Below are 53,022 nucleotides of genomic sequence, written 5' to 3'. Positions count from 1 at the left end.
AGACCTGCATGAGCAGGTTAATTTAACAGTAAAATAGTTAGATCAGGGGGGGGGGCTTTTTGTTCTCTGTGAAGCGTAGCGCTTTGTGGTGAACTGCTTTCTAGTCTTTCGGGAAGCCGCATCTTTAACCTCTATGTAACTCTGGGACAAGCTTTTGTCTTTTGCTTTTCTACCAACTATTTACTGCTCAAAAGAATGGGTTCCGGCTTAAAAGTACACCGAAATGACGAAATCTTAAGCTGTGCTTTTTCTATCCCTAGCTACTATTCACTGCTCCATTCTGATTTTATCTGCTCTTGCTGCATTTACTCATACCAATCGGATTTCTATCTTTTTACCTAAAGCAGACGCAAAGCGTTCAAGTGTGGAGAGCTTTACGTCATCAGAATGGTTTTCAATTCTGGATATCGCACTCTTTTGAGTGTGTAGCATTTCGGCCAATGCTTGTTGGGTTATGCCTGATTCTTTTCTAGCCGCCTTCAGCATGATGCCAAATTTTAAATTTTGGTAACCTTCATCATATCCTTCGGCAAAATCCTTATCATCGGCTTTGCGTTTGGCTACGTACTTTTTTAGATCGCTCATTGTTTTTTCCTCTGTAGATAATCTCTACGTCTTTGTTCTGCAAGTTTGATGTCTTTGGCTGGCGTTTTTTGAGTTTTCTTTTGAAAACAATGGTTAAGTACTACTAAGTTATCACCATCGAAAAAGCCTAATAATCTAAAAATATTATTGCCCACTTGCGCTCTTACTTCCCAAATGTCTTGGGTATTAACCAGCTTCTTTAAATAAGTAGTAGGAATAACATCTAGCTCTTCAACCAATTGTAAGACCCAAGTTATTTTTTGAGCTTGCTTTGCTGTTAATGAATCTAAGAACTCAACAACGGGTGTTTTACCTTCTTGTGTTGTATAAAAATTAATAGTTTTTATCTCAATGTTAACATCCATGTTAACATCCATGTGAACTTCTGCAAGTTTCTAATAAGGTATTTATAGATAAGTGATGATAGATACGTCCAGTATTAAACGCGTTGAAATGAATATACTGGGAGTGTCATCAATAAATGGTGTGCGGAGGGGGGAATTAAAACAATCCTGTATTTTTTCTTTTCTCTGTGTAGCGCTCTGTGGTGAATAGCTTTTTAGTCTTTCGACGAAGCTGCATCCTTAAACTCTGTCATGGTCCAGTACAGCTATTTACTACAGATTAAAGTTTAAGATTGAAGCGTTACACTCTTTTTTAAATAAGTGTATAACGCTTCAAATTTTTACTTAGGATGCGCGATATTACCGGTCTAATTATCGGCCGGTGTTGGCATCAGATAATGCCTTAAAGCGTACGACTTTAAATTCGCCCTGAGTACCGTCTTTGCCGTTATTTAATACCGGAGAGCGGTGCAGTTCATTCACAGTGCCATAGATGTAGTTATCTACGCCAACTGCAAGCCCATCAGGCCAAGACACGTCATCGCGCTGAATAAGGGGGTTATATTGACCATTTGCTTGAGTGTAACCGATTGCGTCACTTGTTATAGAAGTAACATACACATTGCCAGAGTTATCGATTGTTATGCCATCAGAAATGGGCTTGTCACCATAACGCTGCACTTTTTTGTCTAGCGCTTGGTCTGTTAGCGTTTTATCTAATAAGTCTTTGGTCGCAATTCGGTACAAGCTTGTGCCAGACATTGAGCCGTAGTAAAGGTAATCAAAGTTACTGTCTATGGTAATTGGGTTCACGCCCATGCGAACTGGTTGGCCGTTTAGGTACACAGTTTGCTCATCAATGACCATATCGATGTCTTCTGCTTTAGTTGACTTAGATTCTTTCAATACACGACGAGCTTTGCCGGTTTTCAAGTCAACCACAACGATTGAGGCCGTGCCCGTATCAGCGATGTAGATTGCGTTGTTTTTGCTATCAACCGCTAAGTCATTTAGAAAGCTGGAGTCTGTAATCACAGGCTTAGCCAAGTAAATGATTTTATGCAGTTGTTCTTTCTTGGTGTTCCATCCTACTAACCGGCCTGCGTGGTCAGGCCCAGATGTGTCTAACAACCACAAAATGCCATTGGTATCGATATTTATTCCAAGTACCCCGTAAAGACCACCAGACTCTCGGCTTTGAGCCGCATACGCCCAGTTTTCATTGGGGTAAGGTTTGGTTGTCCCATCTGGTAATAGCTCAACGACTCGTAGAGATTTGCCATAAAACTGGTGAATACTCAGAAATATTCGGCCATCAGAGCCCACCGCAATGTTGCCCGGGGGCGTTTCGGCACTGAGATTGGCAACTACTTCAAGTTGCCTTACTTTATCGGCTGCTGCAATGTTTAGGCTAAATGCACTGGTAGCAATCATAGCGGCCGACGCTAATAGTTTGAATGAACGAGTCATTTTAACGTTTCCTCTTAGTCAGTTATTGCCACGTTTTTAGATTTGCTGCAACGATTCAAGCACTTCGCTTGGCTCTGCGCGCTGTGTGTAATCAGCATTTACATCAGCAAATACTATTTTGCCAGATGGGGCGATGACATAAGTTGCTGCATAAGGTAGTTCGAAAGCGCCTTTACCGTTATGAGCTTCTACTTCAATGCCAAAACCACTGTAAATAGGCTTGATTGAGTCCGGAAGAGTAAACACTAGACCTAAGGTTTTAGAAAACTCAGAGTTAGGATCAGACAATACAGAGAAGGTTAGCGCATTTTTTTCTGCTGTTGAAAGTGATGCATCAGGTAGCTCAGGTGTAATAGCCAGTAAGCTAGCACCTTGTGATGTGATGCCGTCAAGCACGCTTTGGTACGCACGCAATTCTAGGTTGCAGTATGGGCACCAACCGCCACGGTAAAATGTTAGTACTACTGGGCCTTGAGATAGCTTTTCTGACAACGTAATTGAGTTGCCAACTTGGTCTGAAAGAGAGAACTCAGGAAATACGTCACCCACTTTTGGAGCAAGCTTCTCAAGCTCTTTTGCTTTTAGCACTTCGACTTCAGCCAGCATGACAGATAGCTTTTCAGCAGGGATGTTTTTAGCAGATGCTTCGCGCACTTCAGTTAACTGCTCTTTAAGACTCATATTATTTTCCTTGGGATTAAATTTATTTTTGAATGAACGTTCAAAATGTTATTTCCGTAAGCAATGTTTGTCAATATCAATTTGAATAACCATTCAAAATGTTATTAAATATCCCCGAACTCAATAAAGTAATGAGCGTTATGGCGATTAAAAAATTCGATGTGGATGTCGTACTTGAGCAGGCAATCAATACATTTTGGCAATATGGTTATCATGGAACGTCTATGCAGCAATTGTTACAAGCCACGGGGTTACGCCCTGGTAGCTTGTATCGAGAATTCGAAAGCAAAGAAGGCTTATACTTGCTTGCTCTGAGTCGCTATGCGGCGGCCACTATTACGACAGTAAACAAACGTATACAAGGCAGTTCAAGTGTTCTTGATGGCATAAAGTCGATACTGGTGGACTTGTTCGAAGAGGCCAAAGCCAAAGATTACTGCGGTTGCTTCTTAGTCAAAACGCAATTGGAATTGTCTGCACACAATGAGTCGATACTGACTAATGTTTCCGAAGAATTTGCAAAAATCGAAGCCAATTACTGCGCTAACTTAAAGACAATATTCTCGCCTGAAATCAGTGTGCACTATGCAAAACAGCTCATGCTCATCATTTTTGGTATTCGTGTTTATAGTTATCAAACTGAGCAACCTGAAGGTGTTGAGGAATTCATTTTATCCATATTGCCTTGGTTAAAAGAGGACCTTGCTTAACAGTATTATGTGAGGTTAGCTTGTATAACTTGGGCCGGTGCTGCTCAGCAAATTAAAGCCGCGAGCACAGGTACTTCAAGGTTTCCCCCGATAATGTACCTTGAATTGAGTAGGCTAAGGTTTTGAGGTTTTAGGTTCATAAAAATATAAAATTTATAGATGAGGGCAGGGTTTAAACTCGCCGGATATTAGACTTTTTTCCTTGCTCTCTCTTGAGCGAAGTAACTCTTTAGTGATTTAACCTTATATCTGATGTGTAAACTTATCCCCTTTAGCTAACCACTTTAAAAATCTATTTTGTAATTCTCTGTCGCTCATCTTAAGAGTCTTCATGGTCTGTTTAAATCATAAGGTATTACACAGGTCTAAACTCTTTGCGCGTTTTATCATTTAAAACTTTACCACCGGAAATGTGAAACCTTTGTGCAAGTGAAGGGCATTTGTGAGTTTATTGTTTTAAGTAGGTCATAGTGACTTAAATGTTCGTCAGCAATCTTGAAACTATTAGCTGCAACCCGCTGTCGCGAGCTTTCGAGTGAGTCACATTTTGACTTTTTTATATTAATTTAGTGAAGCGAGGTTATATGAAAACCTATAAATTATTGTTAGTGGTGTTGGTAATGATGTCATTGTTTAGCTGTAGTTCCGATACAGATAATTCAGCAGAGGTGGAAGATACAGAATCTGACGAAGTCGAAACCTATATTTTAGTAGAAGTGACCAATGGCGGCGGGGTTTATTTAATAAACCAAGATGGCGAAGAGGTTTACAATTTTGATCTGAATTATACCTTAGGCAACGACGCTAACCTTGAAGATGACGGTAGTTTAGTGGCGATTGTTAAAAGCAATAATACTGATATTACCTTTGGCGGTTATGGTGGCAAGTTTATAAAGCAAAATGCCGATAAATCCATAGAGTGGGAGGTAGAGTACGCATCTTCTGAATATAACGCTCATCACGATGTTGAGACCTTGCCCAATGGCAATATTTTGTTTCCAGTATGGGAAAAAGTCTCGGCGGATGACGCAACGGCAGCAGGCTTTAGTGGCGGTTTTGATATCTATCCGGAGTCTATTGTAGAAATGGATCCGCTAACCCAAGAGGTGGTATGGCAGTGGCGAATGATGGACCACGTTATTCAAGACCACGATAGTGCCCAAGCTAACTTTGGCGTAGTGGCGAATAACCCGCGAAAAATAGATTTAAATTACAACAGCAGTCAAACTGACGGCGACATTACCCACGCAAATGGTCTTACTTACGATGAAGAGAATGACCTGATTTACATGACGGTAAACTACTACAGTGAAGTATGGGTAATAGACCATAGTACCACCACTACCGAAGCTGCTGCAGAGCAAGGTGGTGATCAAGGTTTGGGTGGTGATTTAGTTTATCGTTTTGGTAACCCTGAAGTGTACGATAACGAAGTTGGGGAGGTAACGTTAAATCGCGTGCATTACCCAAACCTACTAGACAATGGCAATGTGCTGGTATTTGCCAATCAACTTAACGCAGGGCAATCTGAGGCAATTGAATTTGATTTGCCCGATGAGTTTTCGTTAGAAGTTGGAGTTGATAACGAGCCAACCATCGCTTGGAGTTTTACTGATGAAAATTTGTATTCGGGCTTTATTTCTAGTGCCGTGCGCATGGACAATGGTAACACGCTTATCGCAGAGGGAGTGGCAGGAACGCTATGGGAAGTAAGCGATAGTGGCGAAATCATTTGGCAGTATCAGATTGTAAGCGAAAATCTTTGGCGGGCCTATGTGTTTTCTTCCGAAAGTTCGGCTATTCAAGCGCTAGATATAGAGTAAAGCTGTTATCTTGAAGGTTATGCTAACTATAACGGCTAGCAATAAAGCAGCCTACAGAGCAAATTAAAATTTAATAAAGTGGAGCTACTGTAAGCTAGGGAATTGTCTATTGTAGCTTCCCCTAAAGTACTATGAAACCTGTGGCATCTTGTAACTATTCATGACCCTATATTTGATGAGTAGACTTATCTACCTTAGCTATCCACCTTGAAAATCTAATTTGTAAATCTCTGTCGCTTATCTTAAAAATCTTCATGGTCTGTTTAGATGCAGATTGGTTGCGACTCATTATCAATCCGTGACTTTAAATTTGGGATTAAATATAACCATAACTCAAGGTTGTGTAATTCAGGGGGGGATCTAAGAAGTTGTATCTGTTTTTGTCGTATTAATGTCGTTTATCTAGTGGGTCTCATCAATGTATTGCTCGGTAGTTTTAACATGGGAATATTTTCCGTTTAAATTAAAGGCAACTACTACATCGACATAAACTCCTGTGTCCCACTTTGGTCCATCCATAGCACGAAAATCAATTTCATATACTTCCTGTGTTGAATAAGGTTCTTCTGTAAGCTCAGAAAACCAGATTTCTTCATTATAAATTACATAAATATAACTAGTGGATAGAGTAGTTACTTCTCTGTAATTAACATCAGCCAAGGTGGCAATTGCTCTCAATGAGGTATTTTCCCCCTCATCTCCTGGTTGAAAATCTCTCCAAAGATAGGGATCTAAAATGATAGTGTTTTCGCCAACTTCTGTTTCTGTGGTGACAGAATTTAACTCAGAAATAGTAAGTTGGGAGTATTCTTTATCAGACTCACAGCTGAATAAAGCAAGTACTGAAAGCATTGAAGCTAGAGTTTTAAATGTCATTTTAATCTCCTGTTAAAGGATTAACTTACTAAAGCTAGCTGTTTGAAACTGTAAACATTTGTAATTCAGCTTTTATATTGAAATGCTATCTGCTAACAAAGATATTTGAGCAAGATGGATATCGGGGTCATACCTCCTAGCCGCTTTTTTGCTTAAAGAATGGATTCCGGCTTAAAAGCTTACAGTAATGACGGGATACTTCTCTACCTGTACCCTTTGATTTCAGTGATCGGTAACTCAAATAGTTAGCTAGGGATGAACACCCGTAGCCACAGCAACAGTAGACCAAGTAAGCGAATTAAACATATTGATTTGCAGTTTTAACCTTATCAATTTTCATTATGGTTTAACTCGCTTGTTCTTGTTATTCCTTAGGCAAAATCTCTACATCACGCAGGCTAGACAAGTTTTGAATTAATAAGGGAGCAACGCCGAGTACGGCGGCTAAGGTACTCAAGACCGAATCAAATGCTATATTGGCGCTGAAAATAACCAGAATAAACAAGATGGCTACCAACATAAATAAAGGGGCCCGTAAACTTTGCCACAAACTAGTTTGTGTTTTATCTATCCATTTTTCTACTTGGCTGCTGGGTTCAGCCGTTAAGATAAATTGCCTAAAACTTTCATTGACTAAGTGCCAGCCACTGTCTCTATATATCAATCCACGGCGTTGTAAATGACCAATGGCCTCAACATTGGCTGGGTTGAGTTTAGCGCCATGGGCTAATTGCAGTAGCGTAAGGCGCTCGTCGGTACAGCATTGCTCCCAGCGTAAACGATAAGCAGGGCGAGCATGATGCACAAAAAACTCCACGATTTGCTGGGGTGACCAATAGTCATTTAATTTCAAGTCTTGCTCGGTAATACTTTGTTTTAGTTGCTCTTCTTGCTGCTGTAATTTAATGGCTCTATGATAGGTAAGAAATACCTCTTTAATTTGTTTTAGCTCAGGCCAATGGGTTGATTCGTGTATTAACATCGATACGGCATCAGGAGACGTGGTTAAGGTACTTTTTTTGCTCGCTACCCAATAATAGTGCATGGCATAGTCGCGTAATAATTTACTCCATTGCCACAGCTCTCTTTTATCAGGCGCTTCTTTATCGTCATGAGCAGGAAAGTTATCGGCTTGACTAAGCAGTAACATCGGCGACACTTCTGACACAATAATCAAGTCAATTTTTTGTTGTTGTAAGTGTTTAAGTATTGTCAGTGCTTGGGTACGATTTTCTCGCTTAAATACGCTTTGTGCTAGCCCTTGAATGACAATGAGTGGGGTTTGAGCTTGGTTTTGAAGCCCAAGGATCTTAGTTTGATTTACCTGCCCTTCAGCATCTATCCAATCTTCTATATAGCTGATGTGTCCCTCGTATATGGGGATTTTCTTAGCGCTGAAAGCATTTTCTAAATCTAACTGACTTAACTGACTAATAAATTGTTGCCGCATTTGGCCACGCATTTTTAATTCTTTTAAACGCTGCCATATATATTCACTGTGCTGCGATTCTGAAGGAGGTCTAAGGCGATAACTATCAAAAATATGCTCACCTAATAATTTACGACTAACTAAAAACAAACCAGCAAAAAATATCCCCATAATGACTAGCGCTGTAATGAGGATTATGTGTGGTAAAAACTCCCAACTGGCGGCTCGCATAAAGCGATTCGGGTTGTATTGTAATGATTTTTCTTTTTTGTTTTGGAGGTTATTGGCTGCCTCAAATTGATATTCGGCGGCAACATGAGTTTTGAGGTTTAAATTTTTGATAATCGATTTTAGAAAAGGGTCATTATTGGCGTTGCTATAACCGGTTGGGCTATCGATTATAGTTATCCAGCTACCCGTCACTTTAGTATCAGCCGAGACCATTCCTGGAAATAAATCTTCATGCACAATTTGCGGCGAGGCAGGTGATAAACCTGGCATATCACTCGTAGATGGCTGCATTATTTCTCTATAATGCTTAGCTTGTTGTGCCATTTTTTGCTGTTGTACTTGTAAATATTGATTTTGAAAGGTGGCTTGTCCGGTAAGCATATAGCCGTTAACACTGTTAATTAGAATGACCGCTGGCACCATAGTGATGAGATAGATATTTGCTGCCAAATACCAAAGATAACCCAATGATACCCTGCGGTTTAATAATGCAAGACTGTTGTTTTTAGGGGAGCTTGAAGGATGTTTTAGTTGGCTTTCTTTGGTTTTTATCCACAATAACAATGAAGCCACTAAAAAGAATGCGACTCCAATCACTAAGCCAAGCGGTGTAGTGTCATTAGCTTGAGTTAAGGAGTGTATGCTGGGGGGAAGAAACAACAACACAAAACAAATAAGCAACCCAAAAATAAAGGGGATAAAAAAGGGAGTTCTAAAGACAATGCTTGGTTGCGGCAGAAAACGCTTAACTAGGGCTTTAAAAGCTAGTTTTTGGTTATGAAAAGCAACGGGTACAAGTCTATATTGCAGCACAATTAAGACCAGGCTCAAAGTCAAAAAGAAAAAGGCCAAGCGTGGTAGAACGTTGTTAATCACACCCATACTCAACAATTGCATGATACAAGCAGACCATATCCATAAGGCAAGCCATTTGTACCTGACACGAAAGGCCAAGGGGTGGTTGTCATCATGTTGATAATGAATAATGCGTGCCCACAAGCCTTGTAGGCTTAAATAGCGGCTAAGTAACACCAAAGGGATAAGTAAAAATAGGTATAAAATAACGGCAAGAAATACCAATAACATATTTACTTGAGAGGCTTCCTCTTGATTATAAAAGACCACCAAACCCCATTCGGGGATATCTTCATGTAACATACCAATAGTGACGTTATGTGGGGCATGACGATACTCTAGTTCCAATTTATTGGGGGGTTCTACGTCTAAATCTGTCAAGTGCGCCATAGTGGTAAGCAATTGTAAATTGTGGGCATTTTCTGCAAAAAAGTTTTCTACTAAACTACGTTCCTCGTCGCTGTGATATAACACCTCACCTTGTTGATCAATAACTGCAAATCCGAAGTTATTAGGTAAAATACGCTGATTTAAACTCGTTAATGTAGTACCAATTGAACTGAGGTACTGAGTGTCTTTTTTACTATCCGGGTCCTCAACTATGTGTTTAAACACTAATTGACTATTAAAACGGGCATCTCGAATATTGCGGATACGTTGAATGAAAAATGGTTGGCCCTCCTTGGATTTATCTGTGTCTTCTTTATGTTCTTTTCCTTTCCAGTTCCAAAGATCGCCGTGCCAGCCTCGCTGATAGTATTCACGTCCTTTTAAATCCGTTAGCTTTGTATTGTATAGGCCTTCATGGGGACGATATATAGTTGGGATTTGCTCATCATCAAAGCCCGAAAAGTAACCATCTTTGTTAAGTAAAAACCAATTCTCGATAAAATAGGGGGGGAACTTATTAGATTCTGTTGTGGTGGTTTCATCAGATTCTGTTAATAACAGGCAATTTCTTAGCTGTTGAGATTTATCTGCGTTATGGGCAAGTTCGGAGCCTGATGGGCCTTCACAATGGGTATTTCCCTGCTGTTGGATATTTTCAAAATAGGTATTATCGACTTCAATTAGTTTGTTCAATTCTTCGCTAAAATCTTCCCTGATCATTTTGTGCAAACTTTCGCTTTGAATTGCCTTTTGTTGTAACCAATAACGATAAAAAAGTTGATCAGAAATGGCGATGGCCAGTACACCGAATAAGATAAATAGGCCGAGAATGAATTGGCTTACATCAGAGCGTGAGTAGCTATAAGTTGGGGCGCAATATTGAATTTTTAATATAGGTAATATTGCGACTAGCAGAACTAGGCAAAGCACAGCCCATAAAGCAGTGGTATTACCGACTTTTAAGTTGTTTAATACGACGTCTTGTTTATCAACAAAGGCTAACAAGTAAATATCCTTTGTTGAGTGTGAGGGGCTTTTTTCATCGGCCAAATTCAGCTTGGTTAACTTTATTGGTTGTCGATAAATTCTCAGATGGAGGCCTGCTATCTCTCGGTCTATAGAATCACTTACACGTGTGTCTGTTCTCTCTAGATAAATTTTAACATTTGAAAATCTTAAGTCAGAAAGGTTTTTTGCGAGATCAGTATGGCGTTTTTCTGCCAAAATATTGCCTTTATCATCACTAATTATCAGTAAGGGAAAAGGACTTAAATGGCTTGGGATAAGATCAGAAATAGGTGTGGTTATTTTTAAATCATCAATTTCAATTCTAATAGCTTGTTCATTTGGGTCCAACTGTAAAGCAAACTCAGTGCTATCTGTTTCTATAGAGTTAGCGCTTTCTGTTTCTTGAGATTTATTGCTATTTTTGAGGACGTTTAAGTGTTTAAAGTTTTGTGTGGCGTTGAGCAGGCTTTTAAATTTATTAGTGTCGAGATTGGAAGTAGTATCAACCTGCTTATTATCGGACTTACTGGTTTCTTCAGCCTGATCTTCTATAAATTCTTGGCGAACACTGGTGCTGAGTAAATTAAGTGATTGCTGTAAACTTTTTGCCGCTTCGTTTAGTTGCCGCAAATAACGGTGGTTTTGTTGAATTTCATTTTGTTGAATTTTCAAAAAATAATAAGCCGCAGCCACTAAAATAATAATGAGCAATAAAATACTGTAGCGTTTAAATGGGGATTGTTTTTTTGTGGGCATAACTCACACGTCCTTGGTAAATTATTTGTGCAGATATTATGGTTTAGTAAGCATGGTTGTGCAAATTTCATACAGGTAAATATGGTGCATGTAAGGCGGTGGTGTAGCCTAAGCTAGATTGTATGAGCGAAAAGCTGGTGAGTATAAGCTAATACATAGGGTATTTAGGTGGCCCTTCAATCAAATATTTGCAGAGTGTAAAGCTAATAAAATATGAGAGTTTATTTGTATCTCGTTGTTTTTAAAACATTAAACAACGGCTTTGCTTAAGCTCATGTTATCACTTTTATCTTCTTTTTTTCTTCGGCTTGATCCCAAGTGCTTTGTTTCTGGCGTGTTGTTTACCTTTATTACTTCTTTTGGCCGGTTGGTTTTGTTTCGTTAAGTCGGGTTCATAACCCGGCAGCCACTGTTGTAATAGTACGCTATCGAGTACTTTTTCAACTGCTTCTAACAACCATTCTTCATTTGGACTCATCAGCGATATGGCTAACCCTGTATTTCCAGCTCGACCTGTGCGGCCAATACGGTGAATATAATCTTCGGCAACATAAGGCAGTTCGTAATTGATGACATATTTCAAATCAATGATGTCAATGCCTCTTGCTGCTACATCGGTTGCTACTAGCGCTCTGGTTTTACCTTGTTTAAATTCTGCGAGTACTCTTTCTCTGGCACCTTGTGACTTATCACCGTGAATAGATTGAGTTGATATACCGTCTTTGCACATTTCTTTAGCGAGAGCATCAGCCATTTGTTTGGTGCGAGTAAAGATTAATACTTGATGCCAGTTTTTTGAGCCGATGAGATAAGACGTGAGTTCTCGCTTGCGATCACTATCAACTGTGTACACCAGTTGGTCAACTTGTGTGGCTGCGGCATTGCGCTCACTCACTTCGATAAGTGCAGGGGTATTGAGTAAGGTTTTACTTAATTTAAAAATTGCGTCATCGAATGTTGCTGAAAATAATAAGGTTTGCCGTTTGTTGGGTAGGCGTACTAAAACTCGATTGATTTCACCTTTGAATCCCATGTCTAACATGCGATCGGCTTCATCAAATACAATGGTCTGAAGTTGGCTTAAATCAACGCTTCCTTTTTCAATATGGTCTAACAAGCGCCCAGGTGTTGCTATCAAGATATCCACGCCTTTCTCCATCGCAGATAGTTGTGGGTTAATGCTGACACCACCATATGCCACCGCAATGTTAAGGTGAGTATTTTCAGCATAAGCCACAAAGTTCTTATACACCTGTTGGGCGAGTTCTCGAGTGGGGGTTAATACCAGTGCTCGAGTAGGTCTTTGTGTATCAGTAAATTTTATTAGTTGTTGCAGTATGGGAAGGGCAAATGCCGCCGTCTTGCCAGTGCCTGTTTGCGCGCCAGCCATAATATCTTTACCTGCAAGAATAACGGGGATAGCCTGTTGTTGTATTGGTGTTGGGCTCTCGTATCCCAACTCTTTGATTGCATCAGTTAGGGACTTATCTAATGCTAATGAAGACAAACTCATATATGACGTTCACTTTTTAATTACCTGTTGTCTTTATATCATTTCTGCTCTGGCATGTAAGTGATAAACCTAGTCAGCTTTGCTACGGGTTTTAGTTACCTAATGTAAACGTCAAACTTAGATTTTGTAGCTCTGTATGGCGGTTGTTGTAACGGGCCTCTGAAATGGTTACGATTAAATAAGTATTTCAGATTTTGTGATTTTGGTCGCATGTACTGCTTGTTTGCCAAAAAATTAAAGGACTTTCTAATGAGCGAAAATAACACTTCAAAATCATTAATATTTATTGTGTTACTGGTTGCTGTCGGGGTGGGTTTTGCAATCATCACCATGACAGGAGAGAAAGAAAACACAGAACACCCAGATAACTCTGAGGTTATAAATGAGACTCAGCCTACAATCGAACCTAAAGAGGAAGTTAAGGCTGAACCCAATCCCAAACCTATAAAGCCAAAAGAAGAAGTTAAAACTGTTCCGAAACCTATAGAGCCCAAAACTATTCCAGAACCTAAAGCTGAAATTGAAATCGCTCCGGAGCCTATCGAGCCCAAAGAAGACGCTAAAATTGAACCAGAACCTATTTTACCCACATGGGATATATTCGAATCTGAAAACGAGACAACAGGTGAGAAAACAGCCATTGCTTATTCTCCAGACTCATATCCAGAGCCAAGAATGCAAGAACCCTACTCGGATATAAAAGGATGGATGGCAGTGAGTTGCAACAGCGGCTTCGAGTGGTCTTATTTTGGATTCTCTACCCCGCCGAGTATTGCTAAAAGCACTAAAAAAGACGGTTATGACAAAATGATCGTGAAAGTTAGCTGGGATGGCAAAGTTGAAAACCTAATATTCAACCAAAAATGGGGTGATAGGTTTTTAAACTTTAAGGAAAGTGTTTTTGCCATTAAAAAAATTCAAAAATCAAATTCAGTGTCATTAGACCTAGATTGGGAAAGCCAATCAAAGGTTCGGTTTACATTCTCCCTCAATGGCGCACCAGCTGCATTAGATAAAATTAGAGGCATGTGTGCTAATTACTAAAGGCTATTAATATCAGTAGCACTTTTCTTGGTTAGCACTAACGCCCCTCCACGATAATTACGTAAGCGTTCGGTGATGCCACCTAGCCTTTCGCAAATCGCTATGGTAGCAGTTGCTCGATATCGGTGTTTTGGGCTGAGAGGTTTTCAAGTAGGTACATCATATAGTCGAACGGCGTCAGTCCGTTCGCCTTTGCTGTTTCGATAATGCTGTACAGCATGGCACTGGCCTCAGCGCCTTTGGCTGTTTGACTAAACAGCCAGTTCTTGCTCCCTATAACGAAGGGCTTGATTACCCGCTCAGCTCGGTTGTTGTCAATGCTCAAGTGACCATTTTGCGTGTAAGTATTGAGCTTGCCCCACTGATTTAAACAGTAAGTGATAGCTTCACTTAATTTGCTTTTAGCCAACATTTGCGATTCTGATTTTATCAACCACGCTTCGAACTGTTTGAGCACGGGGATGCTCTTTTCTTGTCTTATTTTCTGCCGCTCTTCAGGTGTACTCGCTTTTATCTGCGTTTCAATACGATACAGTTTTTGAATATGGTTAAGCGTCCAGTCGGCTCTGCCGCTAGATTTTTTACCTTGTGCGGTTTTGGCTTCAACGAATTTACGCCTAGCATGGGCCCAGCAGCCTGCGAGTGTGGCTTGAGTTTATGGTAGCCCGCATAGCCATCAACTTGCAGATAACCGGTGTAACCTTGCAAATAACCCACGGCACATTGACCCGCACGATTCGGTTGATAGTCGCACAGTACGATGTTTGGGATGTCGGTATTAGGTAATGTTCCCTTAGGCGAATCTGCCCCTGAGGTATACACCCACATATAACATTTAGCTTTATCTTCACTGACCACTGTTAAGGTGGTTTCATCCGCAGCAATAACGGGCTGGGTAAGTATCAATTCGTGTAAACGGTCATATAGCGGTGTGGGAAGGTCAGCACACGTTATCATCCAATCAGCCATGGTTTTTTGCGGCTCAATTCAATGCCATATTGTTTGAACATGGCTTCTTGGCGATATAGGGGTAACCAAAATTGATATTGGCTGGTGATTATTTGACTGAGTAAGCTCGGTGTCGCATACCCTTTGGGGATAACGGAAGCTGGCACCGGCGCTTGTTTGATATGATTACTAATACCACCTTTTTCACACACCCGGCACGCATATTTAGGGCGCACATGCTCAATCACTTTGACTTGGGCTGGGATAAACTCAAGCTTTTCGCTTTTATCTTCACCTATCTTGTGTAATTCACTGTTGCAGCAAGCGCAGACTTTATCTTCTTCTGCGATATCATGGTTAATGACTTCACGAGGTAAGTCTTTGGGTAACGGCTTACGCTTAGGTTTGTTGCGCATATAGCTGATGACTTCTTGTTCAACCGGCGTTTCAGCAACCAGCTCTTCAGCTTCATTAAACAATTCACCTTGACCAGGATGACCTTCGCTGCTTGCCCCAAACTGTTTTTGTTGGGCAAGACGAAACTGCCCCTGCAAATACGCTATCTTGGCATCCTTTGTTTCAAGTAAGGATTCCAGCTCGGCGATACGTTGGTGTAATTGAATTTCATTCATGTCGCTCATTATAACGTTAAGTGACTGTTTTGAATTAGATTAAAACGTGATCGTTAAATGCTGCTTATGATCTCATGTTATAATCCAGAGGCAGCGTAATCCAAACTGCGGTGTCCAACGACATCATTGCCACCGAGCAACCATGTTAATTGTTGTTCGCTCAAATTAGTGTGTTTGAGTTCGCCACACTTAGGCCATTTGAAGCGTTGTTTCTCTAATCGTTTGTACCATAATGCAAAGCCGATTTTATCCCAATATAATAACTTGAGCTTGTCATGTTTTTTGTTGCAGAAGATGAATAATGCGCCGGAGAATGCATTTAATACGAGTTCACTTTCGATAATCGCTAGCAGGCCATTAATCGATTTTCTAAAATCAACATGCTCAAGTTGCAAATAAATATCATCAGGCTCAACAAACATTCTCATGATTGCACTGCCTTAACCAAACAGGTTCGCAAGGCGTTGAAAAAGATAACGAAAGCTCCCCCAATCTGACAGATAGTGATGGCTGAGTAGTCGTATCGATAGCAGGCTTACTAGCTTTCACAAATCGAGGCGGATTATCTGGCTGTTGTAATCGGCCTCGAAGTTTATAAAAACTCGATGTGCTCACCCTGAAATTTTGACAGAAATCAACAATACTTAATTCGCTCGATTGTTGTTGGGAAATCAAATCTCGCCACTCACCTAGTGATTTATGCTTCATAATACCTCCGATTAATAATGAGAAGGCATTTTCAGACTAACAAGCCCTAACGGCTAGATGCGGTTAATCGGACGGATGCAGTAATTAGATAAAATACACAATCAAAGTCCACGAAAAATGATGTGAAAGGGGGGGCCCGCACTTAGCAACAGCCTGTTCAAGACAATGTTTTTAAAACCGAGTGGGTGTTTGAGACAGTTAAATGCTGATCTCATTAGGGCCAGAGAGTACACCAATTAAACCGCTCTCAGAATAGGCCGGATATATGTCAGTACGACCCTTAATCATTCATCGTCAGAGTTGATGTGCTAATAAAAATAAAGAAGTAAACATCTTCTAATTGAAGATGAAGGTAAATATTGCCTTGACGATAGTGGAGCGTCCATATATGTCTTTGTAATTTTTTGAAAGAAAAAAATGCTATTATTAGAGGTGACTCATAGTCCCTTCTAGGGACTATGAGTCACCCCTCCAGCTCTTTCGGTAGTTGCTGATTTCATGCTTAAAACTTTTAGAGTACGTATTTACATTACATATTATGTTCTGATGATATGTTTTTAGCCTCTAGTTCCACCGGTTGAACAACGAGGAATGTAAGTTGCTGTAACTGAGTTTGATAGCTCTGTACAAGCATCATCCGTATCAGTCACACAGGCTTTTACCGCAAAATTAACATCAGTATCACTTGAAGATATCGTTATCGCTGCGGAGCCGCCGGTCCAAGTGCCATATAAATATGGACTGGTCATATTCGATGAAGATGAACGATATACCCTATAGTAGTTAGAGCTGCTGTACGTAGTAAAAGACATTGTATTCTGACCATAACATACATTGCTGCTTATAGAAGCCGTTGGGTCATTGTCAAATTCCGCCGTAGTCCTAAAATTTGAAACTGTAGTGTCCCGAGCTAACAAACGTCTCTCATTGTCAGCTAAGGTGGCATTACCAATACTGTAACCATCAACTGATTGATCATCAGATGACCAGTAAGGTATTCTCGGTGTAGAGGTATTTTCGCTATTATAAGAGAGGACAGTTCGATGAACTCCCTCTAAAAGATATCCGTGATAATAATTATTAGATGGCGACTCTTCGTAATTATGATTCATGCCTATTAGGTGACCAAGTTCATGAGCAAACGTATAATTTGTACAAAAAGTTTTCACCACCATAAAGGCTTGGTTAGCTGAGGCCGTGAGAGTAGCAACGCCACAATATCCACCATCTGAAACAATCATCGCAACTATATCTGCTCCATATGCATTTCTTAAATCATCTGTTTCAGGTACAGTTCCATCTTTAAGATCATCCAAATATGTAAAGATATCGTTTGCGCTTTGCTCATAAGAAGTTGGCCCCACATAAACGAGTTGCGCAGCAACTGCAGAATCTACTCCATTATTTTCCATTATTGTATTAATTTGATCATGCATAAGCATTATTTGAGCTTCTATCGCAGATTCTGATCCCAACTCATCTAATGCATTATCAGTATATACAACTGCAATATCTATCACATTACTAGCAGCCAATGATGATGACGAAGTAATGTAATTATTTGAGTCATAAGTAGATTCAAATACACTATCATCGTATGAAGTACTCGCTTCGTCACTTAGATCTTCTAAAATTGGCTCTTCTGGCAGATTAACCTCATTATTTTCTGTTAGAGAATAAATATCATCAGATATCGGCAAAATATCGTATATTTTTCCACCAGCAAATAAAATGCCTACAAAGGTTCCGTCAGGCGTGCTCGTTAAGGTCAGTCGATCTGTTGATGAATCAAGACTCTTGGAGTTAATAATGGTATGTCCTAAATTATTTTTCCTGCTTTTAATGTCTGAAAAAGTTAATAATCCAATATCTAATAGCTCTATATCAAAACTAGAAGTAGAATTACGAAACGCTGACTCTTCCAACTTAATTATTTTTTGATGATGTGATTTATTACTTAACTTCTTAATTCTCTCTTTTTGTTTTGAACTAAGGGTATCGCTATCGATATAATTGAAAAGCTTTTTATTGGCCGCATTTACGTTTAAGGAGCCCAAAAAAAGTGCTACGAGTAGAATGATTGTATGCTTCATTTAATTTCCTTTTTACTGAATTTATAATATACCAACTCAAATGTAACCTTCGCTTTTAGAGTCATTAAATTACCATTCATCACTAGTTCATTCAAGAATTAGTTGTTGATAAAATCACCCGAAAAATAATTTTTACCTGATGCCAATATTACAAAGACACACATAGCAATTAAATACCCAATCGCAGCTCTATCAACAAGTTATAAATTTCAGGTATCTCTAATTCTCGAGGTCTAGTTTGATGAAATCAGACGTTGTGTGGATTGTTACTGCAGGTAACACATTTAAATTTTTACTCAACCTTGAATTTCAAACAGCAAGAAGCTCCAATGGTTTTTGGATGCTTTAATATAATGAAGTTTTAGATGTTTAGGCCGATTGAAGTAACGCTCTGGCCTTTGCCATTCCTCGTATTCGTTGATGGTCTGTGTGATGTTTGAATTGTTGTAACATGTACTCACTGCCAACTGCGGTATGAAAGTGCTGTTCAAATTCTGTGGTGATGGTTAACCACTGCTCTGAATTAATGCTTATTCGTTCTAGAATTGGGCTGTTATGGTTTTCGATATACCCTGCTTTATCTTCTCGAATACACCTGCCTGTACAATCTACTAGTTCACAGTAATCTATTAAGCTATAAGCAATGCCTTTGGGCATGTTTTGTCTGGAGTTACCCACAAAGCTCATGAGCTGTTTAGGTTGTTCGCCTTTGATAAGAGCATGTATTCGAGTTTGAACACTGGTGTGTTTGGAGGTTTCGGGTGTAGTTTCCATCTTGGGAAGATTAACATGACAGTCATCGGAGCCAGTGCGGGGCTGTATTGCATATCAATATTAATACTGATTAAGTCAAGGTTATGTTAGTCAGTCTACATAGTGGATTGGGGGGATATTAAAATTTTTAGTTATTGTGCTTTACGACATCGCCCACCTAGGTTCATTTTTACGTATGACATTTTGAAAACCTAAAAAAACACTTAGGTATAAGATTAAACAACTTTAATAAGGGGGAGGGGGTATGCAAAAGTCTGAGGGTTCTTATGCGGACACCGCCACCCTAGCAACGTGTTTAAAATTTCTGTAATTTTTAGGGAGGGTAAAACACATTACTTCGCGTGGTACTTTAATCGAATAAAAATAGCGCGATTGTCTCACTTGGCTAAATGCTCTACTAGCAAAATAAAAACGCCTGCGCTGCCAGATAGAGCAGCTGCGCGCCTCAGCTAAGTGCAATTGGTTTTGGGTATATTGCTCTGTAAGCAATTAGGCCTGAATAAGCAGCGGTATTAAATTTGGATACTGATTCATATATTCGATGTCATCGTAGCTAGTAGAAAAGGACATTAATCCACTTTATCCGTTGGAATTTTTCTATTATTGTACGGTTAATTATTTTCTTAGAGTAAGCAATATATGTACTTTTTAGATATGGCGTTGGCTACGTATCTCGAAATAATATCAAATTCATTACAAGATTCGATGTCTCAGCTTCAAGGAACACAAGTTGAAGCAAGGCGTGTTCAGCACAAAGGCCATCAAATATCCTACTCATATCAATTGTGGAAAGTACAAAATAAATCCGTTTGTTCAAATCACTTTAATGATTTAAATGAGAAGTCTCTTTGCTCTCAGGCTGCAAAAGAGATGTTCCGCGACATGTGTTTTCACCTTCAAAATAATAAAAAATCAGGATGGCGTTATACCAAAACAAAAAATATGTATTGCAACGCGGCTTCAAATTATAAGCCTGTTATAGCAACCGTTTCTTTTGACGAAAAAACAACAGAACAAAAGAATAAAGAAAAATGCAGTATTGCTAGGTTACGATTATCACAGTCACCAACTGCAAAAAATTTAAAGCTTAAAGAATCAGCTTGTTCGCCCTCTGAGTAGGTACAGCCACTCTGCTAAACCGTCTTTTAATTTCTTAAATCCTTGTCATCGAAGATGAAGCTCTTATACCCTCTTGCTAATCGGTGGGGGATCTTTTTATAAATTCGAAGTATGTGACTAAGCTTCACACTTTTGATGTCACATTGGAGACTTTCTGAAACGAAAAAACCTCTAAGCCAAATAACTTAGAGGTTTTAATGTGGTGGAGCTGGCGGGAGTTGAACCCGCGTCCAGAAGACGTCAACCGTCGGTACTACATGCTTAGTTTGTCTTTTATTTAACTACGTGGAACTCCGACAAACAGGATTTCGTTGTAGCTGGCCTAATACTGTTTCGCGGTTCACCCTTAGACAAGGTTCCCTCGCTATCCTGCTGGGATGACCTTCCGAACCTCTACTAGCAGAAAGAGTATGAGTGGAAGGGCTTAGCCGGTTATTAAGCGGCTAGAGCGTAGTTTTCGTCGTTTGCGACTATTTAAAATGCGGCTTTTTAAGAGGCAAACCGCTCCTCTGCATGCACCTAAAGCATCTAGAATCCTGTCGAATCCAAAATCAGCCCCAAATGTTGTTGGCTGCAAACTGCCAACGTCCGTATTCTAACATAGCCTAGTTGGCAATGAATACAGTGATTTGATAAATGTAAGGTCTTCAGTCACTTACTGGACTTGTTTGCTTATAAATTGCTCAAAATGTGTATCGATAAACAGTTGGTTTAGCCGTAGGCGATATTTTAATCAGGGTAGGAGAGGTTTTGACAATAAAAAGCCCAATAAAAATTGGGCTTTGATAGTTGAGTAAAGACTGTAGTTAACGCATATGCTGCCTATTGCTCACAGGTCAAACACATTGCATATACACCTTTAGGATCGTTAAGTTTACTGACCGCTTCAATATCAGCTGTAACGGTTTTCACTAAATCTAATAAAGCATTATCGTTTTCTAATGTGAAGGCGCCATCAAAGGTAACCGCTGCATTTTGGAATAATTGTTTCCAAAATAATTCACTTTGGCTTAAAGAGCGTTTGATGTATTGGGTGTCATATTCTTGCAAGCTAGCGAGTTCAGCTGCAGCTTGAATACCATCTTGCAGGTAACCTAAATCATCAACTAACCCAAGTTCAAGGGCTTTATCGCCAATCCAAACACGGCCTTGGGCAATGCTGTCTACATACTCTTTTGTAAAGCCTCTTTTGTCTGCAACTAAAGATATGAATTGGTCGTAGCCGTGCTCAATTCCTCTTTGCATGATTTCGCCCATTTTGGGGTTAAGGCTGCGGGTGACACCCATGCCGGCAAATTCTGTAGTGCCCACACCATCAGTATGCACGCCTAGATAATCTAGCGTGTTCTCAAAGGTGAAGAACATTCCAAAAATACCGATTGAGCCAGTAATAGTGCTTGGCGCGGCTACAATTTTGTCTGCACCCGCTGAAATCCAGTATCCACCCGACGCTGCATAGGTACTCATAACGGCAACTACTGGTTTGCCCACTGCTTGCAGGTTTTCAACTTCTTGACGGATGATTTCAGAGGCAAAGGCGCTGCCCCCTGGCGAGTCTACGTAGAGCACGACTGATTTAACTGAGTCGTCTAGACGGGCTTTGCGTAACAATCTTGCTGTACTGTCGCCGCCAATTTCGCCAGGTTTTTTACTACCGTTTAAAATGGTTCCTTTGGCTACCACTATGCCGACCTTATCTGTATTGGTTTCAATGGTAGGTAAAGGTGGGTTGATAATGCTTAGGTAGTTTTTGTAACTAATGCCGTTGAAACTAGTGCCGTCATCATTTTTGCCTACGGTTGCGATGATCTCTTGTAATACTTCTTCGCGGGTTTTAAGGGCATCTACCCAACCAAAATCTAAGGCGTACTTAGCAAAGTCTCCACCAACTTGTTCAAATTTTTCTAAAAAGACATCAAGCTTTTCGTCAAAGTTGCCTTCGTCAATGCCTCTAGCTGCGGCCACAGCGGTTTTGTATTGGCTCCACATACCATCTAACCATGCTTTGTTAGCGACTTTTGCTGCATCAGACATATCATCACGAATATAAGGTTCAACTGCAGATTTATAGGTGCCAACTTTAAATACGTGGGTTTCAGCTTTGAGTTTTTCGATGGCCGATTTGAAATAAGTACCGTACCTTCCATAGCCTTCAAATAACATAAAGCCCATAGGGTTAAGGTAAATGTGATCAGCATGACTGGCTAGGTAGTATTGGGTTTGAGTGAAGTAATCCCCTATAGCAAAAATGGGTTTTTCGCTTTCTTTAAAACTATCAAGGGCTACGGCTATTTGCTCAAGTTTGTCTAAGCCTGCACCACCAAGACCGTGTAAATCTAAAACTAAGGCTTTGATCCGTTTATCTTGTTTAGCATTGTCGATTGTCAGTAATACATCTTGCAGTAGTACTTCTGGTGAGTCTTCTTCATCTTCGAAAGCCTGTTGCATGAACTCTTCGAAAGGGTCGACCGCTTTCTTTTCAATAACTACATCACCTACTAGTTTTAGCACTAAGGCTGAGTCTGTAGGAACGGTTATTTTATTGTCGTCTTTCATAATTGCAGAAATAATGACAATTAATAGTATGATAAAAATGAGGTTAAAAAATAATTTACGAGTGAAATTAAGACCAGTCCACAGACCGACAAATAAAGATTTTGTCCAACTTTTTCCAGCTGCCATAGAAAATAGATACACTAATTAAGAAACATTAATAGCATCCTATCTAAAAAAGTGGGTTGAGGACATTTGCAAATGTAATTTTTTGTAACTTTTAGTTCTGTAGGTGAATTTTTAAATAATTAAGCTGTATATTGGTTGAAATTCAGACAGTTTAGATAGTGTTTACATAAAACCAGAGAGTGAAAAAAGCAGCTCTGTCTAAAAAAGTACAAAGCTGCTGTATTTATATTATTGAAGCAGAGCCAAGTTAAGCTCTTTGCAGTTGTTCTTGGGCTGGGCCTGTTCTATCAGCTTTATTACCTTTTAAACGCTCTACCAACATATAATTGATTGGCACTAGAATCAGGGTAATGAAAGTGGCAAACAATATTCCAAACCCCAGTGATACTGCCATAGGGATTAAGAATTGCGCTTGAGTTGATTTTTCAAACAATAATGGCATTAGTCCAATAAAGGTGGTTAAGCTGGTGAGCATTATCGGTCTGAAGCGAGATGCCCCTGCAACCAATACCGACTCCAACAACGCATAACCTTCTTCACGCTTTTTATTGATAAAGTCCACCAGTACTAAAGAGTCATTTACCACTACCCCTACCAGTGCCAACATGCCTAATACACTCATGATGGTGAGGCTCATGCCCATTAGCCAGTGGCCCATTACCGCACCTATCATGCTAAAAGGTATAACACTCATAACTATGATAGGTTGAATGTATGACTTAAACGGAATAGCTAACAAGCCATATATGGCAAAGAACACCATTAATAACCCAACGCCAAGTGAAGAGAATGATTCTCGCTGTTCACGGGCTTCCCCTTCCATTTTATAACTAACTCCCGGGTATTGGTTGACGACTTCTTGCACAAATTCAGTTAAGTCAGCTTGCAGAACCGTCATGTTGGTATTTTCTTTTTCAACATCAGCAGTAACGCTTACTGTACGAAAACGGTCGATACGCGTGATTTTTGCCGGGCTTTTACCTGGCACTAAGGTAGCAACATGGGCCAGAGGAACAGCACCTCCTGCCGGTGTTTCAATCAATATATTCTGCAGGTCTGAAAGTGAGCGGCGTTCGTCGATTGGCAACCTCACCATAACCCGAACGTCGTCTCTGCCCCTTTGAATGCGCTGTACTTCGCTACCAAAAAAGGCATTACGAACCTGACCTGATATATTCACTCGAGTTAACCCTAACGCTTTACCTTGCTGGGTTAACTCAATTTGTAACTCTTCTTTTCCATCAGATAAGCTGTCTGCTATTTCAAAAACCGTAGGGTAGGTGGCTAATCTGTCTTTAATTTTATCGGCTATTTCTTGCAGAGTCGTTTGGTTATTACCGCTAAGTTGAACATCGATTGGGTCCGATGAACGGCCTGTTTCTGCACGGTAAGTAACACTTTCAGCACCGGGAATAGGGCCAATTAGTTCTCGCCATTCACGAACTAAATCAGCTGAGGTAACCGATATTTCCCTTGACTCAGGAGGGGTGATTTCAAACCTTACCGAACCAACGTTTGATGAGCCGCCACGGCTTCCTGTTGAGGCTAGCACATTGAGAATGACGCTTTCTCCGGTATCTTCATCCGTATATTTTTGTTGTAATTCTTGAGCTTTATCAGCCATTTTAACTATGAATTCATTGGTCACTTCAAAGGTCGTGCCTGTTGTCATGGTTAAACTTGCTCGCACTGTTTCACTCGGTACCCGAGGAAAGAATACAAATTTGGTCCAGCCACTCATAAGCAGAGCCAAAATAATAGAGAAGGTGCCGATAAATACCGCTAAGGTTGATAATTTGTGGCGTAAGCTAAATTTAAGTAAGGGTTGATAATACTTTAAAATAGCGGCTTCAAAGCCATCGGCAAACTTTTGCTGCCATTGCTCAAGACGATTACCTGGCCCGCTTTTCTCATTACGTAACTTGATACGCTTAAGGTGTGAAGGCAATACAAACTTTGATTCAATTAAAGAGAATAGTAATACAGGAATTACCACGACTGGAATTTGCGAGAATAAGGCGCCGCGATTGCCTTCTATAAATGCAAAAGGCATAAATGCTGCCACTGTGGTGAGTATGCCAAACGTCACCGGAGTGGCGACTTCTTGGGTGCCTTTTATAGCCGCTTCTTCTCCTGATTTTGCGGTTTTTAAGTGGGTGTAAATATTTTCCCCTGTGACTATGGCATCATCTACGACTATCCCTAGTACTAAAATAAATCCAAACAGACTCATTACATTTAACGTTACACCAAAAATAGGCATAGCCAAAAACGCGCCCATAAACGAAACAGGAATACCAATAAATACCCAAAAGGCTATAGCAGGGCGCAAAAATAGCGTTAATAAAAGTAGCACTAAAATACCACCTTGCAGGGCGCTACCGGTTAGGGTCGCAATACGGTTTTTTACGATTTGCGAGTCATCGTCCCAGTAACTCAATTCGTAACCTTCTGGCAAAAGCGGTTGTTTTTCTTCTATGTACTGCTTTACCTTATCGGCTACTTCAACAGCACTTTGTTGACCAATACGGTAAACATCAATAAAGGCGGCGCGTTTGCCATTAAAGCGGGTACGTACTGGAGTTTCTTCGAAACCGTCTTGAATATTTGCAATATCTTTTAGGCGAAGTATCGACCCATCACTGTTTGTTTTAACGGGAATGTCGGCAAATTGGTCGGTGCGATAAGCTAAACCTTTTGAGCGGATCAACACATCTCCACCGTCAGTTTTTATGTTACCCGCAGAGATGTCGCTACTGGAGTTGGCTACCGCATTTGATATATCTGACAAGGTTAGCCCATATTGACGAAGTCTATCTTGAGGGATCTCTAGCGCAATTTCGTAATCACGTACCCCAGCCAACTCTAATTGGGTAATACCGGGTATGCGCAGCAGGTCATCACGTATCTGCTCTGCAAACTCGTTTATTTCTTTTTCTCCATACACACTAGAGATAGACACAGCAATCACTTCGCGAACTCTTTGAGCCAAAGATACAACTGGGTTTTCTGCATCCGCAGGAAAGGTATTAATGGCATCTACTCGCGACTTGATATCGGCTAGGAGGTCTCTGGCGTCGTAGTCGGGATCAATTTCAATACTAACACTCGCAGAGCCTTCAGATGAGACACTGGTTATTCTTTCAATACCCTCTAAGTCTTGAACCGCCTCTTCGATGAGGATGGCGACACCGAGTTCGGTATCTTCTGGTGTTGCGCCCCTAAGGGTTACCGATACACTAATTTTGTCTGTCTCAAATGAAGGAAATACTTCAAGCGGAATACGGCTTGTTAAGCTGTAAATACCAGCAAATAGAATAGTTATCATCAGCAAGTTTGCTGCAACATGATTTTTGGCAAACCAAGCAATCATCTCAATTCTCCAGTGCTATTTAAGGGGGCGTTATATTGTAGGCTCGTCATTAGTTTTGGCCTTGTGGTCTGACACCAGAGCCTTTAGCCTGTCGCTGAGCACGCAACTCTTCTACTGAGATACCTAGCTCTTCGGCTTTTTGCTGTAATTTGGTCAACTGTGCTTTGCTCAGTTGTCTTTTGGGAGGGGGCGCATTGTCACCAGCAATTGTGATTTTTGTGCCTGAGCTGACTTGCCCAAGAGGGGTAGTCACTAATAAGTCTCCAGGGTTTAATCCTGAATCGATAATGGCTTGTTCACCATTTTGCCAGCGAATAGTTATATCTTTGCGTTTCAACAGGTTATCTTCGACTATGTAAACATAGGTGCCTTGATAAATAGCGCTATTGCTAATCACTATGGCATCTTCTAAGGTTTTACCTTGTACTTCGGCATTAACATATTGGCCAATTTTAATTGATGCACCTGGATGTAGGGTTTGATTATATGGGTCTTCAATTTGAGCCACTATATATAATTGCTGTGAGTCACTGTCGATAGCCGCTTCAGTACGGGTGACTTTTCCAAGCCATGTCTGATTTTTACTTAGGCTTGATGTAAAGCGTGCTTCTATTGTGGCGGCTTGATTGTCGCTAGTACGAAATTCTTCAGGGAAATTAATTAAATCAATATCACTGTTGTTAATAGGCAATCTTATCTCTACTGTGTCGGTAGAGTATATTTCAGCCACTTGGGTTGTGGCAGAGAGTACTTGCCCAAGGTCGACTAATTGTTCAAGTATTCTACCATCGTAAGGGGCGGTAATCGTGGCACGCTCTAAGGCTAATTTAGCAATGGTTAACCCTGCTTCAGCAGATAATAAGGTTGCTTCTGCTGCAGCTAGTTGAGGTTTACGTAGTACTAAGTCACTTGGCTCTTCGGAGTTTCCGAGGCGTTTCCAGTCTATGGCCGCTTGCCATGACGTCGCTTGCTCTTCTTGTAATGCTTGCTCAGCAGATAATAAGTCAGCTTCTGCTATTTTTACATCGGCTATGTAATCTCTAGGGTCGAGTTTAAGTAGTACATCTCCTTTATTGAAAAATCCGCCATTACGAAACTGTGGACTAACATAGGTTATTTGCCCTGAAACTTGCGCCACTAATGCATTTTGAATTTTAGGTTGTACTGTTCCAAAGGTGTCTACTATTACCGTAAACCTCTCTGGGGTGAGTTTAGCCACTTCAACCGTTAATTGAGACGCGCCAGAAGGGCCGCCTCTTTTACTTTGGGGAGGGTTGTTAAATATGAACTTTGCTATCGCTAATGTAACCACCAATATTACTATCGGAATTAACCATTTTTTCACGTTACTCATTGATCAACACATCCTCTTGATTATTTTGAGACTCAGTAAAATCACCACCTAGAGCAACGTATAGGTCAACTCGGTTGGCTAATAACTGATTTTTAATTTGTATTAGTGCATTTTGTGCATCAAAAGAGCGCCCTTGGGCCTCAAGCACTGTGGTGTAGGTCACTAGTCCTTTTTGATACTGTTCAAATGATAGGGTTTCTGCCGCTCGTGCATTTTCACTGGCGTTTTGAGTGGCGACATAACTTTTTTGTAAGCCTAACTCAGTGGTTAAGGCATTTTCGACATCTGAAAACGCTTCGTAGAGTGTATCTAAATAGGCTTGTTCTTGCTGTTTAAGCTGAATTCTTGCCACTTCTTCTTCAGCTTTTAAACTGCCGGCCCTAAATATAGGCGCTGTCACTGAGCCGAGTAATGACCAAGCAAATGAGGGCCCTGACAATAAGTCTGAAAGTTCACTGGCACTGTCAGAAATAGAAGCCGATAAATTTAAGCTGGGAAACCTTTGCTTATGAGCATAAGCAAGGCCCGCATCTTGAGCCAATACCTGATACCAACTTGATTGGAGCTCGGGCTTTCGGGTAATAATATCTGATGGTAACCCAACTGGAACGTCTGTCTCTAAGAGTGGCAAGTTAACGCCTTTGACAGCGGAGGCAATAGTGCCACTTGGATAACGGCCTAATAGTCTTTCTAAGGTTCGGGCCTCTTGTAATAAAGAAGTGTGCTGATCTTCTAAATTTGATATTTCACTATTCAATTCATTTCTAGATAAGTAAACATCTAAGGCGCTGTTTAACCCTTGTCTGTAACCAGACTCAATAATTTGCAGGTTTTGTTTAGCGTTTTCAACTCGGCGTTCAGACAAATCTTTTAATTGAGCTGCGGTTAGTAAATTAAACCAGCCGCTTACTACACTGGCGACTAAGTCTTGGCGGCTTTGTTGGTAAAGTGCTTTACTGGCTAGGTAGTCTAAGTTTGCTTGTTGTTGTGCAGCAGACAGTTTACCCCAGATATCTATTTCGATACCCGACTCTAACCCAATAGAGTGGCTAGTACTGGTTATGTCGGTACTGACACTTCTGCTGCGTCCAGAGCTAAAGTCAGCATCTAAGGTGGGCCAAAAATCAGCCTTACTTTGTATAAGGCGTTGCTCTAGTATTTCTGCATCATATGCTTGTTGGCGCAGGGCATAGTTTTGCAAAAAAGCTTCGTCTACTAATGCTTTTAACTGACTTTGATTAAACTGGCTAAGCCAATCGTCTTGCACTTCAATTGAGGATTCCGTTAGTTGCCAGCTTTCTGGTACGTCGGGAAACTGTATGTTTTTGTTTAGCTCACTATTGGTTGCACACCCTGTTAAGGATAAGGCAACTAGTACAGGTAAGTATCGTTTCACTATGGATAGGCCGAGGGTAAAGTGTTAAATATCAACCACTAGAATATAAGAATATTAAGTTTCGCAGAAGCACTTTACACAACTTTTACACTAAAATTTATTCACCTCAAAATTTAGTTAGTTCACCGCTAGGTAACGGCTAATCATAATATCAGCCACAGGATAATTGCAGTGCAAATGGGGAGCACTAAATAATACTTAGATATCGTTAAAATGCCCGCTTGGGTACTTAGGTAAAAAATCACTAAAAATAACCATTGCTGCGAGTCAAATACAGCAAATAACACCAGCAACAATAGTGCGAGGCTTGTATAAAGTAAGCAGTAAATCAACCCATAACATAACTGCAGAGTGTTACTCGCAGGAGTATAGGCTAAGTAAAATTGGTATGTTTTTCTAAGCCGCAATATATCTAATAACTTTGTAGCGAGTAAAATGCCAAACACAAAACTAAAAAAGTTCCCCACATAGGGTTGTACTGTGGGCTTAACACTTTGGGTGCAGATATCTGCAATAATCAACAATAAGATAATGGCCACGTAGCGTATTAAATTTTGCTTGGCCTGCGATACATCAGCTTGTAAATAAAACCGCCAAATACCTTTAGGAAAGTCGCCAAGTGATAATCTGTTTATAGGTGTGTAACGCTCAATTACAATAGCCGCCAACCAGATGCCCAGCCAATAGAATTTTGCCACAACGTCAGCAAAATATAGCCCTATCACAGGCATCACTAACAAACTCAACCAAGGTAGTTTTTGTTGTACTGCACGTAAACAGTAATAACCTGTGAGCAAGGTTAAGCCAAAAATGGGCATTAGCTGTATGCTAGTAACTGATAAGGGCTGCGAGAATATTTCTTCGGTATGTTGAGTTAACATAAAACACAGCAATAAAAACGGCCCAAGTACTAACAAGTTGGCGGCATAAAGGGTGATCCCCAGCTCTGTTAATTGTCTTGTGCGCTGTGTAATGGGTAAGCTTAGGTCGTAAAGCCGGCAATGATGGGCAGTAATTCCATCTCTTTGCATTGCCAACCAACTATAAGCGAACAGCAAATATCCCCATAATGTTGAAAAATATAATGGATTATCGGCATTAGGGTCGGCCAATACGTTTAACGCTAACAGTGGGATCAGCACCAGAGCCGGCATAGCTAAAGGGAACAACGCCACTAATCCAAAACTGATTTGCTTGATGCTGTCGAGCAACTGATATAACGCGCTACGGTACACCCTTAATCTAAAACGCCAGTAATTCATGCTTGCTCAGTTGTTTCATCATTGAGATTAATATGGCGTTCAAAATAATTAGCATCGTGAATAACGTCATGGCTGGCGATAATGATTTGACCGGTATAGCCTTTAAATAAACTATCTAAAGCGGTTCTGGCTTGGGTGTCTAACCCGTTAGTTGGCTCGTCTAATAAAAGTAGCTTGGGTTTATGTAAAATGGCTGTCAGTAAACTTAGCTTTTTATGATTACCGAGTGACAGGTCGCTCACTTTAGTCTGTAAAAAAACATCAAGCCCAAAGGCGTGTAGCCAGTACTCATCTAATGCACAACCAAATTGTTCGCAGTGAAACTGCAAGAATTCACGCACGATATAAAACTCTGGTAGCACTATTTTATTGGCGCTAATACCAATCTGTTTTTTCACATCAAGCCGCTTAACCGCTTGCCCATTAAAGTTGGCTGTTCCTGAAGTGGGAGAAATCAACCCAGCAGCTATCATGAGTAAGGTGGTTTTGCCGCTGCCATTACTCCCAGTGATTAATACCCTAGGCTCTGTAATCTGCAAGGTGATGTTAGAAAACAAGGGGTGGTCTGCAAAGCGATGGCTGATATTCTCAAGTGATAACAAAAAAATGCCTTAAAATAACGATTAAATGCGCACCTCTCAATCTGCCATATTACTGCAGGTAACTAAAGGCAAACGGCGGTAATTTAGTTATTTTTTACAATCTAGTGTGATGTTAATGACGAACGCCGGTTATGAATGAGCAGTGTTCAAAAGCAGAATAGTTGTCTACCGGATAAAGCTCGTACATTTGTATCTCACCCACAATATCTTGCTCTACATGATACTTAACCTTGAAGTAGAAAAACCACTCACCATTACTTGAACGCAGCTCTATGTAAGGGTACTCAGTGATTTTCCAGGTTCCTGATTGTAAGTCTCGACTATTTTTATCTAGGTCATCAATTGCCAATTGATAGTCACCTAATTTTGTTAGTTTGAGTTTGATATCTTTTTTGCATTTATGACTGATATAGAGGTGTGCCCAGTCACTCATGGCCTGACCTTTATTTGGTGTGATATCAACAGGCACTAGCATTAAGGCTATGGAATTTTTGCTGTACCAGTGGTTGCCTTTAAGTAATGGTGAAACCGTTGCAATATTCCAGTTCAAATTTTGCAATGATTGCACCACCTCATCGACAGCATTTCTGTCTTGAAGGTTAGGGGAGTAGATCAACGTAGACGAAGTAATCGTTTGCGGGAGTACAAAATCATTGTTGCTCACCTTGAAGTTTTTTGCTGCTAATTCTTGGTGAATATTTTGAACTTGGTTAACTGACAGGTATTTAGTGTATAGATGAACTGTGGTTTGACTGCAGCTACAGCATATTAAGGCCGCAAATATTAAATATTTCATAGAATATTACGGCCTGATAATAATTTAATGCTGTACTTTGATTTTTTCAATAGTAGACGTTTTCGCCGTTTGTCCGTCGTAGGGTTTGTCCATGCGGTAATCTAATTGCACGGTTAGGCCTGTTTGCCTTTGCGCTTTGCCGCCTTGAATACGAGGTTTGTATTGCCACTGTTCTAAGGCCGCTATAGCTGTTTTGTTAAATACTGATTTAGGGAACGAGTCTAGTACAGTGATGTTATCGGTTGAGCCATTTTTAGTGATATCAAACTGTAAAATGACCGAGCCTTCTATATTGTCTTGTGCCGCTTGAACTGGGTACTTGGGTTCAACACGCATAATAGGTATTGCCATAGAGGGTTGGCTTACTTTGTGAGTCGTTTCGGCAATATTGGCGACGGCTAAACTACCCACAAACAGGCTACTGATAGCAATGCTAAGGCCAATAAATGCAGGTTTGATATGTTTTGTAGTCTGTATGCGTTGGATACGCTTTTTCATGTTGTTGCTCCGTGTGTATGGTGAGTAAATTGAAAAATGGTGTAATGCGTGTTCAGCGCAGCTTACTAATGCCTTGCTGTACGATATTTTTTCTGAGGTGTTGGCTTGCTTAAGTACGTCTGCATCACAGGCTAATTCTTGGCTTTGTCTAAAGCTGCGATAGGCTAACCAGCTAAGGGGGTTGAACCAGCATACAGCGAGTAGCACCATGGCGAGTAAGTTGTAGATGTTGTCTTTGCGGTTATGGTGTACCAGTTCGTGGGCTAACATAAGTCGTTGCTGGCAAGGCGTGAATTGGCTTTGAAAGTTGTCGGGTAGTAATAATTTAGATTTTACTAAGCCTGTTAATATTGGGCTAGTTAGAGCTGGGGTGGTGCTTATGATTAAGTTTGCTGGCAGCTCAATATTAAGTTGTGCTGGAGCTATGGGGGTTTGAGGTAATTGCATTAACTTATATTGTGACCGAGCCGCGCCGGCTAAAATATAAACTGCCCCAGCAAGCCACACCCATTGCCAATTAACGCTAACGTTTACTGCGTTATCGGTACTATTAAGGGTAACTAGGTAGTGATACATGGATGTTTGGTTGATAGATACAAGATCATTAGGCAGGTTGTTTGCTATGAGGCATAACGGCAACATTGACCAAAGGGCATACACTGTTTTAGGGCCTAATGTATGTATTGCCTTTGCTTCAAGTACGATAAGTAGCAGCATCACTAGGCTTAGTACAAGCTGTTGCTCCCATAACCAGTTAATCATTGTCTTGTTCCCACTTTGCTATGAGTGCCTTTAATTCATCAATATCAGTTTTTGATAAAGCGTCGCTATCAGCAAAACCTGCCACCAAGGGGGCAACACGGCCTTTAAATAAGCGGCTAACTAAGCTTTCGCTTTCTTTGATAACGTATTCATCCCGTGCAAAAAGCGGGAAGTACAAATAGCTGCGTTGCTGTTTTTCAAAGTCTATTGCTTGTTTTTTTACTAGGCGGCTCAATAGGGTTTTAACTGTTTTGTCATGCCATGTTTTTTTGGTATTTAAGCGAGTAATAATCTCTTGTGCAGAAGCGGGTGACTGTTCCCACAAGGCTTCGAGTACTTCAAATTCGGTTTTAGTGATATCTTTCATTTTTATGATTACAGTTGTAGTCTTTGTATTTAGATTACACTTGTAATCATAAGGGTCAAGCAAAATTTGTTATTTTTTAAACAATAAAGGATTTACTTTGTAAGAGGTTCGTTGTTTCATCTGGGTATAAGGCCTGACTACTAAGCATGATTTATATTGAAATCCATACTCGATAACGACCCTTTTGGGTCTTATCCACTAGATTGTTTACTTAACGTTTCTGCCTCTCATTGTCCTAAAGACTTTGATGAATTTTGGCAGCGCGCGTATAGCGAAGCATTAAATTTAACCCCAACCCCTGTGGTACACGATACTGGTAAACGCCATAAAAACTGGAAAGTATATGATGTGTCGTTTCAATCAACTCATGGCATAACAATTTGGGGGTGGTTGTTAGTCCCCGTTGATAAGCCCATTAAAAGAGCGTTTATTGTGGGTCACGGTTACGCAGGGCGTGATGGCCCTGACTTTGACTTACCGTTTGACGATGGGGTGATATATTTTCCATGTAGTCGTGGTATTTCTCGTAGTGCTGCACCGCCTATCTCTCAAGAGCCTTATTGGCATGTGATCCACGATATTGACAAAAAAGACCGATATATTATTCGAGGATGTGTTGAAGATGTGTGGTTGTCGGTCTCTGTGTTAACTCAGCTTTATCCTGAAATGGCCGGGAATATTCATTTGCTAGGCATGAGCTTTAGTGGCGGAGTAGGGGTACTTGCTCTCGCTCAAGATACAAGAATTGCTAAGGCTCATTTTAATGTACCTACTTTTGGACAGCATCAATTACGGTTACGTATTGCGACCCATGGTAGCGGTAAATCTATACAAGATTTCTATAAAAGAGAGCCAATTAAACTCCTACGCACCCTTAGATATTATGATGCTGCTTTTGCTGCGGCAAACGTGACAGTGCCCGTTCATTTTGCTTTGGCTTTACGAGATCCTGTGGTGACTCCACCTGGGCAGTTTGCTATCTATAACGAAGTAAAAAGCGAAAAACACTTATTTGTTTTAGAGGCTGGGCACGATGATTATTCTAATCAAGTAGTTCAATCTAAAGAACTTCGTATAGCGTTAGCCGATTTTTTTAGTTAAGTGAGATAAGCCAAGTTGTTACTGGGTACAGTAGGCCATTGCTCTAATTGAATATACAAGATGTTCAACACAGGGGTGAGTTCTAGATGAAGCGCGAGTATCACAAATGGTGGAGCCCTCGCTTACAGAGGGATATGGAGTTGTTGGTATATGGACATGCTGGCGCTAGGGTATTGGTTTTTCCCACTCGTTTCGCACGGTTTTATGAGTATGAAAACCTACGAATACTGGATCAAATTCGAGACAAAATAGAGGACGGCCATTTACAGTTGTTTTGCGTTGATAGTATTGATGCCGAGAGTCTATATTGCAGCTGGGCTGAACCTGTGTGGCGCATTCAACGACATATTCAATACGAAGAATACATTTTGAATGAAGTATTTCCTTTAATGGATAATGTAAACACTAACCCTTGTACTATTAGCCATGGGTGTAGCCTTGGTGCTTTTCATGCTGCCAATATTGCGCTTCGCCACCCTCATTTATTTAGCAAGCTTTGTGCGTTTAGTGGGCGCTTTGATTTAACCCTAGAAGTGGAGTATTTCGGTGATTTGTTCTCGGGGTTTTACAATGATGATGTGTATTTTCATACGCCGTCACACTTCTTACCTAACTTAGCGTGTGAGCAAAAACTTACCGCACTGCGAAATATGGATATTGTCATGGTGATTGGCCGTGAAGACCCTTTTTTGAGTAACAATTTGCACATGAGTGCTTTGCTAACAGAAAAAGGGATTGGTCATACCTTACATCAATGGGATGACCGAGCTCACAAAGGACATTACTGGCGAAAAATGGTACGGGTTTACCTTTAGCCGCTTTTATGTTTCAACTTAAATTACGTTTCTACCCTATAGTTTGGCTTGTGAGATGGTAAAAAGCGTAATTTAGCGTAAATTAAGGGTATAATTTTTCCAAATCGTAATTATAGTTTAGTTCGCCCTATGGTTTGATTTTTGGGCAATTCTAATTTTTAAACTGGCTGACATGAAGAAAGAAATTTACCTATTACTAATTAGTTTAACTTTATTATTGCCAATGTTTGCATCTGCAAATACCTTTATCGGTCATTGCCGAAATTATCCTCCGGAATTGATTTTTGAAGATGGTAAATGCAAGGGGATTATTCCTGACTTGGTTTTGGATATTTTTTCTGAGTTAGGGCTTAAAGTTAAATGGCAAAAAGTACCTTGGGGTCGTTCGGTTATCGATGCTCAAAAAGGTGATGTTGATTTACTTATTCGACATTCTATGACGCCAGCACGAGAGTATTACCTAAACCCTATTAAATACGCGGATGCCACTAGAACCTTTTCATTTTTTAAGTCCCCTAACTTTAAGCCAGACATAAAGTCTTATGATGAGTTGGTCAAAGTGAACGTTGGTGCTATAAGAGGTGTGTTTTATTCTCCGATCTTTTCACAGCTTGAATTAACACAATTGACAGTTGTGGGTGAAACTAGACAATTATTAGGTATGTTAGAGCGGGGACGCATAGATGTGGTGGTGACATCAAAGTCACACGATATTCATTTATTTGAGGATAAGTTTGATAAAGCAACCTTAACTGAGACATTCTATAACCCCAATTACATTAGCATACCTAATGATTCTAAATTGATGGCGCATTATGATGATATAGCACGCCTGATGCTTGATTATCGCAAGAGCGGAAAAATTGATAGCTACTTTGAAAAATACGATGCACCTACCCCCGAACAAACCTTTGATGATGCTCCTGCTTGTGAGGCCGTAAATAAAGGCAATAATATCTCTGCTGTTTGCTATTGATAAAATAGCTATCTTGTATATATAGGCTTAAGCTGCAAATTTTCTTGCCCATACAACAACGCTTAAATGTGGGGGCTCTTTACTGCTTCTGCAACAGAAGATGTAAGAGCATTGAAGTTCTTACATCCTAAATTTTACAATCCGTTATGATATTGAACATTTGTTGCATCGGGTACCAGTGTTTTAAGGGTTTGATTAACCCTATCGTATTGACTTTGGTTAGAGTGAACATCAGTACTTAATAGTTGCTCAAACTGTGCAATAAGGTTTGCCTTATCTGGTGATTGTTTATCACCAGCGCCGATGTTGGTTAAGTCGAGCATGAAGTCATCAAACATGTTTGATAGCTCAGTTATGGCTTCGGTGTTCACAAACTGATCTTGATTATAAATACTTGGGTAACCGGCTTTTTGTTTGTCTATGGCGAACGACTCGCCTTTTAGGTTAGTAATGCTGGTGGACTTGTCACAAGACAGCATGCAGCCGTTGTCTATTCTTGGCTTTTCGCAGCCAACGCTTTGCTGGAAGAAACACTGTCTGCTCGCCATCAACAAAATTGGGTGGTACACACTGTAAGAGAGTGAAAAGTCTTTAGGCCTAGCAATAGCATTAATTTGCATTCTGTTAATTTCGTTTGAAATAAACGCACCACTGCAATCAAACTCCTGCTGCATAGCTAATAACGCATAAGAGTTGGTAGTATTTAAATAAGGCCCTGCAATCCATTTTATACCCAACTCATAGGCACGGTGTGCGATACCTGTATTGTTGGTGACTATCTGTGCTGGTTGTACTTGCTCCAGAATATTTAGTGCTACATCGTAGTCTTTACCAATGAGAACCGAAGGGAACCAAGGGATTAACCTAGGGTTATCTTGCAAGAAGCCTACATATTTTGTGCAATCTCGTTTGTACGCATCTGGTAATTTAAAATAGATATCTGCGTCTGTCACATCCGCTAATTCAATGTCTTTTTCATCACAGATAAGAATCGATAAATTCGCCAGGGTGTTGGCTTTTTTAGGTTCAGGTTTGGGATGCTTGACTAACTTAGGCAGTATCACTTCTGTGACTGGCTTGTGACCTTCATTTAGCATTGAAGCAATATCATTTTTTAAAGAGGTAAGCTCTTTAAATGAAATGCTGACATTTGGGGCTAACCCTTTTGTGCATATTTGTTTTAGGTCAAACGCGGCACTGCTAAAGTTTTTAAAGCGCTTGTCTAAAGCTGCTTGGTCTAAGGGGGTTTTATGGTTAGCTGTCAGCTCAGATGTTGATTGTACATTGAACCTAGCTTCTGTAGGTGTTGAACTTGAAATCAATGGTTGGGGATCGTTAGTAATGACCTCAACAGTTAGTGGTTGTCCGACATTGCCAGAAAAAATTAATCTCAGTGCCGGCTTATCGATACTCACATGTTTTATTTTTTCTGATACCGACGCCGACATTTGCGCTTTTTCTAAGTCTAGTGTTTCTTCAACTGTTTGAATTTGAACAATTGAGATCGCATTGTTTGCTTGTAGAGCGTGATTTTTGGAGTTGTCTCTAGGGTTTTCAGTGAACATAGACTGATTTAAGTCACCCCGTAAGAAAGCGTTTGAAAAATCACGGTTGAATACTTTATATAAACGCTCGCCGTCTTCGGTTAGTTCGCCTGTTTCTAGATAGCCATCAATTTGTTTTCTAAAACTATCCACTACTGTGTGTACGTAACTCGCGCTTTTTATACGGCCTTCGATTTTAAATGAGTGCACACCTGCATCTATAAGAGCTGGTAAGTCGAAAAACGCTGAGTTGTCTTTTAAGTTTAGTGGAAAGTTATTGCCTGATTCAGTGGTCTCGTATTCTTCACGGCAAGCCTGGCTACATCGGCCGCGGTTTCCCGAATTACCGGCACTGGCGGATGTTGAGTAACATAAACCAGAAAACGCCACGCATAACGAACCATGCACAAAGACTTCGGTGAGTACGTTTTGCTCTTGGCATACGGCGTTTACTGCCGTTATTTCACGTAAGTTTAACTCCCGTGATAAATTTACACGTGATGCACCTAACTTTTTAAGAAAAGGAATTTGCCCCACATTGTGGGTAGTGAGTTGTGTTGATGCGTGAATATCTAGGGTAGGGAAGTGCTTCTTCAAGATATAAAACATACCAATGTCTTGTACGATCACGCCATCTAGCGTGGTGTTGGCCAACTTATTTAAAAGGTTTGCTAAAGACTTAAACTCACGCTCTAAAATAACGATATTCAAGGTTAAGAATATCTGGCACTGGTATTGGTGTGCCAAGCGAATAATGCCGATAAGTTGTTCAAAAGAGATATTTGAAGCGCGATTACGGGCGTTAAAGTTGTCTAAACCGCAGTACACTGCATCAGCGCCCGCTATGATTGCCGCTTTAATTGCGTCAACGTCACCACCTGGGGCTAATAATTCTATTTTAGGATCCATGTATCAACTTATCGAAATTAGGTAAATATTTGAGGTTATTTTGAGCGGGGGATTTTACCCGTATATTTAGGTAATGAATACCGATAAAATGCGTATAGCTTAACGTACTCAAACTCTACCAGTATTATTTTTAAGGTGAACACGTCTTTATGGCTCTTCCTGTTTTATATTCTTTACGGAACTGTCCTTACGCCATGCGTGCAAGGATAGCGATATACAAATCTAAACAAACGATTGAGCTTAGGGATGTGGTACTGAAAGACAAGCCTACAGAAATGCTTATTGCATCACCTAAAGGTACGGTGCCTACCTTAGTACTCAGTGCAGATGGTCAGACACAAAAGGTGATTGATGAAAGTTTAGATGTAATGCTTTGGGCGTTACGAGAAAGTGACCCTGATAACTTATTAAGAACAAAAGTGCCTCAGGGTGATACCGTGCAACAATCGTCAGCCCAATTAACTGAAATATTAGGCTTGGTTTCTGGCTTTGATCATGAATTTAAAGGTTTGTTAGAGGCCTACAAATGCGCTAAACGTTATCACGAAACTAACTTGCACGAGTGTCGCCAAGCTTGTGAAGTCTATATTCAAGACTTAGAGAAACGATTGAGCTCTCATGCTTACCTAATAGACGACCAAGAAAGTTTGGCTGATATCGCCATTTTGCCTTTTATACGCCAGTTCGCTAAGGTTGAGCGGCACTGGTATTTGCAATCGCCATATCCGCAACTAAAACAATGGCTTAGTAAATACCTGCAAAGCCCTATGTTTAATAAAGTGATGACTAAATACCCTTTGTGGCATGTGAAAAGTGAGCCTGTAGTGTTTGGTTTTAGTTAAGCCAATTATGTATAAGAAACGCCACTAGATTAAATTTATATCTTATTGTGGCGTTATCTGTATGTCTAAATAAATTAATGGTGGTGATGGCCTTCTAGTGCCTCACCTTTATCATTATAAAAACCAGAAGCTCCTGATTCTACAAAGCCTAGAGTGACCATTTTTGTTAAAAATGGATCGGTATGGTCGTCGCCTATGTCAGCATAATCTGTGCCTTTATAAGCATAAAGTAGTTTGAAATACTCATCTACTTTTGCTGTTTTAGTGTCCAGGTTTGTTAACTGCCAATGTTCTTTGCGGCTCGGATTGTCTAATTTGAACGATTCAACTAGTTTTATTTGTGGCATCCAGACAATTGAAAGTTCGCTCTTATCTGTCTTGTAGGTAAGAAAAACACGTTCGTCACAACCAGCTCCTTGACGTTTAGTCTCTGTCATTTTTGCTAACATACTGCTAGATATTAGTTGAAACCTATAACTCCAATCTGTCTCTTTTTTACCATGAACCACTTCACCAGGTTGATATTCTATAGCGCGGTTGTAATCATTAAAATACCTGATGGGTTTAATTAACTTTTGATTAATATTTTGCCACATTTCTGTGATTTTAGTGCTCGGATATTGGTGGGCGACTACTTTTTCTTCACGCCATAAAATAAGCTGTGTATTAGTGCTCGAGTGGCCTTTTTGCTGAACTGAAATGTTATATTCTGCTTTTAATTGTCTATAATCAGTGCAGGCTTGCTTGGCATATGCGCTAACACTCATTATTAGTTGAGCGATCAATAAAATTGTTATTTTTTTGAAGTTCAAAATATTTTTCCTAGGGTTTATTACTGAGGGTAAGTAAAGAAAAACGAGGCAATCTGACATTACCTCGTTTTTTATAACAAACTACTTTTATTCTACTGCTGCGTCTGCCGCGCCTGTTAAGTCGGCAGCGAAGTCCATAACATGGAAAATCATGTTTTGTTCTTGTGTACCGTTAATTAATAAGGCTCCTGGCCCGGAAGCAAATACTCCTACATCTTCACCAGAGTGGGTTTCAGATCCTAGTGGCACCAAAGCTTCTTGGTGAAAACCAGACGAGCTTGTGTCTACGTCAGTTAAGTCTTGGCGACCTACAGCAGCAGCAAGTGTGTACGTTTCGTCAGCGTCAGTTTCTGTACCTAAGTCACGGAAACCTAACCCATTGGTGTAGCCTAAGGTAGTGTAAGGCATGCCATCGCTAGCGGTTGCTTCTTCTGTTGAGTTAACACTTACCACCTTGCCTAATATTGGGTTTCCACGTTTGGGATAGCCCGCAATAGTAAACACATGGCCGTGATCAGCTGTAACTATTATCAATGTTTCAGATGAATCAGTTAATTCAACTGCTTTAGCGACAGCATCAGAGAACGCAATGGTATCTGTTAGCGCGTTATATGCGCTGCCAGCATGGTGACCGTGGTCGATACGACCAGATTCAACCATTAGAAAAAAGCCATCATCATTATTGTCAAGTATGTTAATAGCTGTTTCTGTCATCTCACTGATAGAAGGTTCGCCAGCAATATCGTTTCCACGATCGGCTTCATATTGCATGTGTGACTCATTAAATAAGCCAAACACATGCTCAACTGAGTCTGTGTCGATAGCTTCAAAACCTGATTGATCCATCACATATTCACCGTCTGGATAGATGTCTTGCCACTCCGATGTGAGGTCACGGCCGTCTGTTCTATCACCTTCAACGGTACTTACAGCGTCTGCACTATTATAATCAGCATCATTTGGTAAAAAGTGACGGCGACCACCACCAAATACTACTTCTATGCCATCAATGTCTAGGTCATCTATTTTAGCTTCAAGGATACTTTCAAAGTTAACGAGTTGATCTGCAATGTCTATACAACCAGCTTCTGCTTCTTCTGTGTCAATATCGGAAATGTCTTCCCAGTTACGGTCTGCTGATTTTGCGTAAGTCGCAGCAGGTGTGGCGTGGGTGATCCTTGCTGTTGATATGATACCAGTAGACTTACCAGCAATTTCTGCCAGTTCTAATGCAGTATATAGCTCATTACCATCTACTGTTGAGCACTCTCCGCGCTCTATATCTTCATCAACACCGATAACCCCAACGTCAGTTTTAACACCGCTCATCATAGCTGTCATGGTTCCGGCAGAATCAGGGGTTTGTGCGTCAACATTGTAAGTTTTTGCTAAACCAGCAAATGGGAAAGTTTCAAAGCTAAGTTGGTTCTCTTCACCTTTATTACCGTTTAACTGTCCTTCCAAAATACGTGCTGCGGTAACAGTGGAGATCCCCATACCGTCACCGACAAATAGAATGACATTCTTAGCTTGCCCACGTAAAGATTCGATACTCGCCGCTTTAGCTGTGATAGTCGTCTTTGCTGTTTTGGCAGTAGCTGAACTAATTGAGCTTGCCCATACATCTTTTGCTGTCTCTATTTCAGCTTCACCAGCTGCGAACCAGTCATTGTTTAAGGTGGTTAGTATTTCACTGTTAGAAACAGATGTTACGCCAGCAGCACATACGTACTCTGTGGCAATTATTTCACTATCACTTAGTGAGCCATCTGCATCATTATCTAAACCTGAGTCTATTTGAACGCCACTATTTGGGCAGTTAGTATCACCTACAGTTAGTGGTGTTTGTAATATTAGGCTGTTTAAGCCATCCGCTCCGTTACTGCCGTCTGTTCCATTTGTTCCATTATCGCCATCTGAACATCCTACAAGACCCAGAATAGCCAGCGATATGATGCTTAATTTAAAATTTTTCATTGTTAACTCCGACTATTCGTCTACTAAATCTAAAGCTTGGTTTATAAGGTGAAATACTACACTTTGCTCTACTACGCCCTGAGCGAGCTGAGCTCCAGGTCCTTGTGCATGTAAGCTAATATCTTCTCCAGAGTGTGTTTCCGAGCCAAGCGGTATCAATGCTTCTTGGTGAAAACCAGAGGTGGTGGTATCTACGTCAGTTAAGTCTTGACGGCCGGTTACTGCATCTGATGTGTAAGTCTCATCAGCATCAGTTTCAGTACCTAAATGTCTAAACCCTAATCCATTGGTATAACCTAGGGTGGTATAAGGCATATCGTCCGAAGCCATAGCGGCTTCATCGCTTCCTACTGAAACAACTTTACCTAGAATAGGGTTACCACGCTTGGGGTAGCCAGCAATAGTAAATACGTGGCCATGATCAGCTGTAACGATAATTAAGGTTTCATCTGCATTAGTCATGTTTACTGCGGCTTCGACAGCATCTGCAAACTCCAAAGTGTCGGTTAGAGCATTGTAAGCGCTACCTGCATGGTGTCCATGGTCGATACGACCTGATTCAACCATAAGGAAAAAACCTTGTTCATTGTTATCTAATTTATTGATAGCAGTGGTCGTCATTTCACTTAAAGAAGGCTCGCCAGCGACGTCATTAGCTCGGTCTGCTTCGTATTGCATGTGCGATTCATTAAATAAAGCGAAGATATGGCCGCCATTTTCAGTATCTAGTGCGTCAAAACCTGCCTGGTCAACTATGTAACTTCCGTTTGGATAAGTTTCTTGCCACTCCGCAGTGAGGTCTCGTCCGTCTGTACGATCACCCTCAATAGTACTGACTGCGTCTGTACTGTTGTATGTTTCATCATTAGGTAAAAAATGGCGACGACCGCCACCCATGGCAACTTCTATACCGTCAACATCTACGCCCGTGTAACGAGCTTCTAAATTGGCTTCAAAATTAACTAATTGGTCGGCAATATCAAGGCAGTCAGTTGCATCGTCTGGCATATCTGAAATGTCTTCCCAGTTACGGTCAGCTGATTTTGCGTAAGTCGCAGCAGGTGTGGCATGTGTAATACGAGCGGTTGAAATAACACCAGTCGACATACCTTTGATTTCAGCAAGTTCTAATGCAGTTATTACTTCATTACCTGATTGAGTTGAACATTCACCTCGTACAATATCTTCATCTACACCTATAACACCTACATCTGTTTTTAAACCACTCATCATGGCAGTCATAGTGCCGGCCGAATCGGGTGTTTGTGCATCTACGTTGTAGGTTTTAACTAAAGCTGTGTGCGGAAAAGTTTCAAAGCTTAGATAACCTTCTTCACCCGGATTGCCTGCAAGCTGGCCTTGCATTATGCGAGAAGCTGTTAAGGTAGACACACCCATGCCGTCACCAACAAAAAGAATCACGTTCTTAGCTTTAAAGTTGTTACTAACGGTTGATTTTTCGACTAGCTTTGATTGGGCATCGGTATACCATTGATTTTCAGTTTGATGCTCAGGTAATACCTGTGCATTCAAGCCAGAAGATACTGCTATGGCTATTAAGCTAGCCGTGGCAATCCAGTTTTTTTTCATCTTGTTGTTATCCTATTAGAGTTGTGTGTGATGTGCATAACCGAATTGAATTTAGGTATATGACTGCAAATAGGATAAGTAGAGATTGTGAAAGGTTAGCTACACATTGGTGACAATACTATGACGTTATTATGTATTTTTTGTGATCTATATTATGTTATATTATTACGCTTCTGAGGCGCATTTGAGCAGTAATAACTAACATTGTTTTAACCTTATTGGTTGCTTCTATAGCTCTACTGAAGTGAGTGCTATGCTAGTACTGGACACTTTTAAGATACTACCTTGCTCGTACCAATCACCTAATACAATGCGCTCAACGTTTTGGCCGTTAATCTCAAACTTATGAATGGCGGGGCGATGAGTATGGCCGTGTATCAGTCTTTTTACGCCGTGTTCTTCCATAGATGCAATCACCGCTGCTTGGGTAACATCCATAATCTCCATTGTGAGTTTAGCTTGTTTGTTTTTGCTGGTGGCTCTGGCTTTTTTGGCTAACTTGCGGCGAATACTAAGGGGTAAACTCAACATGATTTTGGGCCACCACCAAGAGCGGGCGGTTTTGCGAAATTTTTGATATTCAACATCTTGGGTACAAAGTTCGTCGCCATGCATAATTAGGGTAGGCTGGCCATATAGGTTTATGACTTTTTGCTCCGGTAAAATGGTAAAGCCGGCTTGCTTTGCAAATTTTTGTCTGAGTAAAAAATCTCGATTACCGTGAATAAAATAAACAGGAATACCTTTGACGCTCAGTGCTTTAAATGCGGCTGCAATACTTAGGGTAAAACTGTTTTGTTCGTCATCACCAATCCAAACTTCGAATAAATCACCTAGAACATATAGCGCATCGGCTTTAGGTGCTTGGTTTTTTAAGAACTCAAATAAGCATTGATTAATGTCATCTCTATCTGCTGAAAGGTGCAAATCTGCAATAAAGTAGGTAAATGGAGAAGGGGAGGTCATTAATTGGGAAAAAGTATGTGTACGGGGCAAAGCAAGTAACTAAGCCCCGTATCAAGATTAATCGATGATTTCGGCTTTTTGAATAATCACATCTTCTACAGGTACATCTTGATGATAGCCTGAGTTTCCTGTTGATACTGCTTTGATTTTTTCAACAATATCCATGCCATCGGTTACTTCAGCAAATACGCAATAACCCCAGCCATCGGTACTTTCACTACGAAAGTTCAAAAAGCTATTGTCGCCTACGTTAATGAAGAACTGAGCAGTCGCCGAATGGGGCTCATTAGTGCGCGCCATTGCAACTGTGCCTAGGTTATTGGCTAAACCATTGTTTGCTTCATTTTGAATAGTTGCTTTGGTTTCTTTTTGCTCCATACCTGGTTCAAATCCGCCACCTTGGATCATGAAGCCATCAATAACTCTATGAAAAATGGTGTTGTCGTAAAACCCCTCTTTTACATAATCTAGAAAGTTCGCAACTGTAATTGGAGCTTTATCAGCAAAAAGTGTTAGTGTGATAACGCCGTAATTTGTATGGATTTTAACCATTAAATAGCCCCTTTAAGGATGAAGATAAAAATAACAACAGCATTCTAGCCTATCTCCTACTGTTTTTTAAGACTTTAAGGGTAATTGACTGGTGCAGCTAGAGTTTCTCAATGATAGAATTCCGTTTTAGGCCGTATGCTCGGTCTTTATTTTTAACTAAAGGACAATGATTACATGCTACATATTTACAACACCTTAACCCGAAAGAAAGAGCAATTTAAGCCGTTGCAAGCAGGTAAGGTGGGTCTATATGTATGTGGTATTACCGTTTACGACTTATGTCATGTAGGTCATGCTCGGACTTACTTAAGCTTTGATCTTATGGTGCGTTACATGCGCTCTCGAGGTTTAGAGGTAAAGTATGTCCGTAACATTACAGATGTTGACGATAAAATTATTGCACGTGCCAATGAAAGAGGCATAGATGCAGCAGAGTTTACCGAGCAAACTATCGCCCGTATGCACGAAGATTTTGCTGCGATTGGCTTACTTGAACCTGATATTGAACCCCGAGTTACCACTCATATGCCTGAGATTATTGACGTGATTCAGCGTTTAATAGACAAAGGTCATGCCTATCAAGCACCTAGTGGTGATGTATTGTTTGAGGTGAGCACCTACGAAGCATACGGGAAACTAGGTCGTCAAGATTTAGAACAGTTAAACGCGGGTGCTCGGGTTGAAGTCGCATCTGAAAAGCGAGATCCATTAGATTTTGTGTTGTGGAAAACCGTCAAGCCAGGTGAGCCTTTTTGGGAGTCTCCTTGGGGTAATGGCCGCCCAGGATGGCATATTGAATGCTCGGCAATGAATCACAAACACCTTGGTGAACATTTTGATATTCACGGTGGCGGCTCTGACTTAGTGTTCCCACATCATGAAAATGAAGTGGCCCAATCCTGCTGTGCTTTTGATACTAAGTATGTGAATTACTGGGTACATACTGGCATGGTGCAGGTGAATGAAGAAAAAATGTCTAAGTCACTGGGTAACTTCTTTACTTTGCGTGATGTACTCGATCTATACGATGCTGAAACTGTACGTTATTTCTTGATGTCGGCTCAATATCGTAGTCAGTTGAGTTATTCGGATAGCTTTATTCAACAAGCTCGAGCGTCTCTGGAACGTTTGTACACGTCGCTTAGAGATGTCACTCCTAATATGGACGTTGATATTTCTTTGGGGGGATATCAAGAGCGGTTTAATCAGGCTATGGACGATGACTTTAATACACCAGAGGCCTTTGCTGTGTTGTTTGATTTGGCTAAAGAAGTGAATAAAGCCGAAGGTCAACAAGCAGCTGATTTGGCAGGTGTGATGATTAAGCTTGCAGATATTTTAGGTATTTTGCAGCAATCACCTAATGATTTCTTGCAAGGAACCACCGGAGAGCAAGACGATGTAGCAGAAATTGAAGGCCTGATAAAAGCTCGAAACGATGCGCGTGCTAATAAAGACTGGGCAGCAGCAGACGCTGCCCGAGATGCTTTGAATAGCTTAAATATTGTTTTAGAAGATAGTGCGAGTGGCACAACCTGGAGACGGGGTTAATTTAATCTATTAGGCCCTGAGTTTTCTTGGGGCCGTTCTTTTTTATTGTAACTTCTTTTGTTTTTGCACATTGTTTGCACATTTCGGTTGTTTATTTCTTGGTAATATATCTTCGCTTAACTTGTTAGCCGAGGTTGATTGGTAATTGAGGTGGGTTAATTAAGAAATAGCATCCATTTACTTTGTTAAATTAATAAGGAAAACAATATGGTTGATTCAATCGGTAGCGCAAGCTTTCGTCCACCGCCTCCTCCATCTGGTGCTGGTGGCCAATCGAGTCTTACAGACGACCAAACATCTCTAATTGAAGAAACGTTAGCCGCTTATGATGCAGATAACTTAACTGAAAGTGATGCTGCAAGTATCGTTGAAGCATTTGCCGATGCGGGCATAGCTCCAAGCTCCGCTTTTGCTGATAAGCTTGCTGAAGTGGGCTTTGATGCTCAAGAAATAGGAGGGCTTGCAGGTGTAGGCTCTGCTGAGTCTGGTCAGCGTCCACCTCCTCCACCTCCAGCAGACAGTTCAAGCAGTTTAGATTTAACGGACGCTGTGGATTATTTAGAGACGTTATTTGAAGAAAAAGCAGAAACTGAAACAGATAACTCAAGTATTACTGCACAGCTAGCAGAGCGTTTTGGTTTAGCTGAAGGCGAGTCGTTAATTAATATCACTGTTTAAGTTTTTATATTTATTAATTACTGGTGACGGTAAACACCCATCCGTTACCAGTGTTTTTGTATTAAAGATTAAAGATTAAAGATTAAAGACTGTTTAAATTCTACATCATACCTTCACGCCAGAGAGTGAATTGATTTACATTCTTGTGGTTTCGTAAACTACAGTGATTTCTTCAATATGATATGCTCTAGACGGTACAAAATACTGCCTAAGTGAGCTATTTTAGGAGTTCTGTTTTGTAAAGGTTGCCAAAGACATTTTTTTAAATGTTATGCAAATATACTTTCACATAACTGAATTGGTCCCCCCTTTAATAATCACTTTTCTAGTTAAATATGAACCAAAGTAACGTTTTTCTTAGTAAATAGATTTAGAGCCTTTTTTGTTAGGCCGCTGAATTGGAATATAGCCTAAAGTGTATTTTTTATACTTGTGTGTTTGCTTGGATACGCTTGGCTTAAAGTTTGCATATTAATAACACCATGATTTATAGCGATATTAATCATAATAATTTTCAATTCTAGAGTGTTAATGCATGGATTTTCAATTACGAGTTACCGCTGTAAAACCGCCACAACCCAGCTTTTTTCAATCAATTTCCTCTCTTATTCAAGCTCAAGCATCTAGTGTCTACACTCTTGTAGATAGTAAGGGGCAGGTTGTAGTGGCTGACCTAGTGCTGAGTCGTAAAGGTGACGACTTAGAGGTTGTAGTAGACGGGGACCAAGCAACCACGATTGAAGATTTTTATGGGGTAGCGGGTTCTCACTATGGATTAGAAGGTGCGGCGCAAAGTGCTCTTGATAGCGCAAGTGTTCCTGGTGATATGGTATTGGCGAGTAGTGGTGATGCAGTCATTGCAGAAGGACTAGTATGGCAAGCCACAGAGGCGCCACCTGCGAGCCAGTTATGGGCTTGTTTTACAGCTGATTTATGTCCGCCGTGTCCTTTTATGTGCTTGCAACTGGGGTGAAGAGGTAAGTGTTTTGACAATAGGTTAGTCAGTAATTTCAGAGCAAACCCATCGGCAGCTGACCATCTAGCTAGCGTGTCACTATTGCGTTTTTGGATTATTTGCATAGGTGATAATAAGTATCGTTGGGCTTTTAATTGAGCCACTATTTGTGGTAATAGCGTGGCGCGATGAAAACGAAGGTGCCAAATATCTGCGTTAGCAGGGAAATGCTCTCGGCTGGCTACTAGCCACTGCCAAGCACATTGGATATCATTCTGGGTTAATTGCGTTATCACCCATGCCACCTTTTATTTTCATTTTTATGGACGCTATTTTTAGGAGAAGTTTTTGTCATTTAGCCACAGCTTACGCCAGCTTGTCGATTGTCAGCAATTTGCACAATTACTTCAGCATGGGCAAGACTATTTTGCTGATACCCATGATATCCAAATTTTACCTTTGCTCGCGTTAGCCCATGCTCACTTAGGTGCGCGTAAAGAAGCAGAAGCTCAGCTTAAGCTAATCGAACCACGTATTGCTGAATTAGCACTTGATGCACGGGTTGATTTAGCCGCGGTATATTGTGTATTACATCGCCTTGATGATGCGCTAACGCTATTAGAAGCCGACTATCCTATTGGCACTGAGCATGCTTTATTATTGGCACGTTTAGCTTGGTGTCGGATGCAACAGGCCAAGCTTAGCGAAGCTCGAATTTTATACCAACAATCGGCAGCGTTTGCCCCGCAACGACTTCCCGTGTGGTGTGCCTTAGTTAATCTGATTATTCAAGAAGGTGATTTTGCGGTTGCGCAGCAAACATTGACCGCGGGTATTAAAACATTTGAATGTTTGTTAACGCAGTTTCCCGAACAGGTCATACAGCAATTTACTCTGCAATTTCGTCACTTACAATTGCAAATATGGGTACATACTCTAGTTTTTAACGAAGCCGAACAGTGGTTGAATAATAGGCAAAAAGACTGCCCCGAAGAAGAATGGATACAATTGATACTCGAGTATTCGCGGCTATTAGCAGGGCAAAATCAACACAGTCAAGCCGAAGACACACTACGCAACGCTCTTAAACAAACTCCGACTAACATATTGCTATATTCAGAACTGGCCGAATTAAGTCTAATGCAAGGCCGTACTCAGCAAACAGTACAACTATTACGGCGCACCATTAAGCTCGCCGACAATCAAGAAAAGCCAAGTATTGGATTGTGGGTGCGCCTGGCCCAAGCGTGTTTACATAACTTGCCAGAGCAAGCTAAAAAGGCGGCCGATAAAGCGGCGGAGTTAGCCGATAAGCTAGACGTTGATAGCGACATGAGCGCTATGCAAGTTAGGCAGTTTAAGTGGCAAACGACCAACGCTTTGGCACAAGTGGCGAGTCAAGGGCAAGACTTTGTTTTAGCTGAAGACTTATTTAATCAAGTATTAAGGGATAATCCATATTTTTTACCTGCTTTACAAGGATTAGGGCAGCAGCAAATGCAACGGGGCAATATTGACCAAGCAGTGGCATTGTTTGAACAGATTAAGCAAATCGACCCCGCCAAAGGCTATTCATCGCTTATTAACGCCCGTCAGTTTCCTGAAGACGAAGAAACCTTAAAGCGAATTGAAAAAGCTGCTCGTCAACCCAGTATGGAGGGCAGCGTACGCGCTAGTTTATTATTACAATTGGCAGTCGCTAGAGAGAAAACCAAAGACTATGACGAGGCTTATGCTTTAGCCACTGAGGCCAACAACGCCAGTAAACAATTATTAACGTACGATCCTCAACAACATAGACAACAATGTGCCCGTAATCGTTTTGCTTTTGGTAAAGCATTATTCGAACAAAGAAAAGGCTATGGCCTAGCGACCAGTGTACCAGTGTTTGTGGTGGGTATGCCCCGCTCTGGCACCACACTCGTTGAGCAGATATTGGCCAGCCACAGTGACATTTTTGGTGCCGGTGAGTTAGGCATTATCCCTAGTCGTATACAAGGTTTAAACCGTTGGGAGCGTCATGTTGGCTCGGGTCGTCAGTATCCCGACTGTGTGGACGACCTAACCCTTAATGTTACTCAAGGTATTGCCAAGGGCATGCTTAACGAACTGCAAGAACTGGCTGCGGATGACAAGCCGAAGGCTAAACATATAGTCGATAAACTACCTCATAATTTTGAAAACATAGGCATGATCAAGTTCTTTTTTCCGCAAGCTAGAATTATCTCGGTACGCCGTGATCCTCGTGATATCGCTTTGTCTAACTATTTCACTGATTATCAGGCAAAACATGGCGGTATGGGCTTTGCGTATGACATGACGTGGATTGGTGAGCAATTGGCCGATCACAACTTGTATATGCATCATTGGGATCAAGTATTTAGTGACGAAATTTTAACGGTGAATTACGAAGATGTGGTAGCCGATACCGAAGGCGCTGCGCGCCGAATGTTAGCTTATATTGGTGTACCTTGGCAGCCAGAAGTGCTTGCCTTTAACGAGCATGAGCGGGCGGTGAAAACAGCCAGCGTTTGGCAAGTACGTCAGCCTATTTACGCCACATCTACAGCTAAATGGCGACGCTATCAAACCCATTTAGCGCCTTTGATTAAAGGCACCAATGCCAAGATCAACCCTGATCCCATTACAGATATGTTGAGCTTACCCCAAGCGGGGTTTTTAACGGATGGGGTGGCCCTGTTTAAAGAAAATGACCTAGATGGCGCAGAATTACATTTTAAAAAAATGCTGCACCATAATCCCGAGCACGCTGCTTGCCAATATATGTTAGGCTTAGTGTATTGCCGTAAAGGCCACGTTAACGAAGCGCTACCTCTATTTGAACATGCTTTGGATGTTTGCCCGTGGAAAAAAGATTGGCGCGTCAGCCTAGTAAAAGCATATGAAGAAATGGGAATGTATGACAAAGCTCAAAAATTAGGAACTAAAGGTGATTAACACTGCTTGAGCTAGAGATAGCATAATTTGCATGAGGCCATGTTTATAAAGCCCCATTTAACTAATGCGGAGCGTTAATTTTGATTACCATAGCGTAACCCCTCAGATCGTATTCTTAAAAAAATCATCTAGTTTTATTCAATATAAATACTTAGCTGTGTGCCCATTAATTTTCTATTGTGGACTTTTTTAGATATCACTTTTTAATACATTGCTTTAGACTAAATTTCGCACACCAACCCTTGACTGTATAACAGTCTTTAATTCTTAAAGTTATAAATAATGGAATATACGTATGAATTTTCAGTTACGCATTGTGTCAGAACGACACAATCAGTCGGTTTTAATTCAGGCCCTTACCTCTAAGATTAGAGCTAAAGCATCTTATACCTACACTCTTCTGGATAGCCAGGGACAAGTACTGATTACCGATTTAGTTTTAAGCCGCATAGGAAATAACCTTGAAATTGAAGTAGCAGGTGAGTTGGTAACAATAATTGAGGAGTTTTATGCCGTAGCCGATTCTCATTACAGCTTAGAGGGCTTACAAGAACATGCATCGGCTAATATCCCTGAGGATCTTATTCTCACTAGTGGTGGTGATGTTGTAATTGAAGAAGGTCTAGTATGGGAAGCTTCAGGTAACTCATTTAACTTTGGAGCATTTGAGTTAGGGCTGGCTGGGTTAGGTATTGGTGCTATAGGTGCTATAGGTTCCGGTAGCAGCGCTAATGAGGCATACAGTGTTACGGTTACTGCCGCTGCGGGTATTTTTGCAGCCGGGGTGCAGGTTGAAATATATGACCAAAACGGAGGTTTGCTAGAAAGCGACATTTCTGTTGCTGAAGACAGTTCTATTACTTTTATTATTACTGATGGCTATGTAGGGCCTGTATTAGTGAAGGTAAGTGATATAAACGGTGAAGAAGGCGACTATGTTGATGAAACAAGTGGTGAGTTAACCAGTTTAGGTACATCATTACGAGCTATGACCATGGTGGAGGGGAGTAGTAATGTTAGTATTACCGTTTCGCCTTTAACCGAATTAGCGGTGACTAAGGCAGATATAGATGACGCTAACCCAGTAATTACTGAAGCTGACATAGCTATTAATGACAGTATTGGCGAGTTATTCGGCGTAGAAAACATCATAGGCCCTGTTGTCACCGTGCTGGATGATTTATATCAAAACAGTGATGGTCTCTCAGCTGAAGAAGTTTATGGTAATGCACTGGCGTTATTATCGGGAGTTGATACAGTTACCGGAAGCTTAGAAGATACATTAATTCAGTTAACCTCTGTCATTACACTTAATGATGATGGTACCTCCTCCATAAAAAACGAAGGACTGAGTTTATTGATAAGTGGCGTTGAGGCTTTTGAGTCAAGTGATAATGCCGATGAAGCTGATATATTTAGCCATCTAGTACCGCTTATAGTTGATGGTGATAATACACCACCCAAATTCACATCAGAAAATACAGCCACTGCGATAGATGAAAACTCTGGTGCTGGGCAAGTGGTATATACAGCCATATCAACAGATACTGATGATATATCAATAGGCAACACCCGCTATAGTTTATCAGGAACAGATGCTGAGTTGTTTAATATTGATGCTGCCACTGGAGCAGTGACGCTCACGGCCAATCCAGACTATGAAACTCAAAATAGTTACAATTTTGATGTTATCGCAACTGATACAGCAGGTAATA

38 protein-coding genes, 1 other RNA gene and 2 pseudogenes are annotated in these 53,022 nt (G+C 40.7%); 13 read left to right on the top strand and 28 right to left on the bottom strand.

Annotated elements, in window-relative coordinates:
* Positions 1–309: 309 nt before the first annotated feature.
* From ABJE44_RS15620 to ABJE44_RS15605, 4 genes are all read right to left on the bottom strand, one after another.
* Positions 310–585, bottom strand: a complete 276-nt coding sequence (locus ABJE44_RS15620; protein WP_348110009.1) for a helix-turn-helix transcriptional regulator — start codon at positions 583–585, stop codon at positions 310–312.
* The gene (locus ABJE44_RS15615) at positions 582–950 is read right to left on the bottom strand and encodes a type II toxin-antitoxin system RelE/ParE family toxin (RefSeq protein WP_348110008.1); all 369 of its coding nucleotides are present in this window, start codon (positions 948–950) and stop codon (positions 582–584) included. Before ABJE44_RS15615 ends, ABJE44_RS15620 begins: the two co-directional genes overlap by 4 nt.
* Positions 951–1,301: 351 nt before the next feature.
* On the bottom strand, positions 1,302–2,399 hold the full coding sequence (locus ABJE44_RS15610; RefSeq protein ID WP_348110007.1) for an L-dopachrome tautomerase-related protein: 1,098 nt from the start codon (positions 2,397–2,399) through the stop codon (positions 1,302–1,304).
* Between the two features lie 36 nt (positions 2,400–2,435).
* The gene (locus tag ABJE44_RS15605; protein ID WP_348110006.1) at positions 2,436–3,080 is read right to left on the bottom strand and encodes a peroxiredoxin-like family protein; all 645 of its coding nucleotides are present in this window, start codon (positions 3,078–3,080) and stop codon (positions 2,436–2,438) included.
* 140 nt (positions 3,081–3,220) lie between these two features.
* On the opposite strand from ABJE44_RS15605, the gene ABJE44_RS15600 reads away from it, so the two are divergent.
* Together ABJE44_RS15600 and ABJE44_RS15595 are read left to right on the top strand one after the other, a co-directional pair.
* Positions 3,221–3,790 (top strand): TetR/AcrR family transcriptional regulator, encoded by a 570-nt coding sequence (locus ABJE44_RS15600; RefSeq protein WP_348110005.1) that lies wholly within the window; start codon positions 3,221–3,223, stop codon positions 3,788–3,790.
* Between the two features lie 584 nt (positions 3,791–4,374).
* Complete coding sequence (locus ABJE44_RS15595) at positions 4,375–5,613, top strand: aryl-sulfate sulfotransferase (protein ID WP_348110004.1); 1,239 nt, start codon at positions 4,375–4,377, stop codon at positions 5,611–5,613.
* Between the two features lie 402 nt (positions 5,614–6,015).
* Here ABJE44_RS15595 and ABJE44_RS15590 read toward each other — a convergent pair whose 3' ends face one another.
* From ABJE44_RS15590 to ABJE44_RS15580, 3 genes are all read right to left on the bottom strand, one after another.
* Positions 6,016–6,489 (bottom strand): hypothetical protein, encoded by a 474-nt coding sequence (locus ABJE44_RS15590; RefSeq protein ID WP_348110003.1) that lies wholly within the window; start codon positions 6,487–6,489, stop codon positions 6,016–6,018.
* Between the two features lie 364 nt (positions 6,490–6,853).
* Positions 6,854–11,158, bottom strand: coding sequence for a hypothetical protein (locus tag ABJE44_RS15585; protein WP_348110002.1), 4,305 nt, complete (start codon positions 11,156–11,158; stop codon positions 6,854–6,856).
* A 286-nt stretch (positions 11,159–11,444) separates the two neighbouring features.
* On the bottom strand, positions 11,445–12,671 hold the full coding sequence (locus ABJE44_RS15580; protein ID WP_348110001.1) for a DEAD/DEAH box helicase: 1,227 nt from the start codon (positions 12,669–12,671) through the stop codon (positions 11,445–11,447).
* A gap of 249 nt (positions 12,672–12,920) precedes the next feature.
* Between ABJE44_RS15580 and ABJE44_RS15575 the strand changes: the two genes are divergently transcribed.
* Positions 12,921–13,715, top strand: coding sequence for a hypothetical protein (locus ABJE44_RS15575; RefSeq protein WP_348110000.1), 795 nt, complete (start codon positions 12,921–12,923; stop codon positions 13,713–13,715).
* 100 nt (positions 13,716–13,815) lie between these two features.
* Here the strand turns inward: ABJE44_RS15575 and ABJE44_RS15570 are convergent.
* The 5 genes and pseudogenes from ABJE44_RS15570 to ABJE44_RS15550 all read right to left on the bottom strand — a co-directional run.
* Positions 13,816–15,304 (bottom strand): annotated as a pseudogene (locus ABJE44_RS15570) (IS66 family transposase).
* Between the two features lie 68 nt (positions 15,305–15,372).
* The gene (gene tnpB / locus ABJE44_RS15565; RefSeq protein WP_348109999.1) at positions 15,373–15,723 is read right to left on the bottom strand and encodes an IS66 family insertion sequence element accessory protein TnpB; all 351 of its coding nucleotides are present in this window, start codon (positions 15,721–15,723) and stop codon (positions 15,373–15,375) included.
* Positions 15,707–16,003 carry a hypothetical protein gene (locus ABJE44_RS15560; protein ID WP_348109998.1) on the bottom strand — a complete coding sequence of 99 codons (297 nt, stop codon included), beginning with the start codon at positions 16,001–16,003 and terminating at the stop codon, positions 15,707–15,709. Before ABJE44_RS15560 ends, tnpB begins: the two co-directional genes overlap by 17 nt.
* 557 nt (positions 16,004–16,560) lie before the next feature.
* Positions 16,561–18,096, bottom strand: a complete 1,536-nt coding sequence (locus tag ABJE44_RS15555) for a M12 family metallo-peptidase (RefSeq protein ID WP_348109997.1) — start codon at positions 18,094–18,096, stop codon at positions 16,561–16,563.
* A 369-nt stretch (positions 18,097–18,465) separates the two neighbouring features.
* Positions 18,466–18,873, bottom strand: a pseudogene (locus ABJE44_RS15550) (hypothetical protein); the annotation flags it as partial.
* Between the two features lie 636 nt (positions 18,874–19,509).
* Here ABJE44_RS15550 and ABJE44_RS15545 point away from each other — a divergent pair.
* Entirely contained in the window at positions 19,510–19,989 is a 480-nt protein-coding gene (locus ABJE44_RS15545) for a hypothetical protein (RefSeq protein ID WP_348109996.1), read from the top strand.
* Between the two features lie 200 nt (positions 19,990–20,189).
* Here ABJE44_RS15545 and ssrA read toward each other — a convergent pair.
* The 10 genes from ssrA to ABJE44_RS15495 form a co-directional block, all read right to left on the bottom strand.
* Positions 20,190–20,548: a transfer-messenger RNA gene (gene ssrA, locus ABJE44_RS15540) on the bottom strand.
* Between the two features lie 263 nt (positions 20,549–20,811).
* Positions 20,812–22,671, bottom strand: a complete 1,860-nt coding sequence (gene sppA, locus ABJE44_RS15535) for a signal peptide peptidase SppA (protein WP_348109995.1) — start codon at positions 22,669–22,671, stop codon at positions 20,812–20,814.
* Positions 22,672–22,918: 247 nt separating this feature from the next.
* Entirely contained in the window at positions 22,919–26,044 is a 3,126-nt protein-coding gene (locus ABJE44_RS15530) for an efflux RND transporter permease subunit (protein ID WP_348109994.1), read from the bottom strand.
* A 49-nt stretch (positions 26,045–26,093) separates the two neighbouring features.
* The gene (locus tag ABJE44_RS15525) at positions 26,094–27,398 is read right to left on the bottom strand and encodes an efflux RND transporter periplasmic adaptor subunit (protein WP_348109993.1); all 1,305 of its coding nucleotides are present in this window, start codon (positions 27,396–27,398) and stop codon (positions 26,094–26,096) included.
* Positions 27,391–28,797, bottom strand: coding sequence for an efflux transporter outer membrane subunit (locus ABJE44_RS15520; protein WP_348110091.1), 1,407 nt, complete (start codon positions 28,795–28,797; stop codon positions 27,391–27,393). The genes ABJE44_RS15525 and ABJE44_RS15520 overlap by 8 nt, the downstream gene beginning before the upstream one ends.
* A 140-nt stretch (positions 28,798–28,937) precedes the next feature.
* Positions 28,938–30,056 carry a DUF6136 family protein gene (locus ABJE44_RS15515; protein WP_348109992.1) on the bottom strand — a complete coding sequence of 373 codons (1,119 nt, stop codon included), beginning with the start codon at positions 30,054–30,056 and terminating at the stop codon, positions 28,938–28,940.
* A complete protein-coding gene (locus ABJE44_RS15510) occupies positions 30,053–30,658 on the bottom strand; it encodes an ABC transporter ATP-binding protein (RefSeq protein WP_348109991.1) in 606 nt (201 codons plus the stop codon). The genes ABJE44_RS15515 and ABJE44_RS15510 overlap by 4 nt, the downstream gene beginning before the upstream one ends.
* Positions 30,659–30,770: 112 nt before the next feature.
* Positions 30,771–31,454, bottom strand: a complete 684-nt coding sequence (locus ABJE44_RS15505) for a hypothetical protein (protein ID WP_348109990.1) — start codon at positions 31,452–31,454, stop codon at positions 30,771–30,773.
* Positions 31,455–31,478: 24 nt separating this feature from the next.
* Positions 31,479–32,714, bottom strand: coding sequence for a M56 family metallopeptidase (locus ABJE44_RS15500; RefSeq protein WP_348109989.1), 1,236 nt, complete (start codon positions 32,712–32,714; stop codon positions 31,479–31,481).
* Positions 32,707–33,081, bottom strand: a complete 375-nt coding sequence (locus ABJE44_RS15495) for a BlaI/MecI/CopY family transcriptional regulator (RefSeq protein WP_348109988.1) — start codon at positions 33,079–33,081, stop codon at positions 32,707–32,709. Before ABJE44_RS15495 ends, ABJE44_RS15500 begins: the two co-directional genes overlap by 8 nt.
* 156 nt (positions 33,082–33,237) lie before the next feature.
* Here ABJE44_RS15495 and ABJE44_RS15490 point away from each other — a divergent pair, with 156 nt between their 5' ends.
* The 3 genes from ABJE44_RS15490 to ABJE44_RS15480 all read left to right on the top strand — a co-directional run bounded on the left by ABJE44_RS15490 (position 33,238) and on the right by ABJE44_RS15480 (position 35,973).
* Positions 33,238–34,182: an acetylxylan esterase gene (locus ABJE44_RS15490; protein ID WP_348109987.1), complete on the top strand. Its 945-nt coding sequence runs from the start codon at positions 33,238–33,240 to the stop codon at positions 34,180–34,182.
* A gap of 86 nt (positions 34,183–34,268) precedes the next feature.
* Complete coding sequence (locus tag ABJE44_RS15485; protein ID WP_348109986.1) at positions 34,269–34,997, top strand: alpha/beta hydrolase-fold protein; 729 nt, start codon at positions 34,269–34,271, stop codon at positions 34,995–34,997.
* Between the two features lie 172 nt (positions 34,998–35,169).
* Positions 35,170–35,973 (top strand): transporter substrate-binding domain-containing protein, encoded by an 804-nt coding sequence (locus ABJE44_RS15480; protein ID WP_348109985.1) that lies wholly within the window; start codon positions 35,170–35,172, stop codon positions 35,971–35,973.
* Between the two features lie 134 nt (positions 35,974–36,107).
* On the opposite strand, the gene ABJE44_RS15475 is transcribed toward ABJE44_RS15480, so the two are convergent.
* Positions 36,108–38,426, bottom strand: coding sequence for a peptidase U32 family protein (locus tag ABJE44_RS15475; protein WP_348109984.1), 2,319 nt, complete (start codon positions 38,424–38,426; stop codon positions 36,108–36,110).
* 149 nt (positions 38,427–38,575) lie between these two features.
* On the opposite strand from ABJE44_RS15475, the gene ABJE44_RS15470 reads away from it, so the two are divergent.
* Positions 38,576–39,268: a glutathione S-transferase gene (locus ABJE44_RS15470; protein ID WP_348109983.1), complete on the top strand. Its 693-nt coding sequence runs from the start codon at positions 38,576–38,578 to the stop codon at positions 39,266–39,268.
* 74 nt (positions 39,269–39,342) lie between these two features.
* Here the strand turns inward: ABJE44_RS15470 and ABJE44_RS15465 are convergent, their stop codons facing one another.
* The 5 genes from ABJE44_RS15465 to ABJE44_RS15445 form a co-directional block, all read right to left on the bottom strand.
* Positions 39,343–40,080 carry a hypothetical protein gene (locus ABJE44_RS15465; protein WP_348109982.1) on the bottom strand — a complete coding sequence of 246 codons (738 nt, stop codon included), beginning with the start codon at positions 40,078–40,080 and terminating at the stop codon, positions 39,343–39,345.
* Positions 40,081–40,167: 87 nt separating this feature from the next.
* Entirely contained in the window at positions 40,168–42,057 is a 1,890-nt protein-coding gene (locus tag ABJE44_RS15460) for an alkaline phosphatase (protein WP_348109981.1), read from the bottom strand.
* 12 nt (positions 42,058–42,069) lie between these two features.
* On the bottom strand, positions 42,070–43,647 hold the full coding sequence (locus tag ABJE44_RS15455) for an alkaline phosphatase (protein WP_348109980.1): 1,578 nt from the start codon (positions 43,645–43,647) through the stop codon (positions 42,070–42,072).
* A 228-nt stretch (positions 43,648–43,875) separates the two neighbouring features.
* Entirely contained in the window at positions 43,876–44,613 is a 738-nt protein-coding gene (gene lpxH, locus ABJE44_RS15450; protein WP_348110090.1) for a UDP-2,3-diacylglucosamine diphosphatase, read from the bottom strand.
* Positions 44,614–44,670: 57 nt separating this feature from the next.
* Entirely contained in the window at positions 44,671–45,165 is a 495-nt protein-coding gene (locus ABJE44_RS15445; RefSeq protein WP_348109979.1) for a peptidylprolyl isomerase, read from the bottom strand.
* Between the two features lie 174 nt (positions 45,166–45,339).
* On the opposite strand from ABJE44_RS15445, the gene cysS reads away from it, so the two are divergent.
* The 5 genes from cysS to ABJE44_RS15420 form a co-directional block, all read left to right on the top strand.
* Positions 45,340–46,716 (top strand): cysteine--tRNA ligase, encoded by a 1,377-nt coding sequence (cysS, locus tag ABJE44_RS15440; protein WP_348109978.1) that lies wholly within the window; start codon positions 45,340–45,342, stop codon positions 46,714–46,716.
* Positions 46,717–46,923: 207 nt separating this feature from the next.
* Positions 46,924–47,394 carry a hypothetical protein gene (locus ABJE44_RS15435; protein WP_348109977.1) on the top strand — a complete coding sequence of 157 codons (471 nt, stop codon included), beginning with the start codon at positions 46,924–46,926 and terminating at the stop codon, positions 47,392–47,394.
* Between the two features lie 535 nt (positions 47,395–47,929).
* On the top strand, positions 47,930–48,367 hold the full coding sequence (locus ABJE44_RS15430) for a hypothetical protein (RefSeq protein WP_348109976.1): 438 nt from the start codon (positions 47,930–47,932) through the stop codon (positions 48,365–48,367).
* A gap of 330 nt (positions 48,368–48,697) precedes the next feature.
* Positions 48,698–51,307, top strand: a complete 2,610-nt coding sequence (locus ABJE44_RS15425; RefSeq protein WP_348109975.1) for a sulfotransferase — start codon at positions 48,698–48,700, stop codon at positions 51,305–51,307.
* A gap of 295 nt (positions 51,308–51,602) precedes the next feature.
* A partial coding sequence (locus ABJE44_RS15420; protein WP_348120827.1) for a cadherin repeat domain-containing protein occupies positions 51,603–53,022 on the top strand: 1,420 nt, incomplete at its 3' end.

Source organism: Paraglaciecola sp., from assembly GCF_039942875.1.
Taxonomy (GTDB): domain Bacteria; phylum Pseudomonadota; class Gammaproteobacteria; order Enterobacterales; family Alteromonadaceae; genus Paraglaciecola.
The sequence above is the reverse complement of the archived record's forward strand: the minus strand, read 5'-3'. Positions and strand labels throughout refer to the sequence as shown.

Coding starts and splice junctions, on each gene's coding strand:
- ABJE44_RS15430 (WP_348109976.1), top strand. CDS start 47,930: ATGGATTTTCAATTACGAGTTACCGCTGTAAAACCGCCACAACCCAGC.
- ABJE44_RS15580 (WP_348110001.1), bottom strand. CDS start 12,671: ATGAGTTTGTCTTCATTAGCATTAGATAAGTCCCTAACTGATGCAATC.
- ABJE44_RS15575 (WP_348110000.1), top strand. CDS start 12,921: ATGAGCGAAAATAACACTTCAAAATCATTAATATTTATTGTGTTACTG.
- ABJE44_RS15525 (WP_348109993.1), bottom strand. CDS start 27,398: ATGAGTAACGTGAAAAAATGGTTAATTCCGATAGTAATATTGGTGGTT.
- ABJE44_RS15610 (WP_348110007.1), bottom strand. CDS start 2,399: ATGACTCGTTCATTCAAACTATTAGCGTCGGCCGCTATGATTGCTACC.
- ABJE44_RS15600 (WP_348110005.1), top strand. CDS start 3,221: ATGGCGATTAAAAAATTCGATGTGGATGTCGTACTTGAGCAGGCAATC.
- ABJE44_RS15530 (WP_348109994.1), bottom strand. CDS start 26,044: ATGATTGCTTGGTTTGCCAAAAATCATGTTGCAGCAAACTTGCTGATG.
- ABJE44_RS15485 (WP_348109986.1), top strand. CDS start 34,269: ATGAAGCGCGAGTATCACAAATGGTGGAGCCCTCGCTTACAGAGGGAT.
- lpxH (WP_348110090.1), bottom strand. CDS start 44,613: ATGACCTCCCCTTCTCCATTTACCTACTTTATTGCAGATTTGCACCTT.
- ABJE44_RS15620 (WP_348110009.1), bottom strand. CDS start 585: ATGAGCGATCTAAAAAAGTACGTAGCCAAACGCAAAGCCGATGATAAG.
- ABJE44_RS15615 (WP_348110008.1), bottom strand. CDS start 950: ATGGATGTTAACATTGAGATAAAAACTATTAATTTTTATACAACACAA.
- ABJE44_RS15590 (WP_348110003.1), bottom strand. CDS start 6,489: ATGACATTTAAAACTCTAGCTTCAATGCTTTCAGTACTTGCTTTATTC.
- ABJE44_RS15545 (WP_348109996.1), top strand. CDS start 19,510: ATGTACTTTTTAGATATGGCGTTGGCTACGTATCTCGAAATAATATCA.
- ABJE44_RS15585 (WP_348110002.1), bottom strand. CDS start 11,158: ATGCCCACAAAAAAACAATCCCCATTTAAACGCTACAGTATTTTATTG.
- sppA (WP_348109995.1), bottom strand. CDS start 22,671: ATGGCAGCTGGAAAAAGTTGGACAAAATCTTTATTTGTCGGTCTGTGG.
- ABJE44_RS15595 (WP_348110004.1), top strand. CDS start 4,375: ATGAAAACCTATAAATTATTGTTAGTGGTGTTGGTAATGATGTCATTG.
- ABJE44_RS15480 (WP_348109985.1), top strand. CDS start 35,170: ATGAAGAAAGAAATTTACCTATTACTAATTAGTTTAACTTTATTATTG.
- ABJE44_RS15515 (WP_348109992.1), bottom strand. CDS start 30,056: ATGAATTACTGGCGTTTTAGATTAAGGGTGTACCGTAGCGCGTTATAT.
- ABJE44_RS15445 (WP_348109979.1), bottom strand. CDS start 45,165: ATGGTTAAAATCCATACAAATTACGGCGTTATCACACTAACACTTTTT.
- ABJE44_RS15470 (WP_348109983.1), top strand. CDS start 38,576: ATGGCTCTTCCTGTTTTATATTCTTTACGGAACTGTCCTTACGCCATG.
- ABJE44_RS15460 (WP_348109981.1), bottom strand. CDS start 42,057: ATGAAAAATTTTAAATTAAGCATCATATCGCTGGCTATTCTGGGTCTT.
- ABJE44_RS15455 (WP_348109980.1), bottom strand. CDS start 43,647: ATGAAAAAAAACTGGATTGCCACGGCTAGCTTAATAGCCATAGCAGTA.
- ABJE44_RS15560 (WP_348109998.1), bottom strand. CDS start 16,003: ATGAAGCATAAATCACTAGGTGAGTGGCGAGATTTGATTTCCCAACAA.
- ABJE44_RS15555 (WP_348109997.1), bottom strand. CDS start 18,096: ATGAAGCATACAATCATTCTACTCGTAGCACTTTTTTTGGGCTCCTTA.
- ABJE44_RS15495 (WP_348109988.1), bottom strand. CDS start 33,081: ATGAAAGATATCACTAAAACCGAATTTGAAGTACTCGAAGCCTTGTGG.
- ABJE44_RS15605 (WP_348110006.1), bottom strand. CDS start 3,080: ATGAGTCTTAAAGAGCAGTTAACTGAAGTGCGCGAAGCATCTGCTAAA.
- ABJE44_RS15500 (WP_348109989.1), bottom strand. CDS start 32,714: ATGATTAACTGGTTATGGGAGCAACAGCTTGTACTAAGCCTAGTGATG.
- cysS (WP_348109978.1), top strand. CDS start 45,340: ATGCTACATATTTACAACACCTTAACCCGAAAGAAAGAGCAATTTAAG.
- ABJE44_RS15505 (WP_348109990.1), bottom strand. CDS start 31,454: ATGAAATATTTAATATTTGCGGCCTTAATATGCTGTAGCTGCAGTCAA.
- ABJE44_RS15435 (WP_348109977.1), top strand. CDS start 46,924: ATGGTTGATTCAATCGGTAGCGCAAGCTTTCGTCCACCGCCTCCTCCA.
- tnpB (WP_348109999.1), bottom strand. CDS start 15,723: ATGAGAATGTTTGTTGAGCCTGATGATATTTATTTGCAACTTGAGCAT.
- ABJE44_RS15475 (WP_348109984.1), bottom strand. CDS start 38,426: ATGGATCCTAAAATAGAATTATTAGCCCCAGGTGGTGACGTTGACGCA.